Below are 57,671 nucleotides of genomic sequence, written 5' to 3'. Positions count from 1 at the left end.
TCCCCGATATAATCATAGATTACATCACGTCCCCAGAGAACGCGGGTCTCATCGCCAAAGATGACGTTGGTCTGTTTCTTGTTTACGTTCTGGCAGATGCTCGCCACATGCGGAATCGCTTCACGGATACTACCGATCCATGCATCCTTGTGTGGGATGTCGCGGCCATTGGTGACGAGAACGAGCATCATCTCACCTGTACGGAACGCCTTCTTCACAACCACATGACGCAGTAGGCCGCGGCCTGTCTCTTCGTTATAGGCACTGATTCCAAAATGACTGCCGATCTCCTTGACCTTCGCAACCACTTCGTCATTGTGCTCATGCTGAATCAAGCAGGTGTCCATGTCGATGATCCGATGGCTCCCTTTGGCGTAAAAACCACCCACCAAGCCGCCCTCGGCTGCACCGATAGGCACCTGTGCCTTGTTGCGATAGCGCCATGGCTCGTCCATGCCCATGGTAGGCAGCACACGAATGCCCTGTTGCTCGGCACCTTCCGCATCCTCCACCAACACATTCAGCTTGCCGATCCGCTGCAAATTGTCCACCACCAGCTGGCGTTTCCACGCAAGCTGTCCAGCGTAGCTCATATGCTGGATCTGGCAGCCGCCGCACTGATCGTAGATCGGGCAAGGCGCGGACACTCGATCCGGACTCGCCTTCACAATCTCCAGCAGTTTGGCGTAGCCGTACTGCTTCTTGGTCTTCATCACGCGCACGCGTACAGTTTCGCCCGGAAGCGCACCTTGCACGAACAGCGTGTATCCATTGGCACGGCCGACACCTTCACCGTCATGGTTCATGCCGATGATATCGATGACGGTCTCTTCATTTTTGCTTACAGGAAGTCCTTCGATTGGTGCAGATTCACGTTCCCGTCCCTTCGGACGAACGGCAGAAAGAGATGCGCCTTGTGGCCGCACCTCTTTCCCTTGCTGACGTGTAGATGGACGAGATGATTTGCTCGGCTGGCGGGATGCTGAAGCATTCCCTTGCCCCTGTGAGGCAGCCGAATTCCGGCGGTTTTTTCCACGACCGCTGCGGTTCGTATTAGACAACGTACATTCACTTCTTTCTTCATATATGTTCATCCCTTGTTCAAGGGAGATTCCATTCATTTTCAGGCACCATGAGATTATACGTGATCCCACTGCACACGGCAACAGGAAATCACATTTTCTCCCCGATCCATACTACGCTTAACGATACAACATCAGGTGATGACGCAGGTTCTTGAATGTCGCAGGCAATGTGCCGCCCAGCTCGCCATCCAGGTTCAACTGTACATAGCCCGGCGACGTTACTTCCATATAATCCGTTTGGAAATGAACGACCTTCTTGTCGTTCAGATGTTCACCACGCAGCGCAAGGGTTACGAGGCGAATCATGTCAGCCAGATTACATTTGCGCACACCGATCACATCGAACAGACCATCATCAATGGTCGCACCCGGAGCCAGCTTCTCGAAGCCTCCAACGGAGTTCGTATTGGCAATGAGGAACAGCATGAATTCATCATGAATTTCTTCCTGACCCGCGGCACGGATAACCAATTCCTGCGGAGACAGGCTCGCCATTTTTTCAATACCCTTCATATAGTAGGCCAGTTGCCCAATCATCGTTTTCAGACGGCTTGGCACCTCATAGGTCAGTTCGGTTAACGAACCCCCGCCTGCAATATTGATAAAATATTTATCATTCGCCTTGCCCAGATCGAGCGGACGAAGCTGCTGGTTGATGACCAGATCCACGTAATCTTCCCACTGCCTCGGAATACCCAGCGCACGCGCAAAATCATTGGTCGTTCCCAACGGAAATACACCCAGCGGAGGACGATTCTCCCGCTCGGCCATACCGTTAATGACTTCATACAATGTACCGTCGCCGCCAGCGGCAATGATCATGTCATATCCACGTTCAATCGCCAGCTCCGCTTCCCGGGTTGCATCTCCCTCACCGGTTGTTGCGTGACACGAGGCTTCAATACCACCTTGATCCAAACGCTGCAAAATATCAGCCAGACGTTTCTTCATTTCTTCCCGGCCTGAAGTCGGATTATATATCAAGCGAGCTTTTTTCATCTCATACGCCACCTATTCCACATTATCCATGAGTCTGAACGACCTCATTTTCTTACTATCTGAGAGTGACCGTAGTCGGGCATCATTTTACACAATGACTCACGTCCGTTAATCCTGCCCCAACACTTTTCTCTACTTATATATATGCATAAGGAATTCCGTCTCATTCCAAAGCCTTTATGTACTATCATATCATCAAATGTGAAGATGTCCTAGCCTGTAATACATAAGTAATTATTTTCATATTGATTATAACGAAATTTTACACCTGGATAACAATAACGATAAACCCTCAAGAATTACCTTATTCCAGCAATGACAACATACTTTCTGTTCACTTCCGAACTTGTCTATCCTTTACAAAATAAACCTCTGGCACTCCTCTTGAATCTAATTCTATGGATTTACTGTAAATTATAACCATCCATCACCATTCTGCCCGCTTGGGCCGGAAATAGTCTTATACCTTCTCAAATCATGAGAACAACATATCCTGCAAAAAATTTACAAAAATCCGAACAAGATGACAAATAAAATGAAACCTTTTCCAATATAGTCTTAGTGCATCCTCAACACATTCCATTATCATACCCATGAAGGAGATCACCGAATGAAAAAACTCGTAGTATTGCTTATGGTTTCGCTCTTGGCCTGTATTCCCTTTGTCACAGACGTTGAAGCGGCAGTGATTAACCATGATCAGGTTGTCGGATTCCAGGAAGTAAGTCCCGTCACAGTCACGCAAATCGCAGCCAAGCGTTTCCAACCCTACTTAAAAGTCTACCATGGATGTGTTCCATTCCCCGCTGTGGATCAACAGGGCAATACCAATGCAGGCTTGCAGACCTCCGGTTCACCTAGTGGAAATTGCAGCTCAAGCACAGGCCAAGTGTACTCCCGTTCGGCATGGCATAATGGCGTATGGGCTATTATGTACGCGTGGTATTTCCCGAAAGACTCCCCTTCCTCCGGCCTCGGCCATCGTCATGACTGGGAAGGTATCGTTGTATGGGTAGACAATCCCGCAGCACAAAATCCTCAAATCCTCTCCATCGCCTATTCAGGACATGGGCAGTTCACGAATGTTGCACCAAGTAACACGAACCTGAACGGTACAAATCCTTTGATTAGTTACAACAGTACCTGGCCTCTAAACCATGAGCTTGGTGTTACTGGAACCGTCGGTGGAATGCAGCCTTTGATCGGTTGGGATAATCTGACGTCTGCGGCCCGCAATGCGCTGAATACGACCGATTTTGGCAGTGCCAATGTTCCGTTGAACGACAGCAATTTTACGAACAATTTAAACAAGGCCTGGTTTAGATAAAAAGGTCTTTCTCTCTCCATTTGAATACATGCTTCGTGCAGAGAACAGAATTAACCGCCATCCTCTTTTGAAAAAAAAGTAAAATCCCCTTCAAGTAGACACAGAACTTGGAGGGGATTGCTTTTGCAACTACATTTAGTTTAGAAGCCAATTTTTCTGCCAGCACGGAGCTGTTTATACCAAAAATATACGGTGCAGCCCACACAATAACCGAGCAATGCGGCACTTGCAGCGAGGAGAAGCATCGACGAGAAAATATAACCTGCTACCTGCCAACCAAGGCCGAATGAGACAAGTGCCAGCGTGAGAAACAATACGGCCAGAACATTGTTGAAGCGTTGCAGTTCCACTGCCTGTGTCTCTGTCCCTTTTCCAGTTAACACGGCCTTCCCAATCTGCACAAACAGATTAAGCTTGCCTCCGGATGCCAGACCGACAACTTGAATGATCCATAATGCTCCCAGAATTAACGGCTGGTTGAACAGAAATGACAGGACAACAAATAGCACAATCCCAATCTGGTTCGCTTTGACATAGCGCATAGGCACTTCCCGCATCTACATATCTCCTTATCCCCATTTTATTAGTTGGTTTAATTGTAGTCGGTATGGGGACTTTGAGCAATAGTCATCTCATTTGAGATTAGAATATTCTTTTTTGAGCACATCCCAATGAGGAGTAGGCGTGCGGGTAGCCTTTTTCCAATCGGTAAATGCATTATCTAACGCCTCGATCTCTCCAAAGGAACCCGCAACCAGTTTATAGATCGGAAGCATACTATACATCTTCAACAGAAGGTAAAACATCCGTTGATGTTTGCGAATCAGTTTGGCCTGAATCTCCGGTATAATCGTTATGCCCATAGCCTCAAGCACGCTAAAGCCCTCATCCATCGCCCCAATCATATGCTGGAGTTGCTTTCTGTTCCCGTCCAGCTGGATCATCTCACGCTTCTCATTAAAGCTCACCGCATTAAGCATCAGAATGGGCACAATATGGCTTTTCAGCCAGGCATCGATATCGTCCAGGTAATTCAACTTGTATTTCGTCTTCTCAAAAGCTTGATCCAGTATCGATTTAAAGGCAATCTCACCGTCCAGCCCACCAATTACCATTTGCCCTCTTGCTCCACCAATAGATAACATCCGGTCTTCTTGCCGCCGCCCACCGCTGACCTGGAAACCAAACGCTATCCTTTTTTCTACCTTGCTGTTTTCCTCCAAAAAGAGTTGCATGCTTCGTGCATCTGCATTGTTACCGACAATTACCACATTCCTGCTCTGATTGGCCGCTAATATAGGCAGTACTGATGGAAAATCGTTATACTTCATAACCACGAAAATAAGATCATATTCATCATTCTCTTCCAGTGTTCTTGTTACCCGAACCGGATCAACGGTCGTTTTAAACTGGAACACATGACGAATGACAATACCATCTCTCTCCAGTTCCTCTGCCCGCTTCCCTCTAGCCAGAATGGTGACGTCATTTCCCCCGCGTACCAGAACCTGCGCCAACTGACTGCCCAGAACACCTGCCCCATACACTAATATATTCATTAGTTATCCCTCTATTTCAAATTTTTATGGATATTCGTTGCTTTATCAACATTTGTTGATAAAATAAGAGTAACAAAGCATCTGCAACGCTTCAATCACTAAAATATCCGTTATTGTTGAATAATCAACGAATGGAGCCATATTGTTGAAAACATCAAAGGAGGAGCCATGGACAGACGAGTAGTTAAAACAAGAAAAGCCATAACCGATGCCTTTATCGGATTGTTGGAAGAGCAGGATTTCGAGCAAATTACGATTAATGAGATTGCTGATCGGGCCAATGTGAACCGTGGTACCGTCTATTTGCACTACACGGACAAGTTCGATCTGCTGGATCAAAGCATTGAGACGTATTTGCAGCAGCTGGTGGAGAGCTGTATGGTGGAGAGTCCTACAACGCCCATAACCATCAAGGACGCGTTGCTCCGCACCTTCCGTTACCTGGAGCTGCACGCCCCCGTTTATACCACCCTATTAACCCAAAAAGGCATTCCTGCTTTTCGAAACCGGCTGATGAACATCCTGATTCAGGGAGTGGAAGAGCAGGTTGATGCGTGCGGCATTCACAAAGGTATCAATCGGGAGATCACTGTACAATTTCTGGCTTCTGCCGCCGCTGGGCTGCTGGAATGGTGGATCATGAATTCCATGCCTTATCCGGCACAGGAGATTGTCGAAGAACTGATGTCTTTGCTGGAGCTTCATCTGATTCTTCCTTCTCAGGTATAGGGTAAACAAGTAGCTACGGATTGAATGAACAGGAGATCATATGTTGCTGCGACTCCCCCCTGGACGTCATACAGTATGACGCCTTCGCCTCGTTCAATAATGAGAGGAGCTTTGCCAAACCTAAAAAAACACGCCTGATTCGGCGTGTTTTGTCTAAAATACATATAAAAACAAAAAAACGGCATCTCTGCCGTTTGTGTTTAAGCTATTGTTAGAACTAACGGGAATAATCGCTGGTAGCGACCTGTTTTCCCTCTCCTAAACCTTAACCTCATTACATCTTTCCAGTAAACGTTGAATTTGGCGCTCCAGCCACGTTCCTAATAGCGGATGTGGAAGCAGCGTCTCACCACTATATGCGTAATCCAGTTCCTTCAATCGGCGCGGGATCACCTTCATGGTGAAATAACCGGCACTCAAAAACAACGGCGCCACAACAACCCGGCTCCCCCGCTCTTCACTCCAGTATTTCGCCTTGTCGTACACACTATCCGGATTTAGCAGCGCATAATCGGTATGAGCAACACCGCTGACTTCCTGCACCCGCTGTGCGAGTGAAGAAATGCCCGCTTCCCAGCGCTGACGGAATCCATCGTGAATACTCCCATGTCCGACTAACAGGATCGTCTCCTGTTCTGGTTGCTGCGACAGGGCCTTTACCTTGTCCCAGACCATAACCGCAATATCCGGGTCGTTATCCACAGGATAACCGAAGTGAATTTGTGCATTTACCTCGAATGGTTCCAGATCAGTCTCACGCTCCGGAGCGTCTTTGGCACCGATGGCATACTCAATCTCATCCACATGTGTACTACCGGACGAAACAAACAGAGGTACGACCAATATATCAGTTACGTCCTGTGCTTCCAGTCGGTTGATACCGTCCTGGATCAGGCGTCCTTCCACCAGTTCAAGAAACCCGGCTTCAATGGGCAAAGATTCAGGTAGATTCAACCGGGAGATCGCGTCATCGACGGATTCTACCCAGGTCTTCTCCTGAGAACCGTGACTAATGATGAGTACACCCGGCTTCTTCATCCTTAACGTCCCAGGCGTTCCAGCGTCATTTTATAACCGTCATTACCATAGTTCAGGCAGCGTTTTACACGAGAGATCGTGGCTGTACTTGCACCTGTCTCAGCTTCAATCTGGTTATAGGTATTTCCTTTGCCAAGCATACGTGCTACTTCCAGCCGCTGGGACATGGATTGAATCTCGTTTACCGTGCAGAGGTCATCAAAAAACACATAACACTCTTCAATATCTTTCAGAGTCAAAATAGCCTCAAATAATTGTTCAATGCTTTTATCATTTAGCTTTTTCAGCTGCATTTCATCATCATCCCCTAGCGGTTACTGTGTACCTTCATTGTACCCAGCCTGAGTTGGTATTTCAAGCGTTAACGATTTCACGCACTACAGAATAAAAATACATGTTACCGCTTTCATATAACATTAATGTCCTCCGTGCGCGCACAATACCCCTCTATCTCTCGATTTATCCCATTTTTCACCGTATATTCCCGATTAATTATGTAGGAATTATTATGTTTAAAATGTGACAATTTTGTGTCCAAACCATATAATTCCACTGCGAACCTATCATACTCTCCTGCGCCCAAATCCGCAAATATCCCGTTTTACGGGATACCCGCCTACGCCGTCTCTCCGCTAATGACATACAGTATAGCAAAAGGGAGTTCCACCTCGGTCTGTTATGCACGTCCAGCAGCTGAAGGAACGCAATTCCGAAATCCAACATAGAAGGAACGTGATAGTTCATGCCACAGCATTATTATCACCGCCAGCCCGCTCCACGGCAGCGTCCGTCTTCCCATACGCAACGGCAGGCCCATACTACTGCCTATACGCCGCCACGGGCATTGAATGAAGCTCAGGTTCCACCCATGTATCCTGGAGTAGAGCCTTACTACCCTCAATTCCAAGAGGTTGAAGCATCCGGACTTGTGCCTTATAGTCCAGGTGGTCCGGGGGGACCCGGTGGAAACTTTTTCGGCGGGGGAGCTCCTGTTGCTCCCCCTGTTTCGGTGGAAGCGCCTGCGTCTTCCTCAGGCTTTTCCCTGGCCAACATCGGAGAACTGAAAGGAATGATCGACCGCTTCGGTGGAATTGACGGGATCATGAATGGAATCGGCAAAATGCAAAAGGTCGTTGGCGGATTCCAGCAGATGGCACCCATGATGAAACTGGTGATGGGGATTCTGCCTTTTGGAAAAGGAAAAAAAGGAAGCAGTGTTGCGGATAAAGATTATGAGGAGTATTCGCCACCTCGCTCACGCAAACGCCGTAAAAAAGCGACCGCTGCTCCGCGCAAACGGAACACGAATAGTAAAACTGGCCGGAATAAATCCAATTCTACCAAACGTCGTCCCAAAAAAAGCAAAAAGCTCTAACACTTTTCCCAGGCGCCCTCTTACATAAGAGGGTGCCTTAATCCACTTCCATCCTACTCTCCCCTTTAATCCACTCATTCGTTCATATAAGAGAATATTCATAACCTTTTTTGAGAACCTATGTTCTTATTCCCGTGAATTGAGGTATACTGAGTTATAGATAAAGGAGGCGGATTATGGAACTGTTTAAAGATAAATATACTCCCGCATTAATCGACCGGACAGGAGAATGGTTACACCAATTCTACCCCAAGTTGGACAAGCAGCAATTTCGTGAACTTGTATTTGCCGAAGGCTGGGGAGAGCTGGAATTCAAAGCTCGGATCCGCCGCATTACGTCGGCATTGACCGAAGTTCTCCCTGACAACTATGAAGAGGCATTACACGTGATTGAGCAGGCAGCACCACAGATGCGAGGGGTCGAGTATCTGTTCGTTCCCGATTTTATTGAAGTCAACGGACTTGCGCCGGACAACTACGAACTATCCATGAAGTACTTGACCCTCTTCACACCTTATTCCAGTTCCGAGTTCGCGGTACGCCCGTTTATTGAACGATACCCGATCGAAACGATGAAACGCATGATGGAATGGACGGGAAGTCCCAGTGAACATATACGCAGGCTTGCAAGTGAAGGCAGCCGTCCACGTCTTCCATGGGGCTCCAAACTTCGGGGGTTCATCACCGATCCAACACCAGTGCTTCCCATTCTGCATGAATTGAAGCAGGACGAGTCCCTGTATGTCCGGAAAAGTGTAGCCAATCACCTGAACGACATCTCGAAAGACCATCCTGAACTGGTCCTGGATTTGGCCACAAGCTGGTACGGACAACATGAACATACGGACTGGATCGTTCGTCATGCAAGCCGCTCATTACTGAAAAAGGGACATCCGAAGGCGCTGAGTCTCTTTGGTTATGTCGAGCAGGATGCGACACATATCGAGCATCTTCAGCTTGCAAGAGATACCGTTGCCATCGGGGAAGATCTTCATTTTTCCTTTGATGTCGTTAATGAAAGTGGTCAGTCACAGATGCTGCGGATCGAATATGAAATCGGATATATGAAAGCAAATGGCAAGCAGGCACCCAAACGGTTCAAATGCTCTGACAAAACCTTCCCTACCGGAAGAACCAAGATTGCAACGAAGCAATCGTTCAAAGTCATTACAACGAGAAAACATTACGCTGGTTTGCATACGCTAACGATTGTCGTTAATGGACAACCTGCTGCTACGGCCACATTTGTATTGGAGGAAGCAGAGTAACCTACACTATGCATGTAGCCCTCCAACTTATCATGAAAACGTAGCACGGATCATTTTGTGATATGAATCCCATGTTAAAATTCAGCTCATGGAACCCATTCCTTGAGCAATTCCCCAAGGTGTCTTCAGTACTGAAGATGCCTTTTACTATTTTCACCCTGTTCGTAACAGCCTAATTCCCCTCAAGCTTAAGTTATGCACAGGATGCTTCCTGATGTATCTTATCCACATGTGGACATCTATTCCGGAAACGAATCTATATGTACTCCTAATTGCCCTCTTATGCACATCCTAAACAGGCTAAAGAAGCGATCTTTGCAGACCGCTAACTCTTCACTTGCTATCAAGTTCTATTCTTCCTTACTTAAACCAGCCCCGCTTCACGAACCAGGCCACCATGCTTCCGCCCAGAACAAACATCAGCAGCAGCACCGCTCCATACCCAAACTTCCATTGTAACTCAGGCATATAAGCAAAGTTCATGCCATAGATCCCTGCGATCAGCGTCAGTGGCATAAAGACTGTTGTAATCACGGTGAGGGTCTTCATAATCTGGTTCATTCGATTGGAATTCAAGGAGATGTAACTGTCGCGCAGGTCCGCCGTCATTTCCCGATCAGCTTCAATCATGTCTGTCAGCTTTAACAAATGATCATAGATATCAGTAAAATAAACGGTATGCTCCCCTGTTCGCTGCACATGCTGAGAATTGACTACCCGATAGAGCAGATCCCTCATAGGCACTACCGTCCGTCTAAGCTTCAGCAGTCGACTGCGCAAGTCGAACACCTGATTCATCAGGTCTTCCACCGACTCCTTGCCGCCCCGGTTCTCCAGTTCAGCCAGCTCATCCTCTATGGCAAACAGAGACGGGAAATAATGATCGACCAGCTTGTCCATCACCGTATATGCAGCTGCCACCGGGCCTCGAGCCCAGATGGTTCGTTCGTGCGCATGATGCAGCAACCTCTCCCAAGCTTCATCGACTTCCTCCAGTGCCCCGTGATGATAGGATACCAGGAAGTTTGCACCCAGAAACAGGTCTACCTCTTCCGCTTCCAATGTGGTCGGATTGAGTGCATGCAGCACGAGGAACTGCAAATTGTCATAATAATCGAGCTTGGGTCGCTGCAACACATGCATGCAATCCTCAATAGCTAATGGGTGAAAATGAAAATATGTATCCAGCAACTGGCTTTCCTCTTCGGAAGGCTGATTGAAATCTGCCCATACCCAGGCGTAATCCTGCAGATCCAGCTGTGTCAGCGATACATTTACCGATACCTGATGATCCCGTGAGATGGCGAGTGTACGAATCATAAATTAGACCACGTCCTTGTCTTGTATCCTTTACGTTATTGTACAACTTTAACCATTGAACCGTCTCCTGCAACAGCCCATTATACACACGTTATCGTGCAAACGCGACAACAAAAAAAGCCAACCCTGTTGGCTTCTCTCATTTCCCTATCCACAGTCTCCTGTATCCACAGGAATATCTTCTTTTGGTTTATCATTCCACGGATGGCTATCCACATATCCAGCCTGTCCACACGTTCATGCACAGGCGTCTCTTCTTTTTGGTTGTATAATTGTCCACATATCCCGATATTCACAACGTTATGAACAGCTTGTCTGAAACGCAGCATATGTCCCGAAACACTTTTTCGAATTAGAAAATGATCCAGTATAACAATCCTGCCAGCGCCCCGGTAATCGGAATTGTAATGAACCACGTAATAATGATACGTCCGGCAAGTCCCCATTTCACGGCTGAGAAACGTTTCGCGGAACCAACACCCAGAATTGCAGATGTGATTGCGTGAGTTGTACTCACCGGCAGGTGAAGCAACGTTGCCGTGAAAATAACAGATGCGGCTGATAGATCTGCTGCAAATCCGTTAATCGGTTCAATTTTAAAAATTTTGGTTCCCATCGTTTTGATGATTTTCCAACCACCGATGGAAGTACCAAGCGCCATCGCTGTTGCCGCGGAGATTTTAACCCACAACGGAACATCCAGATGATCCTGTACGCCTGCTGCGACCAGTGCAAAAGTAATAATCCCCATCGCCTTCTGCGCATCATTGGTACCATGCGTAAACGCCTGAAGCGCTGCTGTGAAAATCTGTACCGTACGGAAACCTTTGTTCACGTTATGCGGACTGCGTTTGGCAAAAATATATTTGAGAATGGTCATGACCACATAACCGATGGCAAATGCAATCAGAGGTGATAATAACAATCCTCCGACGATGTCAATAAATCCACTCCATTTGACTTTATCAGCGCCTGCGCCAACGAGTACAGCTCCTGCAAGGGCTCCAATCAATGCATGTGAGGAAGAGGACGGAATACCAAACCACCATGTAACCAGGTTCCAGATAATCGCCGCGATCAAGGTGACTATGACGACCTCGATCCCGTTATCCAGCGTGGTGGGGTCGGTTACACTCCCCCCAATCGTCTTCGCAACTCCCGTAAACATCATGGCACCGACAAAGTTCATCACCGCAGCCATAAGAATAGCTCGGCGTGGTGTCAGTGCTCGTGTCGAGACCGAAGTTGCAATGGCATTCGCCGTATCGTGGAATCCGTTGATGAAGTCAAACGCCAGTGCAAGGAAGACGACTATACCCAATACCCAAATCGTTGTTTCCATTATTCTCTGGCTCCTTAAGAATTACGCATGATGATGGATTCAAGCACGTTGGCAACATGTTCACAAGCATCCGTTGTTGTTTCAAGACGCTCGTAGATTTCTTTGCGCTTGATCAATTCAATCGGATCAGGCACAGTAGCGAAGAGGTTCTTGATACAGTTGCGCAGCACTTCGTCTCCCTGGTTTTCCAGATCGTTCAAACGAATTGTGTACTCGCGGATCGCCAGCAATTTTTTCTGAGACAGCAAATGAATGGCCTTCTGAATTTCGTAAGCCGATTGGCGCAAAATTTCAGCGAATTGAACGATATATTCGTCCGGGTCAGTCAGTTGGTACATATAGAAACGGGAAGCCGTTGCTTCGAGCCCGTCCAATACGTCATCAAGTGTCGTTGTCAGTTCCATAATATCATCGCGTTCGATCGGCGTGATAAATGTCTTGTTGAGCTCTGTAATGATGGTATGAACATAATCATCACACTGGGACTCGTACTTCTTCATTTCATTGGCAAAAAGAGTCACATCCTGAAGGTTGGAAACATGTTGGGAGAAATAATCAGCCGCTTGCACGACCGTATCTGCCATGTTCTCTAGTGTCTCAAAAAATATATCCTTCTTCTTCTTAAGCTTCATAGCTCTATCCCCTTTACGAGAAATTGCCGATAACCGATGAAACATGAAATGACAACCTTTGATATCTTATCATAAATGTTTCACGGTTTGTACATAAGGCATGATCCTTTTTTATATTCTTATCACAGAAATCTGAAATGAATCTTAATTATTTGGAATGGCTGGAAAAATGATGATGAAATTTTACACTGCGTTTACATTTCTCTTCAAATTGGATTATTTTTGAATTTCGACATGCCCTGCAAAGTCAGGCTGATTCGGAACGATACTGATAAAAGTCTTCCCAGGAACAAGAGCAACTTCGGACCCATGTTGTACAAATCGAATAATATCACCCGGCTTTTTGACCCATTGCCCTCGAATCATTTTGCCTTTCTGAAACAGCATGGCTTCACCGCCCTGCTCCAAATTAACGGACAATCTGCCCACATTATCGAGCACCTTGTGATCCGCACCCGCTACAATAATATTCGCCGCTCCGATCGGATTGCCGTTATCCATATCCTGATCTGCCTTCCCATTCACCAATCTCATATATCGTCCGCTAACTTCATCATAATCATACGTGACCCGGTAACTCTCCAATAAATAATGAATATCGAACTGCTTGGCCAACTCCCCGGCAGAGGTGGCACCTTCCTCGTTATACGTATATATAGGGGACTTAAAGTCGTGACTGTAGCCTTTGGTGTCCGCACCTTCTCTTAGCTTGTCCACCGACGTGTACAGATTGTGCGGTGCTTTACGATCGGAGGAACGCCAGAAATAAGGGCCGCTATTCGATATCTCATCCATATGCTGTTTCTGCTGCTTTTGCAAAATGGAATAGGCATCCGGGCTGCCGCCCGCATGAACCAATACCCCATCGTAACTCTCACCAAGCTCGATCAGATACGGACGGATACTGCGCACAGGTCCAACCGTGTCTGCCCCGCCTTCACTTTGGAAGATGGCAATAAAACGGGTAATGCCTCCCTCAGCGAGCACTTCGATCATAATATCTGCCGCACTCAGACCTGACTGGGGCCGCGCTGCTGGAGCATTGTTAATCATAACCGCCAGTGGGCGGCGCGTAATGGCTTCATCAACAGGCAGACCCGTCAGCGGCGCTGTGTAGAGCGACGTGGCAGGTTCTTCTGTCTCTTGTTCTTCCTGTACGGGTGTAGGAACGGACTCCGGCTTCGGAATTTGAACCATCTCCTTATTCTGGCAAGCAACCAGACTTGAGGCGAGAATAAGCAGCGATGCCGCAGAAATCATCTTGTTCCATTTCAATTGCTTCAATATATGAACCTCCTGGACGATATGGCTGAAATCTAGGCTGTAGTTGCTCTTATGTAGGTGACCATTTCACGTATTTCTTTCCATTTAATCACACACAGCACCATTTGTCTTCGATAAGGAGAGCATTTCATACCCTGTCTTTTACGTTTGAAACTTAAGACAGGATGAAAAATATGTCCTAAATGTGAACTTCTCAAACCTTACTTAAAATTTGAACTAGATTGTGATAATAATCACAAACAAGATGACTTATGAACTATACAATAAAGACATCAAAGGTGATCACTTAGAAAAACAAAAAACAACAACACACACTAGATTCCATGAAGGAGTGGTTTATATGTTCAGCTTCAACCAATGGCTTAGAGAAAACAAAGTGGCAATGTGGATTTTGACAGTACTTCGGGTGTATATCGGTTACGACTGGATGACACATGGCTGGGGCAAATTAACAGGTGGATTCGAAGCTGGCGGATTCCTTGCAGGCGCTGTAGAAAAAGCAACTGGTGATCACCCGGCGGTGCAAGCTTGGTGGGCAACCTTCCTTGAGAAATTCGCGGTACCAAATGCAGGACTGTTCGACTTCATCATCCCGCTGGGTGAATTCCTTGTAGGTCTGGGTCTCATTCTTGGGTGCTTTACAACACTGGCAGCACTGATGGCGATGGTCATGAACTTCGCGTTCCTCTTCTCGGGAACAGTAAGCACGAATGCTCAATTAGTTCTGATGGAAGTCTTCCTTGTAGTCGCTGGTGCGAACGCTGGTAAAATCGGTTTGGATCATTGGGTAATGCCTTACCTCCGCGGATTGTTCACTCGCAATAAAGGCAGCCTGCCTAAAGACACACCAACGATAAACCCTACGCACAAAACAGCCTAAATATTAAATATACTTTTCCCGGTCCTGCTCCCCTCCCCCTGGAGAGCAGGACTTTTTTGTTTTTTTATCTAAGCTTGTATGTCATCTGACTTGCCCATCGACAGAAACACGTATTATGATGAACATATCGATCGATTACAATCAAAGGAGTACATGACATGCCAACCCAGCGCCGTCTTGAGACCGATGCAGACTTCCAGGAAGCTATGGAAATGAAGCACAAAGTCCGTGTTTTTAAAGATAATCACCAGATTGATTCCGGTGGCGTCATTATCCGTTTTGACAGCAATACCGTTGTTGTTCAGTCCAGTGTAAGTGAACTGGCATATCACTCGCGTACAGCATGTGAGCTTTTCGAAATTCGCAAGTGATTATACTCATTTGCAGAATGCTCAAGTCATACAAAAAGGTTCCTGAAGCCCATTACGCTGGCCGCAGAAACCTTTTTTGGTTCAGCTCATTCATAACCTAAGTCTGTCTGGTCAAAGAACAACGTATTTTTTTGCAAAATACAACCCTCAGACCTGTTCACGTACTCTTGTCTGTTCCGAGTTATACGTCGTCACCAAACTGCCAGCAGTTCAAACTGAGCGTACCGTAAGGATACGACTGAAATAGACGTTTTGCAGATCGTGACATATCGGCCGTACCCATAGCATAGAACAAAGGCGCAATGTGCTCCGTTCCATAAGATGGAACTGCTGTGCGGGCATGGGGCGCTTTTTTGTCATATTGAAACAGCTCTCTTGTATTCCACTGCTCAAGCCGCTCGCCAATCCAGTTATCGAATTCCACTGCCCAGTCTTGCGGTTCATCATTAGTGCCAAGCATGCGCAAGTTATGAACTGTTCCGCCGCTGCCAATGATCAGCACATTATCATGACGCAGCTGCTCCAGCATCCGGCCTATATCATACTGTTCCTGCGGGGAACGCAACGAGTCGACAGATACCGCAATAACAGGAATATTGGCCTCTGGATACATGTGTAACAGCGGTACCCATACCCCGTGATCCAATCCCCGGCCTCGAACCGGCTGATGAGGAAGATTACTACGAGTGAACAGAGCGCAGATCTCATTAGCAAGGTCTGGCTGACCAGGCGCAGGGTAATTCATTGTATACATATTAGAGGGAAATCCGTAAAAATCATGCAAGGTCTGATGTGTATCATCCATTGTCACGGACGGTTCGGGACGATCCCAATGCGCCGTAAATACAACAATGGCTTTCGGAGCCGGCAGCCTGTCTCCAAGCTGGTTCAAAAATTGAGTGTAGTCATTGCTCTCCACCGCCAGAGCGGGAGAACCATGCGCAATGAATAGTGCGGGTAATGTCATTGCTGCCAACCTCCAGACACGGATAGGATGCTTACCCTTCTATTTTACCCCGAAGAAGGCGCTTTTCCAAGCTAACATCCCAATCAGATGCAATCTGGACGCGCATGTTGCCTTATGGACCAATCCATGTTGGCTATAGAATGCTCCAGCCTAATCATAGAGATTGATATTTAGCCCTCTTAAATCATCCAGTGCTGCCAATCCTGTTCAATCTTTTGACGCTCTCCCAGCCATTCTCTCGTACGCGTAATTAGCTGTTCACGCTCTTTACCGGAAGAGAAGGTATGATCGCCCTGGAATATAATCTCCTTGTCGCAGCGGCCTTCCTGGCGCATCCAGAATACCTTTTGATACAGGAACGCGTAATCGACAGGAATGATTTCATCTGACGTACCGTGCACCACCAGCACATCCCCGTTAAATTTAACGGCTTCCTGGAATGGCTGATGTTCAGCCAGTGATTCAAAGAATGCTGGTGTAAACTTGTAGCCGAGATAATCAGCAGATCCCAGCTTCACCCCTTCATCGTACACATCACGTCCGGTAATTTTCACAATATCATTGAACGGATATCCCACAGATGACCACATGACGAGATTTTTGACCCGTTTGTCGCGGACAGCAGTCAGCAGAGCAACAGCTCCACCCAGACTATGACCGATCAGCGTTACACGGGTTGGATCGACATCACTGCAATTTACCGCATAGTCCAGCACAGAACGTGTTTGGGTAATCATGGATTCAAGTCCTTCAGCTCCATACTCACCGCTGCTCTCCCCGCAGCCGATGTAATCGAAGCGCAGCACCAAATATCCATCTTCGGCCAGCTCACGGGCGGTCTTCACAAACAGACGATCCACACCGATCCGACTTCCTACGAATCCATGGCAGATGATAGCAAGAGGCACGCGCTGTTGGTGATTTCCCTCCTTGATGTCTTTGACGACCGGATAATGAATCGTGGCTGTTAATTCTTCTTGCCCATGACGAACACTGATCTGACGCTCCATGCCCATTTCCCCTTTCCATTCTTCCCTGCTCATGTTCATTTTGTTAATTATATATAAATCCGATAAGTTTAATGTGTATTAAGATGATAATAGTATATTATCATCCTGTGAACCTCAAGTCAACGTGAGGAAATGTCTAGTTCCAGACGTACCTTGTCTACATTTTATCGGTAATTTCGCAAAAAAAATGAGCCAAGCTGACCACAGCTGACTCGAATCATTTCTAATACTTAAAGTCACTACTCATAACTGCGACGGAACATCTCATGGGTCTCCACTCTACCCTGCCAATCATGTTCATGAACCGAATTCGAGCTCCCCCAGAAGCTCCCAGACTGAAAGGTTCCATCTGTATACTCTTCCGCATATTCAACATCCTCCAACGTCTCTTCCATTGGCACAACCTCATCTGTTACTCCACGAGAGTTGCTATTCAGCAGCAGCTTCCTTGTTAGTTTATCCGTTTGTTGATCCATACCTGCCACACTCCAATCCCTGGTTTCTGTTGGAAATGCTACTATTGTGGTGGAATCGGCTGTACTTTATTCATTCTTCACACAATCGTTAGAACTTGACGAGCACTTACGCATATTAATGGCGAACCACGGAGAACCTAAGCAAAATATTATAGCCAACATTTGCCTCTGATTCCTTCTGGCGAAAGGGTTGAATTCATGGAACACATCTTGGAATGGATTCGTAGTCACGGAAAACTGGTGCTGTTATGCACCTGTGTCATTCTGGCCTGCGCAGGGCTATGGTCGAATCGTAAACAGTTGTTTTATAAGGAATGACTTTGCGAAACGAGAGCCCTTCCCGTATACTAAAATACCGTCAGGGTCTCCAGATCACCGGGGATCAGAACGTGTGTAGACAGGGGGAGCAATCATTGGGGATTTCCTATAAGAAGTTGAAAGAAATACAGAATCGGCAAATGACCGAAATGAGTAAGATGACACCGGAACATGTAAAACTGTTCGATCAGATCAGCACCATTGCGCGTCAAGCACCTGCCGATGAGAGAACGCAGGAAGAATGGATTCTCTCGGCTGGAAGAGCCATCGTACAAGCTCAGCGTGACGGCAAGCCTGCTCGTGAGTTATATGGACCTGATATGCAAAAGGATATCTATTCACAACTAGGAGTAGCAGACAATAATCCGTCCGCAACTGCTGGTGAATCAAATATGGACTCATCCAGAGCTTCAAGTACGGCCGTACGGGGCGGAAGCAAATCCAATAAAACCAGTACGTCAGCCAAGAAGGCAGCAGCAGTTGAAGCCGAGCCTGCGGAGACTAAGGATCAAGTTAAACGGACGCCCAAATGGTACTTCATGATCTCCTGGGCAGCTTTGTCTTTTGTCATGCTGATTCAAGGTGCAGTTGGGCTATTTATTGGTTGGACGGGTGGAGATACGGAACCATTTAGCCATATCAGCCTGTTCTCCCTAATCGTTGCGGCGGTTGGAGGTATTGCATTGGTTGAAATGCTTCGCCGCCTTGCTGAGCGTCCAGATGATCAGGGAGCAGACAAGACGGCCAGACCACAGGTCAATCTTCGCGGAATCGTCATCTATATCGTTATCGTTGTGCTTGTCTTATTTGTAGGATATCCGCTGCGTGACAGCCTTCCCGTATTTACGCTGGCTCCGTGGATTAGTCTCGTAATCGGGATTGTGGGATTGGCTACGTTGAGACCACTATTCGGACAAAAGAAAGCATAAGGATGTTGGTGCCCTTTGTGGGCAGCAGCATTGGGTATATCCCAGTTATGTGGTGTGCGAAGATGAAGTACGACAATTCGGTGATGAAATAGAATATCGAGTGTCAAAAAAGGGGCCCTAATGGCCCCCAACCAGCTGTTGAGAAATTCTCGACAGCTATTTTTATTTTCAGACCGTTCAGAAAAAGCTCATACTGCTCTTTATCTATCAGAGGTAAAGGTGATCACGTGCACACCTTATGAGTAACCTTACATACAGTCAGTAGCTCGTTTGAAACTGAATCCATATCCGAAAGGATGACCTTGTCATACTTCATATAGATGATCCACAGGGCCCGTAGAGTCTTTCTCCATTTTGAGCTGAATGCGATGCTTGATTTCCTTGCCCGGAGTCTCTCCGAACTCTCGCTTATACATGCGGATAAAGTAGTTCACTTCCATACCAACTGTCTCCGCAGCCTCTCTTACACTTGCTTGTGGGTGCTTGTCCAACCATTCGGACGCCTTCTGCAAACGCAATCGCTGCATGTACTGGTGTCCCGTTATCCCATGCCTCTGGTGAAATAATCGGTTCAGGTGCTGCACCGAATAACCAACGGCTTCAGCTACATGCTTCAGCAGCAGATCATCCTGGTAGTGCGTTTGCATCAGTGACACAGCTCGGGTGAATGCTTCATTTGCCGATTCCGACTCGCGCTCAGAACGTGTTAATGATCCACTCCGTGCTACTCGCTCCCCTGTCTCCTCACGCAGAGGGAGAATGGACCGGGACAGGTCCAGAACAAGCTGGTAGATGACCGCTGAGCTGTTCCACATTTCAGTCATCCCATTGTCCAGCGAGTGCCAGATGTCCGTAACACGTGACCAAAACTGTTCAAATTCCGACAAGCGCCATGGCCTCATCGGCAGCAGTCCCGCCGACCGAAGCACCGCCCCCGCCGCCTCTCCACCAATGCCGATGTATCCAAGCTCCCCATGTGTTTTGGAATGCGGAATGTACTCATGGGCCACCCCAGGCTCCATCACGAACAGTTCACCCGCCGACACTGTCCACACTCCTTCACCCGGAACTTTCAATTCCCCTTTGCCGCTGCGTAACAAAAAAAGCTGATACACCGGAAATCCATCCGGTCTAAATTGAACTTTCTCTTCTTGTGTTCCCACACAATACAGATACAGAGGCAACCGGGAATCCGGCAGGCCGGTCAAGCGAAATGCAAGCATTCCATCATTCCTTTCGGATCATGCTCTTCTTTCTCCTATTATCCATCGGTTGACTCGATGCAGCAACAGCCAAAGGAACCTTTTTGGTAACAGGATTTTATAGTGCAGTATATTTGATTCAGAGAATTCACTACATTAGCAGAACAACCTTTGAGATTAAGAAAAACTCCCCTTCACTTTTGGAAAGGGAGCCTGAGTTGTTAACATAACTGAAAGATAAGATTGTTGGTTCTTGGAGTGGCCGTTCCGGTTACGGATCGTTCTTTCGATCGCTGTTGTCTCCAAATTTTTTTTGATTCAACCTCTATAAGGTTTAAATTCGGAGACAAAGGCGAGCGCTACCGCTTCTTCAGAATCGATTCCGTCCCCTCCACTACTTCTGGAGCTCATCAAAAAGAACTAACTCAACTTATTCAACGTTAAACTTTCTCTATTATTATGAAGATGGTGTATCTCCAGCAGTTGCTGGTGTATTGTTGCTCCCTTGGTCTGTACCCGTAGGAGCTACCGGAATTGGAAATGTAGCTACTTCTGAATTGTTTTTATACTTCGTAATATCACTAGCCACAGAAACTACCAGAACTTTGTATTCTCCCGCTTCAAAAACTGAACCGTCTGAATCATTGGAGGAAACTCCAATATTCACAGTTGCTGTTCTTGGGTTACTACCAATATTCACTCTTTCTAAAGCTGTTCCAGTATCACCTGAACCACTCTTAGCTTTAACAACGTACACATCATAACGAGAAATTCCTGTTTCATTACCTGGCTTGGTGAAACTTACACTAATCGAAGTATCGGTTGCCGTTGCCTTCACATCTGCTACCTTCTCTACAAATGTTGGTGACTGTTTTTTAGCATTAATTATGAAAGTAGCTTTAGCTATGCTTGAATCACGTTTGCTGTCGGAGGACTCTGATAAAATATATGCAGTATACGATTTACCTGCTTCAATATTTTTACCGTTAATGTCAAGCAGAGCATTTGAAAGTAAAACCGGACTTCCATTTAACTCTACAGATCTACTATCATTAGCTAATGCAATATTCTTTGCCATACTTAGATTAAATGTGCTTCCAGTCGGGGCAATCATTACAACATAACGACTGATCCCTACCTTTGAAGCTGGTTCCGTATATTTCAAAGTTACATCCGTTGCATCGCCAGCAGCCTGCTCTTCATTTTTAACTTCTACATCAGTGATTTTAACTGCTCCAACAGCACTTGTTACAGACAATTTAATATCAGCATAAGCTGTGGACAGCACATTGGAAGAGTTGCTGTTATTGCTTACTGCGAGCACAAATATACGATAGTTTTCATCATTTCGAATATCTGTACCATCTGTTGCTTTTACATCCTTTAAAGTCAAAGTATAATTTCCGCTTCCGCTAGCTTTATTCACAACTTTATAGTTTGGATTCCGATTTGCTTCTGCCAAATCGAACCCACCCAAATTCGCCGTTTTGACTGCGAAAACACGGTAATGATAAACATTCGTCTCATTAGACGATCTATTAAATGTCACCTGCAAATCACTACCGTCTCCATTATCTCCGATGTCCGCTGCATTCACGTAGGTCGGAGCGGCCACAGTCGAGTTCTGTACTAGCGTAATTTGTGAAGAATAAGATGACAATGCATTCTGGCTGGAATTGCCGCTATTGCTTACCGACAGGACGAACACACGATAAGAAACACCATTAGAGATTCGAGATCCATTAGTATCTACCGCGCTGCTCGGAAGAGTAAATGACTGATTTCCACCCGTTTTGCTCACCTGATAATAATTGTTCGATGCGTTAGCCGTGCTCAGTGTGAAGCTGCCTGCATAAGCAGAACGTACCACATATACCCGATACGCTGAAACGTTAGTTTCATCCGAAGCTCTATTAAACGAAACCTTCAGGTCACGTCCATCGTTGTAGTCACTCACATCAGCCACACCGATGTTGCTTGCAACTCCAGCATTACTGTTCGTTGTCAGTCTCAACAGCGTCGAGGAGGAAGACAGCGCATTAGTATAGCCGTTCTGCTGGTTACCTACAGCCATAACGTAGATCCGATAATCTTGCAGATTCGTTACGTTATACCCACTTGTGTCCTTCATGGAGGATGGGAGTGTTGTTGTAATATTGTTGCCTGTTTTGTTCACGTTATAGTACAAGCTGGAAGACAGATTGCTCGCCGTAGTCAGATTAAAGCTGCTGGATACCGAGTTCCGCACTACGAAAATTCGATAATTAGCAACTTTGGACTCATCGGATGAACGGTTGAAGCTCACTTGAATGTCACGACCGTCTCCATAATCCGAATTGTCTTTCACTTGCGTGATGACTGGTGCTGTTGCTGTGTTTACGCCCAGCGTAAGTGAAGATGATACAGTGGACAGTTTATTGTCTGCTGTTGCCGCATTGGAGCTCACAGATACAATATACACGACATAGGATGTGCCGTTTTTGATCAATTCCCCGGATGTATCACGCGTCGAGGAACTGAGCTGGGTTTTAACCGCTGTGCTGTTACCTTTGTAAATAATGGTTGAATTCGAACTGGACACATTATTGGCCGTAGTCAGGTTGAATGAAGAAGCGTCTTTCGACTTGACTACAAAAGCACGGTAATACGTAATATTGGATGTTGTACTCGGCTGTGTGAAGTTAATTTCCAGGTCACGTCCATCGCCATAATCACTGATATCTGCGATCCGCAGACCTGTCACAGGTTGAACCGTCGTTTTCACATTGTTTAGTTTCAAAGACTGGGAAGACCACGCCAGCTGATTTTTGTAGCCGTTGTTGCTGTTCCCCACTGTAAGTACATACAGACGATAGGTTTCACTTGTATTTAACAAATCCCCGTTCACGTCGCGTGTCTGGGCATTCAACGTCAATCTTGGATCAGTGCCATTTGGAGAAATGGATGTGTAATTACCGGATGGCACAACCGATGCCGCAGACTCATTAAAGCTGTTTACATCACGGGTTTTCACCAGCATCACACGATACTGGGATACAGCTTTTTCGGATGTGGGGCGTGTGAAGCTTACAGTTAGGTCACGTCCATCCCCATTGCTTCCAGATACTGAACCGTAAATGTTCCATGCTGCATATTGCGTCTCATCCACAGGAGGTGTGGACGTTGTTTTGATATCTACCCGCTGATTACGGGAATTCCAGAATACTTTCTCTCCAAAAGCTTCACTGACAAAACGAATCGGAACCATCGTATTTCCTTTGATGGTGTTCGCTGGCACATCCAGTGCGATCGCTTCGCCGTTGATGTAAGCCGTTTTGGAACCCAGCGTCAGCGAGACTTCTTGGTCACCCCGGCTAGCCTTAATGGTTTTAGTTCTGTTGGTGTACTCTACTGTTGCATCCAATCCTTCAAAGATGGACCGCAACGGAACCAGTACACGTCCACCTTTCATGACAGGTGCCTGTGCGGACGAGAGCTCCGCATCGTTAATATAAATGCTGATTCTTGCAGCTGCATCCATAACCGACGTTGGTAGTGCAGACATCAACATAGCCGACACGGCCAGTGCTGACATCACCTTTTTCACTTGACGTCCTCCAGCTTTTCTCATATCCAATATCCCCATTCTCTTCATTGTTTAAGTTAAAATGTAATCGTTTTGAATTTCATTTTATTCCTGTAATTTCCTGTGCACATCTAAGACGTATGAACATCAGTAAAAGTTTCCAATCCCACAAAAAATATTTTCGCAGAAATGTCCTTCCACCATCTACCCTCCAAAGGTTAAAAATAACAGAAGAATTTGTCATTATTCCGCAACAACATCCTTCCTAAATTCGTTTAATGTATAGTGAATAACAACCTATTATTTTTAAAATTACGGGAGGTTCACACAGATGACATCATCGTATTTATATGGACAACGCAAAGGGATGCGATTCTTCCTCACATTCCTTACCATTGCTGCAATTTTCACAGGAACCGCAGCTACATCCGGAGTTGCTACTGCCGCTCCTTCAAGCCCGGATACCAAAGTACCCACCAGCAGTTCAACCGCCATATATAAAACATTTCAGTCCATGCTCAAAAAAAAGAACGGCTTACCCGCCGCTGACACCTTTCTCGAATCCAATATCAAAAAAGTAACAAAGCATCACGCCACCCTGATGGTGCTTCAATTGGAGAATGCACGTCTGAAGGCTCTAACCTCCATGACGGACCGCTTGCTCGTTCCTAACGTTCAGGATAAGATGCTCAAGGCATACCAAACGAACGACAGCTTCACCAAACTCATGGAGCGTACCCAGGATTCCGATCTGCGTACACTGTTAAAAGAAGCCCGTGACAGCGGTTATCGCCTCGTCATGCTCGAAGGCTCCCTCTATCCCATTATGAATTATGCGGCACTCGTGAAATATACCTCTGATATTACAGAGGATATTTCAAGCTACATCATCATCATGATGAAGGAAACGAAAAACCTGCCTGCGGATGACGGAGCTCTGGTCATTGGCTATCAGGAAATTCTCCTTCGAGCACTCAGCCAGGAAAGATTTCTGGAACTTTATCCGAAATCGAATCGGGCCAAGCAGGTGCAGGATTTGCTGAACAGTTATACCCTGTATACCTTTTATGGGCTGAACAACACACCGCTGTTTGATTATGACACGAACAAAATGGTTGCGAATGCTCAAAGAGGCTACAACGGCGTCTTGCAGCGTCTTGCATCCGTCGATAGTGAATTCCTCACCAAGCTGGATGCCTTTATGGATGTCGTTAAGGAAGCGAAATATGAGAAAACAGCTGCGGTGGAGAAATGGCTGGAACAGAACATTCCGAACGGGGCCGATGCCGGCTATTAAATAATGCATGGTATTAATCACCTGAAGCACATAAAGCACACAAAGAAAACCGACATAGGATTCGATCCCATGTCGGTTTTCTTTGTGGATATCGATGAATTGAATTTCAATTGAATCTCCTACACCAGGCTAACTCGGATGCATGAACTACAGAATTGGCTTAACCATATGGTTATACTCATGTCCAGCAATGACAATGACTTCATCCTTGATATAGCCCTGCCGTTCGTACAACATCAAGGCCCGCCCATTGTCACGTTCAACAATGAGAGACACCTGGGAGTGTCCAAGTTCCCTCCCCTGCTGCTCAAAAGCAGCCATCAATGCCTTGCCGATGCCCTGTCCCTGATACGCTTCGCTTACGGATAGAGTATCCAGATAATACTCCCCGGGACGGGTTTCTTTGACCAACGTATATTTCTCATCTGTACTCCGACCAGGCCGATCCAGTATTGGCTGATCCAGAAGATCTGCTTCACCGCCATCATACGCTACCAGGATTCCAGCGACCTGTTCGTCCTGCTCCATTACCGTAATATTGCGATAACTGATCCGATTGTCTTCCTGCACGTAAAATTGCTGCAAAATCTGCATCGCTTTCTCATGCTCACCTTCACCCGCCAGAGCATAGGCAATATCACCAATCGCCTGATAAAGCAAAGGGATGACTTGTGCCGCATCTTCTTTGCGAGCAGGTCTCAACAGAGGCTGCGCCTCACTACGGTCCGACTTCACATTGGAATGATTCATCAGATTAACATGTTGAACAGATTGAGATTTTTGTTCAGCTCGGTATACGCGAGGCCTTTACGATTCATACGTTCAATCAGCGGCTGGTAATCTTCCTTGTACATCAGCTCGATGCCCACCAAGGCAGGTCCATTTTCCTTATCATGCTTCTTCGTATATTCAAAACGGGCAATGTCGTCATTGGGTCCCAATACTTCCACAAGGAATTCACGCAAAGCTCCCGCACGTTGTGGGAAATTGACCATGAAATAATATTTCAAACCTTCGTAGATCAACGAACGTTCTTTGATTTCCTGCATCCGATCGATATCATTGTTGCCTCCGCTGATCACACAGACAACCGTCTTACCCGCAATTTGTTCGCGATACTGCTCCAGTGCAGCAACCGCTAGAGAACCGGCAGGCTCCACAACGATAGCATTTTCATTATATAGCTCCAAAATGGTCGTGCAGGCTTTGCCCTCAGGCACCTTCACAATGTCATCCAACGTTTCACTACAGATGTCGAAGGTCAGGTCACCAACACGTTTCACCGCAGCACCATCCACGAATTTATCAATATCATCCAACGTGACAACCTGCTTACGGAACATGGCCTCACTCATGGAAGCCGCGCCAAGTGGTTCTACGCCAATGATACGTGTTTCCGGGCTAACCGTCTTCATGTAGGTTCCAACGCCAGCAGCCAGACCGCCGCCACCAATTGTGACGAATACATAATCCGCTTTTTCATCCAGACTCTCCATGATTTCCATCGCCACCGTACCATTACCCGCAATGATCTTCGGCTGATCGAACGGATGGATAAACGTCATGCCCTGTTCATTACACGCACGCATAGCTTCTTCATAAGCATCGTCATACGTATCACCTGTCAGCACAACTTCAACATTATCTCCACCAAATCGACGTACCTGTTTCACCTTCTGGTTAGGAGTTGTGCTTGGCATGAAGATTTTCCCGTGGATGCTGAGCGCGTTACAGGAGAAAGCAACTCCCTGCGCATGATTACCCGCACTCGCGCAGACAATGCCTTTCTCCAGTTGAGAAGGGGTCAAACTACGAATCATGTTGTAAGCTCCGCGAATTTTAAACGAACGTACCACCTGTAGATCTTCCCGTTTAAGATACACATTACAGTTATATTTGGCCGACAATACAGCATCCCGCTGCAACGGTGTTCTTACAATGACTTCACGCAGCACATGATGTGCGCGCACGATATCTTCCATGCCAACACCGGTACGGCCGGGATTGGCAGTTCCCGTTGGTTCTTGTTCCACTGGTTTCATCTCTTATCCACACTCCGCTTATCTTGGTTGGCAATGCAAGCATTGCTTTTTCTTTTTATTGTATCACTTTTGTTCTGTTCTTGCGCCTGAGCTCGCATCATTTACCATTCGCAAACAAACCGTATCTAATTGAAAATCATTATCAATTACTTGATTATAGATTATTCCATACTTTAGGACAAGGCATAGTGTCGCTCTGATTCATTAAAAAGTGGATCGTAGAAATTGGCACGAGTAGCATGCTGCTCGGTTCGTTAAACCTTAAAAACGGCAAAAAAGGGGTGTCCCCGTCATTTTCATGACCTATGGGACATCCCTTTCAAAATGCAGTATTTAAGCAGCCAGTCAAACTTTTCAAACCTGAGTCTTAAACCAAGCCGCAGCAGCTTCAGCCTCGGTACGAGTCAGTTGATGTCCCTGCCGCTCCCAATGCATATGCACAGCTGCGCCTGCTCCACTAAGCAATGAAGCGAGTTCATCCGTTTCTCGTTTCGGCACAATTGGATCGTTCTCTCCTGCGCCGATGAATACAGGCAGCCCTTTCAGGTCTGGCAATTCCAAACCGCGAAGCGGTACCATCGGATGGTGCAGAATCGCTCCTTTGAATACGTCAGCCTGATGGAAGATCAGACTTGCTGCGATGTTTGCTCCGTTGGAATAGCCCAGTGCGAAGACATTGGCACGATCAAAGCCATACTCCACAGCAGCTGCATCCACAAAAGAACCCAACTCCGCTGTCCGTGCAATGAGATCCTCTTCATCGAACACCCCTTCCGCCAAACGGCGGAAGAAACGAGGCATTCCATTTTCAGATACGTTACCACGCACCCCCAGAATACCTGCTCCTGGGGCAATCATCTCGGCCAGACCTACCAGATCGTTCTCCGTTCCACCTGTCCCGTGCAGCAACAAAAGGGTGGGAGCATCTGGCTGAGAACCTGCTTTATAAATATGTTTCATTGTATTGGTAGTACTCATGATTTGGACTCTCCTTTCCATTCACGTACTTGAATAGGTGGCAGCAACTGTTCAATCTGCTCACGCTGTGGTTCATACCATTCAGGCAGCATCAGCTTTTGGCCCATGCTCTCCTGTGGTTCATCCCGTGCAAATCCTGGAGGATCAGTAGCCAGTTCAAACAGTATACCTCCCGGTTCCCGGAAATACACAGCGTTGAAGTACTGACGGTCAATGACCTGAGTTGGATGATATCCGGCTTTTTGAAGCTCCTGCTGCATTTGTTCGTGCTCGACATAATCTTTTGCACGCCATGCGATATGGTGAACCGTGCCTGCTCCGCCAATTCCCCGCTGGATTCCAGTCGATTGAATGTCGATCAGTTGACCGATGTCACCACTCGCCTGCAGACGAATGATTCCATCCTCTTCTCCTACCTGCTCCAGACCGAGCATCGTTGTCAGCACATCCGTTGTTTTGTCAGGTACATGGCTGAATAACACAGCTCCACCAAAACCTTTGATGGCATGTTCAGACGGTACACCGTTGAATGCCCACTGACTTGGCTGGCCTCCATCACGCTCGACCAATTCGAGCAAGAGACCGCCTTTATCGAAGAAGCGAATGTACTGCTCGCCAAATCTTGTTTTATTTTCAAATGGAATATCGAAGGAGGTCAGACGTTCTTTCCAGAATGGCAGACTGCCTACCGGAATCGCATATACGGTAACACCCGTCTGTCCTGCACCGATAACTCCTCTTCTGGCATTCTGCTGTGGGAAGAAGGTGATAATAGTACCCGGTGCCCCATCCTCATTGCCATAATACAGATGGTACACATCTGGTGCATCAAAGTTAATTGTTTTTTTCACCAGTCTCAGTGCCAATACACCTGCATAAAAATCAACATTTTTCTGTGCATCATCTACAAAAGCCGTTACGTGATGGATTCCTGAAGTTCTGAACATAATCTCCACTCCCTTGGTTTTATTTGGTTCATTGTTATATTTAGCAGTTAGTTAGGCATTGCTTTGTGTTATTTATCTTTAAATTAAGATTCTTTAAATTTATATTAATCCATTGGAACTAAATAAGCAAGCTTTTGTTTTAAAGTTAAGATATTAATGGACTTTAAACTGCTGAAATGCCATTTGAGTATCCTGACCTGGGCAAAAAAACAGGCCCCGATCACTCGGAAACCTGTCTTCCTTGAACCTTATTCAATTGCCGCCGCACAACATCGGCCCTTATAATTTCGCATTACAATTTAGGTTAATTTTAATCGCTTAGTCGGTTGAACCAAATCTTTGCCATCATACTCATCCTTGATATCTCCAACAATTTCTTCAAGAATGTCCTCCATCGTAACCAGACCAACTGTTTCCCCTTCTGCATTATGCACCGTTGCGATATGGGAACGACTTTGCTGCATCTGGACCAAGACATCCTTAATCGGCGATAACTCCGAAAATTTTAACATGTCGTGTACAAACGTATCCATATTGAATTCCCGGCCTGCGGCAACACTCGTAAGCATTTCCTTTGTATGGATAAATCCAATGAATTGATCCTGATTTCCTTTTTCGATCACTGGGAAACGTGTATATTCATGCTGCTTTAGAACCTCGATCATACGATCCAGCGGCATTTCTTTGTCCAGCGTAACGATTTTTTCTTTGCGGATCATAATCTCCTTAAGCAAACGCTCATCAAAAGCAAAAATATTTTTGAGGTAGTCCAGCTCTGTCTGATTAATTTCTCCACTCTCATAACTCTGTGCCATAATCAGCTTCAGTTCCTCCTCGGAGTGAACTGTATCGTGACCGGCAGGTTTTATACCGAAAATTCCAAGCAATAGACGAGCAGCCCCATTCAGGGCATAGATGAACGGATTCATGATCTTACCAAACCAGTACAGCGGGGGTGCAAGCAATAGTGTCATCTTCTCTGCAAACTGGATCGCCAGTGTTTTCGGTGCCAATTCACCGATAACGACATGCAGGAACGTGATAATTGCCAAGGCAATCCCGTACGAAAGTACTGTGGATAATGCGGCTGGGACTTCCAATCGCTCAAACAGCGGATGCAGCATTTTCTCAACAGTAGGTTCGCCCAACGCACCCAATACCAGTGCTGTGATCGTGATACCCAATTGACACGCAGATAGATAATAATCCAGATTGTGAGCCACTTTTTTGGCCAATACCGCTTTTTTGTTCCCTTCCAAGATCAACTGATCTATTCGGGACATCCGTACTTTCAGAATTGCAAATTCCGCTCCAACGAAAAAGGCGGTCAGGCCGATAAATACGGCTACTAAAAATAAGTTTAAGGCTATTATTCCGTCCAATGATTTCCCTCAAAATGAGGGATTCACCTCCAAGTTAATCATTTTAATTAAGTTTTTCAAATAAAATTGCTTAGCCACTTCGATGACAGAATACCCTTCCAACCGCTGTTATCCCCAGATTTTTTGATTGTATATTTAAGAGGAGAAAATCCGGTGATAAAGGCGGACGCTTCGCTCTTTCAGTCTTTTCTGTCCTCTCCGTTATCGCAAAACAGATTTGAAATCTCTAACGTTTTTGCAGTGTAAAATTGGTTTACAAACGCGAACGCTACGCTTCTTCAGAATCGATTCCGTCCCCTACACTGCTGCGTTGCCAAAACATTTAAATTCTGAGGGCAGTAGCCAAATGGGCAGTCAAACCCTAGATTACAGTCATGATCGAACCAACATCACGCCAGATCACTGGAAGATTCCTCGACCTGAGCACCGTTTACACGTTCAAGCAGCACCTGCTTAATGTGAAAATTTTCTGCGTCCACAACGGTCCAGACATAATCACCGTGTTCTACCGTATCGCCTTGTTCCACACCGACACCCTTCTGGAATTGAATCCATCCGGCCACGGTATCCATTTCTTCGTTGCCTTCAAAGACAATCCCAAACTGCCGCTCCAACTCATCCAGCAGCACCCGGCCGTTAATGAGATATTGGTTCTCTCCGGTTACCTGAATGTCAGCAACTTCATCAGCATCGAACTCATCCCGAATCTCGCCGACAAGCTCCTCCAGAATATCCTCCATTGTAATGATTCCCGAAGTACCTCCGTACTCATCCACGACCACAGCCATGTGCACGCGTTCCTGCTGCATCTTGATCATCGCATCCTGGATACTTGTAACTTCAGATACGAAAGGAATCTCCCGAACAAAATCGATAAGTTGGTGCTCCCTAAGGGCAACCATGTCGGGCAAAATCTTTTTCACATTCACTACACCGACAATTCGGTCCTTGTCCCCATCCTCAATGACGGGATAACGCGAATAATTATGCTCATCCAATATCGGAATGATATCGTCATAGGTCATATCCTGATTTAATGTCACCAGTTCCGTACGTGGCACCATGATGTCTTTGGCATCACGTTCATCAAACACAAAGACATTTTCCAGATATGAAAGCTTGGTCTTGTTGTTCTCGTCACCTTCATAGCTCTGGTTCATGATGATTTTGATCTCGTCCTCCGAGTATGCTTGATCATGTTCGGCAGGCTTCACACCGAATCCCCGCAGAATAACACGTGAGGCTCCATTGAGCGCCCAGATGAACGGATACATGATTTTACCAAACCAATATAGAGGCGGCGAGAGCAACAGCGTCAATTTTTCCGAAAATTGAATTGCCATCGTTTTGGGAGCCATCTCTCCAACCACAACGTGCAGGAACGTGACAAGGATAAAGGCAATCGCATAGGAAGCAATTGATGAGATCGAAGGTGATACGTTTAGGTAATCGAATACCGGATATAACAATCTTTCAACCGTCGGTTTTCCGAGCGCTCCCAATCCAAGGGCAGTTACGGTAATACCGAGCTGACAGGCTGAAAGATAATAATCGAGGTCCGAGACTACTTTTTTGGCCAATATGGCTTTTTTATTCCCCTCGGCAACCAGTTGATCCACTCTTGATGTACGAATCTTAACCACAGCGAACTCAGATGCAACGAAAAATGCGGTCAACGCAATCAAGATAATGAGTAATGCAATATTTAATATGGTGATTATGTCCAATGATTTCCCCGCTTCTCAGGGATTCACCTCCAGAGATAGTTACAGCGTCATCGGTTAACTTGGTTAACCATTCAACAGCTGATTGACGTTCAATATGGCGTATGCCTTATATGAAATCGAAAAGATAAAGTGTGTATAGGTTATACTTTGACCCTGTAAAATTGCAAAACAGGAATTCAGGATGAAGTCAATCACTTATAGAAACTACTTCACTAAAAACAGGGTTCCCCCTCATGCTGTCATTGTTTCTCGATTTACTCCACCAAAATTCTCCATTTGGACAGTTTACAATATCGCCTTCCCAATAGATATCCACCTCCCCTCTTGTTCATTCCTGTTTCAGAAAAGTATAACATGTTCTACGCCAAACCATCCAGTTGCACGTTATGGTTCGGAATGTAGATTATAAAATGAGTTCACAAAATAAACTTTTATGTATGTGGTCTTTCTCGCATCTACAGTTCATTTTATGTGATATGGTTCACATAATTAGTATAGACCAGTTTATAGAAATGTTACCCTTTACTTTAGTCGATTAAACCTGCTAGGGGTCTTTATTTACAGCCATTCTTCTTTACCGCATCCGCACTGTTACACGTCCAGCAATGACACCATAATCATGTATACGTTGAAAAGGGCCCGCAGGATGCAAACACCTTTTTCGGTGTACATCTTTACGGACCCTCAGGTTTCACTTTATCAAGTTACAATTCATTAGAATTAGTTATACCAACGCTTTGGCAGCAATATCAGAACGTTGATGTTTACCGTCAAAATGGATACGTTCCGCTTGAACGTAGGCTTTATTTCTGGCTTCGGCAATATCAGAGCCAAGACCCACAACGCCCAGAATCCGTCCACCATTGGTGACCCATTCTCCAGATTCATTGCGTGCTGTTCCAGCATGGAATACCACTGCTTCGTCGACTTGATCCAGTCCTTCAATGACAACACCTTTTGCATATGGACCAGGATAGCCTCCAGATGCAAGCACCACACATACAGCGGCTTCGTCGCTCCATTCAATCTCGATATCCGCCAATTTCCCGTGCACAGTTGCCCAGAAAATGTCGAGCAGATCACTCTTCAGACGCGGCAATACAACCTGTGTCTCGGGATCACCGAAGCGCGCGTTGAACTCAATCGTTTTGGGTTTACCATCTGGTGAAATCATCAGCCCGGCAAACAATACACCTCGGAACGGGCGCCCTTCGGATACCATCGCTTGGGCTGTTGGTTTGATAATCGTCTCTACCGCTTCTTCAATAATGGAGGCTGGAATGTGTGGCAATGGTGAGTACGTACCCATTCCGCCCGTGTTTGGCCCCTGATCATTGTCGAATACCGGTTTGTGATCCTGTGCAGCAGCCATCGGACGAACGGTCTCCCCATCGACAAAAGCCAAAATCGACATTTCCTGACCTGCCAGGAATTCTTCGATGATAACTTTGGCTCCTGCTTCACCAAATACTTTGTCCACCATAATGCTGCGGAGTGCCTGGTCAGCATCATCACGGGAATAGGCTACAGTAACACCTTTTCCAGCCGCCAACCCATCGGCCTTGATTACCACAGGGATGGCCTGCTCATTCAGATAAGTCTGCGCTTGCTCGTAATTGTCGAACTTCTCATAGGCTGCAGTCGGAATATTGTATTTGTGCAGCAGGTCTTTCATGAACGTTTTGCTGCCCTCGATCTCTGCTGCATTGCGGCGTGGTCCAAATACCGGAATACCTGTATTATCAAAAGCGTCCACAATGCCGTCTGCGAGCGGATCGTCTGGCCCAATTACAACCAATCCCACGTTAAGCTCTACAGCAAGCGCCGTCAGTTTATCGAATTCATTTACCGCAATCGGATGACACTCAGCAAGCTGTGCAATGCCTGCATTTCCCGGAGCACAATGAATCTTGCCTGCCTTCGGGCTTTTCGCCAGTGCCCATATGATTGCGTGTTCCCGGCCACCGCCGCCTACTACCAGAATATCCATTCTTCTGTTCCCCTCCGTGCATAACTGGATTTGTTACGCTAATGCGTGTTGCAAAACCTAAAAAAGAGGGGGTGTACCATAAGTCATAAGTATGACTGGCGACACCCCTTATTTAAACCTTTTTCGCTCTAGTGTTTGAAGTGACGAACCCCTGTGAATACCATGGCAATGCCATATTCATTTGCTACTTTGATGGACTCTTCGTCCTTGATCGAACCACCTGGTTGAATAACGGCTGTAACTCCAGCTTTGGCTGCAAGTTCCAGTGTATCGCCCATTGGGAAGAACGCATCGGATGCCAGAATGGCACCTTTGGCTAGTTCTCCAGCTTGTTCAATAGCAATCTTGGCTGCGCCAACACGGTTCATTTGCCCTGCGCCTACACCCACAGTCATGTCGTTTGCAGCAAGCACGATTGCATTGGATTTCACGTGCTTAACCACTTTCCAGCCAAACAACAGCTGTTTCAGTTCCTCTTCGGATGGTGCACGATCTGTAACTACCTTGAGCTCACTAGCTTCAATGGAATGCACGTCGCTTTGTTGCACGATCATGCCGCCGTCGATGGAGGTTACCACGAACTTACTCTCCCGATTGCGGGCAGCGTTCAGTTCACCCGTTTTGAGCAAACGAATGTTTTTCTTTTTGGTCAGGATGTCGAGTGCCTCTTGTGTAAAGTCAGGAGCCAGTACGATTTCCAGGAAAATCTCACTCAGTTTAGCCGCTGTATCGCTATCGATAATGCGATTGGCTGCCACGATTCCACCAAAGATAGAGGTCGGATCAGCCGCATAAGCTTTGCCATAAGCTTCATAGATGCTTTCGCCAATACCCACGCCGCAAGGATTCATATGTTTAACCGCCACAACTGCCGGTTCTTCAAATTCTTTGACAATCTGCAAGGCTGCGTTCGCATCGTTGATATTATTGTAGGACAACTCTTTGCCGTGCAATTGCTCGGCTGTTGTCAACGTATCTTGGGCTGCCAGCGGTTTGCGGTAGAATGCCGCCTGCTGATGTGGATTTTCGCCGTAGCGCAAATCCTGGAGTTTTTCGTAAGTAACCGTCAGACGCTCTGGCAGTGGATCACCGTTCAGGTTGGAGAGATAATCGGAAATAACTGCATCGTATGACGCTGTATGGCGAAACACTTTTGCCGCAAGCCGTTTGCGTGTCTCGAGTGTGGTATCTCCATTGCTGCGGACCTCTTCAAGCACCTTGCCATAATCTGCTGTGTCTACAACAACACTAACATAAGCATGGTTTTTGGCAGCAGAACGAAGCATGGTTGGACCACCAATATCGATGTTCTCGATTGCGTCCTCATACGTTACGTCCGGTTTGGCGATGGTGTCCTGGAACGGATACAGGTTTACAACAACAAGGTCGATATAATCCAGTCCATTCTCCTCCATCTGGCGCTTGTGCTCTTCGCTGTCACGAACAGCCAATAAACCACCATGCACTGCTGGATGCAATGTTTTAACACGTCCGTCCATAATCTCCGGGAATCCGGTCACATCCGAAATTCCGATGACAGGTACGCCTTCCTTCGACAACAGACTGCTTGTACCTCCTGTCGAAATAATCTCCACACCCATTTGCGACAGCTCGCGGCAAAAATCCACGATGCCTGTTTTATCCCATACGCTGACCAGCGCTCTTTTGATACTCACAATATGCTCCTCCTTTAATGTCCCATGGCTTCGCGTTTCATGGCGAAACACAGCCGATTTATTTCCCGAGAAATATCACAAAATGCGTACCAATTTTCGACTTCTGTTATACAAGTTGAACCAAGATGTTTACACGGGACACTCCGATGACAGAACAACCTTCCAATCGCTGTTATCCCCAGATTTTTGATTCCTTTTCTTAAAGGGAAAATCCGGTGATAAAGCGTATGCTTCCGATGCAGCTTTCTTTCAGAAAGCTTTTAGCTTCGCTTTTTCAGGTTTTTTCTGTCCTCTCCGTTATTGTGTAAAAAAAATTTTAAACTTATTTCACACCGGTTTGTTAACAGTAACGTGACGTCCGTCTAACTGAACCAGATTTTGCGCGAACCAGGAAACAACCTCGGGGTATAACTGCTGTTCGGCCGCATGAATAGAACGGCTGATTGACTCAGGCGTATCCTCTGGCAAAATCGGAACAGGATGCTGGGCAATAATCGGCCCTGTATCCATACCCCCATCAACAAAGTGGACGGTAACCCCGGTAATTTTAACGCCGTATTCCAGTGCCTGTCCTATGGCATCTTTGCCTGCAAATGCTGGCAACAAGGACGGGTGAATATTGATCAGCCGTCCTGCATAGCGATCCACAACTACTGAAGTCAGCAATCTCATGTATCCGGCAAGAACAACCAGGTCAATGTTTTTGGATTCAAGCACTTCCACGATCTCAGCCTCGTAGGCTTCGCGGGAATCATAATTTTTAGGAGTAAACAGATGGCATTCCACGCCTGCCTCCTGCGCCCGCTGCACCACACGTGCAGCCGGCTTGTCACATACCAGCAGATCTATGGATGCACCTAGTTCTCCGTTCCGCACTGCATCCACCAATGCCTGAAAGTTCGACCCTTCACCAGAGGCAAATACAGCAATACGGTAGTTCGCCATTAAACATCCGCTCCCGTGAAGGTTACTCGCGCATCTCCTTCGGTCACACGTCCAATGATGTACGCTTCTTCACCGGATGCTTTCAGTTGTTCCAATGCTTCAACTGCATCTGCTTCATTCACGACCAGCACAAGTCCGATCCCCATATTAAACGTGGTGAACATGTCGCGGTTCGAAACGGAGCCCTTTTCTTGCAACAGGTTGAAGATTGGCAGAATCGGCCAAGAACCATAATCAATATCTACATTCACGCTGCTTGGCAGCATACGCGGGATGTTCTCGATGAAGCCACCACCCGTAATGTGGGCCATGCCTTTTACTTTTACCTTTTCAAGCAGGGACAGGAGTGGTTTTACATAGATTTTCGTTGGTTCCAGCAGTGCGTCACCCAGCTTACCACCCAGTTCAGCAACTTCATCCTGCAAGCCCAATCCGGCTTGTTCCAACAATAGTTTGCGTACCAAGGAGAAGCCGTTACTGTGCACACCGCTGGATGCAAGTCCGATCACCGTGTCGCCAGGAGCGATCGTTGTACCGTTAATGATTTTCGCTTTGTCCACGATACCTACGGTAAATCCGGCAATATCGTATTCACCTTCACTGTACATGCCCGGCATTTCAGCCGTTTCGCCACCGATCAGCGCACAGCCCGACTGATGACATCCTTCTGCGATTCCCGCAACGATGGCTTCTATTTTCTCCGGGATGACTTTGTCACAAGCCAGATAGTCGAGGAAGAACAGCGGCTCTGCGCCTTGTACCACAATGTCGTTCACACACATGGCTACCGCGTCGATTCCGATGGTATCATGACGGTCCATGGCAAATGCGATTTTCAGCTTGGTTCCTACACCGTCTGTACCGGATACAAGCACCGGCTCATCATATTTATCTTTGTTCAAACCGAACAGGGCGCCAAAGCCTCCCAGATCTGTCATCACTTCCGGACGGAAGGTACGCTTCACGTGTTTTTTCATCCGTTCAACCGCTTCGTTGCCTGCCGCGATATCGACGCCGGCGTTTTTGTATGCTTCGGACAAGTGGAATCAGCTCCTTTTTTTTCGCCCCTCCTAAATCCTCCCGCCCGGGAGGACCCCATAGGACCTTGGCAGGCCCTCTGGACACCCGCCAAACAAGCGGTGCAGGGGTGGCTGGTATGATCTTGCTATGGTTGGTTCGTTCGTGTGCTCGCGTGGTTGTTCGCCGATTCCGCTGGCCGCAGGCCATCGGTCGGCGAACCCCGCTCGGCTGCGCTGCGGGGCTTTGCCCGCGGGGCAGCTGCTTCGCACCGCTGCCCGGGCCCCTGTTGCTCCGCAAGGCGGGGCTAAGGGTGCGGGCTGCGCCCGCGGGGGCAGCTGCTTCGCTCGGCTGCCTTGGCCCCTGTTGCTTCGCAAGGCGGGGCTAAGGGCCGGGCTGCGCCCTGAGGCCAGCTGCTTCGCTTGGCTGCCCTGGCCCCTATTGCTCCGCAAGGCGGGGCTAAGGGCTCGGGCTATGCCCGGGGGCAGCTGCTTCGCTTGGCTGCCCTGGCCCCTGTTGCTTCGCAAGGCGGGGCTAAGGGCTCGGGCTATGCCCGGGGGCAGCTGCTTCGCTTGGCTGCCCTGGCCCCTGTTGCTTCGCAAGGCGGGGCTAAGGGCCGGGCTGCGCTCGGGGGCAGCTGCTTCGCCTGGCTGCCCGTGCCCCTGTTGCTCCGCAAGGCGGGGCTAAGGGCCGGGCTACGAGTTACGTTTGTCTCGCAGGATAACAGCTAGCAGCTGCAGCCGTATTTTTCTTCGCCGCCGAAGTCGAGGCGGGTTGGGTAATCATTATCAAAACATGCGAGGCATAGCCCGCCTTTGTAGTCATCCTGATTATCTCCCTGAATCGATGTAATCAGCCCATCCGGGCTGAGGAACGACAGGGAGTCCGCGTTGATTTCACGGCAAATTTCTTCCACCGACAGCTGGGAGGCAATCAATTCACGGCTGTCAGGGGTATCAATGCCGTAGAAGCACGGGTTTTTGAACGGTGGTGATGTGATGCGTACATGTACTTCTGTCGCTCCGGCATCACGCAGCATGTTTACGATCCGGCGGGAAGTTGTTCCCCGTACGATGGAATCGTCAATCATGACCACGCGTTTGCCTTCTACCACACGGCGCACGGCGCTCAGTTTCATCTTCACGCCTTGTTCCCGCAGTTCCTGGCTTGGCTGGATAAACGTACGTCCGGTGTATTTGTTTTTGATCATACCCATCTCATACGGTATCCCCGTCTGCTCGGCGTAGCCGATTGCCGCGGAAATACTGGAGTCGGGTACACCTGTTACCAGATCTGCATCCACAAACGACTCAATCGCCATCCGGCTACCCATCCGTTTACGCGCAGCGTGCTGGTTTGCACCATTCATATCACTGTCTGGACGGGCAAAGTAGATATACTCCATCGCACACAGTGCCTTGCGGTGTTTGTGATGATCGAAGCGGTCTTCATGAAGACCATCCGCATCCAGCACCAACAGTTCGCCCGGTTCAATGTCACGAATCAACTCTGCACCAATCGTCTCCAGCGCACATGTTTCGGATGCAAACAGATACGCATCTCCCAATTTACCCATTGTGAGCGGACGCAGACCATGGGGATCAGAAGCAACCAGCAACTTGTCGTTGGTCATGATCAGAAATGCATAACCACCCACAATCCGTTGGAACGCATCCTTTGCGGCTTCTACCAATCCTTTGGAAGATCTCGCGATTAGATGGGCAATAACTTCGGTATCACTGGTGGTTTGAAAAATGGACCCGCCCTGCTCCAATTCACGCCGAATCGTTGGCGCATTTACGATATTTCCGTTGGTTGCTACAGCCAGATCACCATCGCGGTATTTAAATACCAATGGTTGTGCGTTCGTCAGCTTACTGTCACCACTGGTTGAATAACGAACGTGTCCGATGGAGATATCCCCGGTCAACGTTTGCATCAAGTCTTTGGTGAAGACTTCCTTCACCAGACCCATTCCACGGTGGTAGTGAAACTCATTACCGTCACTTACACACATTCCTGCACTTTCTTCACCCCGGTGCTGAAGGGCATGCAGGCCATAATAGGATAGTGATGCAGCGTCAGGGTGTTTGAATACCCCGAATACGCCACATTCTTCCTTTAATTTGTCGAGTCCTTCTTTGCCGGACCCTTCGTTATAATAATCACCTGTCCACAACGGTCCTGTCGTCAGTTCATGAGACATGGAATCGCATCCTCCCAGACCTGAGCCAAACCTCCTACCGGTTCGTTCACGGCTGATGTTCCGTTCAATTCAATTGTCAGGTTACTTCCTTCTACACGACCAATAACAGCTACAGGTACACCGCGCTCACGTACAAATGCTTCCAGCTTGCCTGCTTGCTCCGGCGAAGCCGACAGCAGAATACGGGATTGGCTCTCACTGAACAGCGCATGGTCTGCACGCAATGTCGTTTCAACATTGACCTGTGCACCAATATTGCCGCTGATGCAAGACTCAGCCAATGCTACAGCCAGACCCCCTTCAGACAAGTCATGAGCAGAGCGAACGAGACCGGATTGAATTGCTTCCAGCACGGTTCCCAGCAATGCTTTTTCCGTTTGCAAGTTCAGTTCTGGTGGACGACCTTCCGTTTGACCATGAACCGCGTATTGCAGCTCACTGCCCCCCAGTTCAGCTTTTGTTTCACCGAGGAGGATGATGACATCACCTTCGGATTTGAATGCTTGTGTCGTGATATGATCCGTATCATGAACGAGGCCTACCATACCGACAACTGGCGTTGGATAGATGGAGCCTTTGGCGTTTTCATTATACAGACTTACGTTACCACCGATGACCGGCGTATCCAGCACACGACAAGCTTCCGCCATACCGTCTACCGCTTTCTCCATTTGCCAGAAAATATCCGGCTTCTCCGGGTTACCAAAGTTCAGGTTGTCCGTAATTGCCAATGGCTCTGCACCGGAACATACAATGTTACGCGCTGCTTCACTTACGGCAATCCGTCCACCAACTTCAGGATCAAGGTACACATAACGTCCATTACAGTCCGTTGTCATTGCGAGACCTTTGCGTGTGCCACGAATCGTAACTACGGCTGCATCCGACCCTGGACGAACGGCAGTGCTTGTACGCACCATGTAGTCATATTGATCATAAATCCATTTTTTACTTGCTACTGTTGGTGAAGACAGTACTTGTTTCAACGCTCCGCCGAGATCCGACACTTCGTCGTAACGAAGCGTGTCTATGGAAGCACTTTGCTCGTAGTAAGCAGGTACAGAAGAAGGTTTGTCATACACTGGACATTCGTCAACCAAAGCCGTTACCGGCATATCTCCGACCACTTCGCCGTGGTGGATCAATTTCAGACGACCGTCATCCGTTACTTTACCGACTTTGGCACAGATAACGCCCCAACGTTCAAAGATTTCCATCGCCTGCGCCTCATCCTTCGGCTCAACGACGAACAACATCCGTTCTTGGGACTCGGACAACATCATTTCGTAAGGCGTCATGCCTTCTTCACGCTGTGGCACCTGATCCAGATACAGTTCCAGACCATTACCCGCTTTACTTGCCATCTCTGCACTCGAACATGTCAGACCGGCAGCACCCATATCCTGAATTCCGAGCACGATTCCCGTATCGATCAATTCCAGACAGGATTCCATCACCAGTTTCTCCATAAACGGATCACCAACCTGAACCGCTGTCCGTTGGGACTCGGATTCTTCCGTCAGTTCAACCGATGCAAAGGTTGCTCCATGAATACCATCACGGCCTGTTGGCGGCCCTACATAATACACAGGGTTTCCTACGCCTTTAGCTACACCGCGCTGAATCTTGTCATGATCAATCAGACCCACACACATCGCGTTAACCAGCGGATTGCCTTCATAGCTCTCATCAAACATCACTTCGCCACCAACGGTAGGAATACCGATACAGTTACCGTATCCAGCAATACCCGATACGACATGCTCGAACAAATATTTAACACGATCGCTCTCCAGCTTGCCGAAACGTAGGGAGTTCAGTATTGCTACCGGTCTTGCACCCATGGAGAAAATATCACGGATAATGCCGCCCACACCTGTTGCCGCACCTTGATAAGGCTCAACCGCGGAAGGATGGTTATGGCTTTCAATTTTGAATACAACGGCCTGGTTATCACCGATATCCACGATACCGGCACCTTCACCAGGTCCCATCAGGACACGTGGTCCAGTGGTTGGGAACCGGCGCAGCAATGGCTTGGAGTTTTTATAAGCACAATGCTCAGACCACATTACACTGAACACACCAATTTCCGTGTAGTTTGGCTTGCGCCCCATGAACTCACAGATCAGCTCATACTCGCTGTCAGATACGCCCATTTGTGCGTAAAGTTTATGTTCTGCGACCTGTTCTGCTGTTGGTTCCTTAGCGGATAGCTGCTGCGTCATGCCGATCCCTCCATGCTTTCAAAATAGATGTAAACATACGTTTGCCGTCTTCCGAACCAAACAGTGAATCCACTGCACGCTCTGGATGCGGCATCATGCCGACCACGTTGCCAGCCTCGTTACAGACTCCTGCAATATCACCCAGGGAACCGTTCGGGTTGTTACCATACGTAAATACGATCTGATTGTTCGCTTGCAGACTCGCGAGCGTCTCCTCGTCGCAATAATAGTTGCCTTCACCGTGAGCAATCGGGATGATAATCTCTTCGCCGGGTGCATAGTCACGTGTAAATGGTGTATCTGCATTCGCCACTTTCAATACCGTATCGTGACAACGGAATTTCAAGGAAGTGTTACGTATTAATGCGCCTGGAAGCAAGCCCGCTTCCGTCAGGATCTGGAATCCGTTGCAAATACCCAAAATATATTTACCTTGTTCAGCAGCTTTCGCTACCTCGTTCATTACCGGTGCAAAGCGGGAAATCGCTCCGCAACGCAAGTAGTCACCATAAGAGAAACCACCCGGAACTAAAATACAATCATAAGCCGAAAGATCTGTAGCCGTGTGCCATACATAATCAACCTCTTGTCCGATCGCATCTTCCACTGCCTTGTAACAGTCGATGTCGCAGTTGGAGCCAGGGAACACAAGAACTGCAAATTTCATGAGATTAACCCTCCAATTCGTAGCGGTAATCTTCAACAACGGTGTTGGCCAGCAGCTTCTCACACATGACTTTCAATCGTTTCTCCGCTTCCGCACGATCTGTTGTATCCAGGTTCAATTCCATGACTTTACCGATCCGTACACTTTCCACTTCGTTGAATCCCATGGAATGCAGGGCTCCTTGAACAGCTACGCCTTGCGGGTCGAGTACGCTTTGCTTAATAGTGACATATACGGTTGCTTTGATCATGATCCTTATGTTCCTCCTCAGTAATGAACGGGATAAATGCTTTACGCTGTTAAAAAAAGTGACTTGGGAGCTTGCTCCGGGGCGGATTGTTCTTCCGGTCGCTGTTGTCCCCAGGTTTTTCTGAATTGTTTTGGCCCGCTATGCGGTCAAAACCCGGGGACAAAGGCGAACGCTATCGCTCCTTTAAGAACAATTCCGCCCCTCCGCTAGTCCATGCGACGTTTTTTTTAAAGGCCTAAACCTTTTACGTTGCACGGTGGGTAATGGTCGAACATGACCATTACGTTAAAACAGAAAATGGTCTTTAAGTTACTTAAGTAATAAGTGAATTTAATACTCGTAATTTTTTTTAGGCTTCCCTACCTGTGGGAAGCCTCCGCACTTAATTGCCTCATCCCCAGTTTGAAACTGGCGGAGGGAAAGATTTGAGCTGGAGAAGCGTTAGCGGTCGCCTTTGCAACCGGAATGTTTCCTTTTGAAAAAAGGATTCCAATCCAAACATTCCGGGGGCAACAGCGATCGTAAGCCAAACTTTCCCGCAGCTCGCTCAAACGTTACTTTTCCGTTAAACGGTTATAAATATCGACGTATCTTGCGGTTGTGGCCTCCACTACCTCTTGTGGCAGCGGATCAGGTTTGCTGTTCTTGTCCCAGTCGCTGCCTAACAGATAGGTGCGTACCGGCTCTTTATCCATGCTATCGATCTCGATATCGAGTTCGTAATTCTCTTTGGCCCAGAAGCGAGAAGCGTCTGGAGTAAAGATTTCATCAATCAGAATGACTTTGCCATCGACCATACCGAACTCGAATTTGCAGTCTGCGAGAATGATGCCTCGCTGATCGCAATAGTCGCGAGCGAATTCGTAGAGACGCAGGCTCTTTTCCTGAAGCTCAATCGCCAGAGCATCTCCGACAAGTTCTTTCATTCGGTCCATCGGGATGTCTTCGTCGTGACCGACATCGTTTTTGGCCGCCGGGGTGAAGATGGGAACATCGAGCTTGGCGTTTTTGCGAAGTCCATCCGGCAGCTTGATGCCGTTGACCTCTCCACTTTTCTCATATTGTCTCCATCCGCCTCCGGTAATGTATCCACGTACCACACATTCAATATCAATGCGCTCGGCTTTGCGGGTCACCATGATGCGGTCTTTGAGCAATTCGGGATCAGTGATAATATCGCCCAATTGGTTTACATCTGTATGCACCACGTGGTTATCCATCATGTCGCCCGTCAGTTCAAACCAGAAGCTGCTCAGTTTATTAAGCACATTGCCCTTTTCGGGAACAGCTGGGTCCAGCACATAGTCGAATGCCGAAATCCGATCCGTAACCACGATGAGAAAATGTTCACCCAGATCGTACAACTCACGTACTTTTCCCTTATATAACAGAGGAGCTTTAACGAGATCTGCCGCAGTGGACAGCGCCATGGAGGCTCACCTTCTTTCAGGAGATGTAAAGTATACGTCCAACTCCCCTCATCACGCGGGGCCACTACGAATGCAGAACAACCTTCCGATCGCTGTTATCCCCAGATTTTTTGATTCCACTTTTGCAAAGTGAAAATCCGGGGATAAAGGCGAGCGCTTTGCTTCTTCAGGTTTTTTCTGCCTTCTTCGTTCCAGCGTGAACACATAATCAACCTATACTTTTAGGGAGTAAAACTTGTTCTAAATTTGATAAAGGCGCAGCGTATGCTTCCGAAGTAGCTTTCTTTCAGAATGTTTTTAGCTTTGCTTCTTCAGCTTATTTCTGTCCTCTACGTTCCCTGCTAACCCATCATTCTGAGCTATAGCCTTTTTGAATTATTAATCGTTCAAACCAAGCTTTTTGAAGATGGTGTCTACGTGCTTCAAGTGCCACGATGGGTTGAACGCATCTGCGATTTCCTCTTCGCTCAGCACTTCAGTGATTTCCGGTGTAGATTTCACGATATCCTGGAACTGGCGTTGTTCTTCCCATGCTTGCATCGCACGTGGTTGAACAGTATCGTACGCCTGCTCGCGGCTGAAACCTTTGTCGATCAACTTGGTCATCACTCGACCGGAGAATGGTACACCGAAGGTGCGCTCCATATTACGTTTCATATTTTCAGGGAATACCGTCAGGTTCTTCACGATGTTACCGAAACGGTTCAGCATGTAGTTCAGCAGCATCGTTGCATCCGGCAGAATGATACGCTCTACGGAAGAATGCGAGATATCACGCTCGTGCCACAGTGTCACGTTCTCGTATGCCGATACCATATGTCCGCGAATAACGCGGGACAGACCGGAGATATTTTCACTGCCGATGGGGTTACGTTTGTGCGGCATTGCCGAAGATCCTTTTTGACCTTTTGCAAATGCTTCTTCCACTTCACGGAATTCACTCTTTTGCAGCGCACGTACTTCTGTAGCGAACTTGTCCAGAGATGTTGCGATCAATGCCAGTGTAGCCATGTATTCTGCATGACGGTCACGTTGCAGCGTTTGGGTCGAGATTGGTGCAGGCTTCGTGCCCAGTTTCTCGCAGACAAACTCTTCAACAAATGGATCGATGTTTGCGTATGTGCCAACTGCTCCTGAGATTTTACCGTATTGTACGTTGTCTGCCGCGTGGCGGAAACGCTCCAGATTCCGTTTCATTTCTTCATGCCAGAGTGCCATTTTCAGACCAAATGTCGTTGGCTCCGCATGTACCCCATGTGTACGTCCCATCATTGGTGTATGCTGATAAGTCAGAGCTTTTTCACGAAGAATTTCAATGAAATTCATGATATCCTTTTCCAGAATCTCATTTGCCTGACGCAGTACATAACCCAGAGCTGTATCAACGACATCCGTAGAAGTCAGTCCGTAGTGTACCCATTTCCGCTCAGCACCCAGACTTTCAGATACCGTACGTGTAAAAGCAATAACGTCATGACGTGTTTCCTGTTCAATCTCGTAAATGCGGTCGATGTCAAAAGAAGCGTTCTGACGAAGCAATGCTGCTTCTTCCTTAGGAATGACGCCAAGCTCTGCCCAAGCTTCACATGCACAAATTTCAACTTCCAGCCACGACTTGAATTTGTTCTCCTCCGTCCAGATGGCTCTCATTTCGGGTCTGCTATAACGTTCGATCATAAATTTGTATTCCTCCAAAGATTAGTTTGTTCAATCCATTGTAATCCTTCTTCGACATCCTGACAGAGCAGATTGACATGCCCCATTTTCCGTCCTGTCTTCGCTTCGGTTTTACCATATATATGAAGCTTAGGAATCACACCGAGTTCCAACGCTTCTGCGTCAGGCTGACCCGTTCTGGCAATAATACCTTCCAGATGTTCTCCAAGCACATTGACCATAACAACCGGGCTCAATAATGAAGTATCTCCAAGCGGCAATCCGCAAATCGCACGAATATGCTGTTCAAATTGTGATGTGGCACAGGCCTCCATCGTATAGTGACCGGAATTATGCGGCCTAGGGGCCAGCTCATTCACGTAAAGTCTTCCATCTGCCGCAACAAACAATTCCACTGCCAGCAATCCAACGGCTTGGATGGATTGAGCCACTGCTGCCGCCAACTTCTGCGCCTCAATCTGTATTTCAGCCGCCAATCTTGCTGGTACGATCGAAGCATGCAAAATGTTGTTCACATGAATGTTCTCCGCAGGCGGGAACGTCTTAATTTCCCCATTCGTGCTGCGTGCAACAACGACTGAAATCTCGCAGTCAAATTTAATAAATTGCTCCAATACCAGTTCCGCACCGGTAGCTGCGAGTTCTTCATAGGCAGCTATCGCCTGATTTGTTTCTCGTATAACCCGCTGACCCTTGCCGTCATATCCACCAGTCACCGTCTTCAGTACACAAGGAACACCAAGTTCACTCACGGCCGCCTTCATTGTGTCCTTACTTGTAATTTCCCGATAAGGGGCTACACGTACACCAGCCGCCTCAATGGCTCGTTTTTCTCGTAAACGATGCTGGGTTGTGTACAATAATGCACTTCCTTGCGGTACATAGGATTCCCGTTCTAGGAGAGAAGCAACATCTGCATCTACATTCTCGAACTCATATGTGATTACATCACATTGCCGAGCCAGTTCGAGTGCAGCCTTTTCATCGTCATATCCCGCTTCAATCTGATCGGCAATTTGTCCACAAGGAGCATCTGCTGCCGGATCAAGTGTAACGAACCGATAACCCATCGCTGTTCCGGCAAGTGTCAGCATCCGTCCAAGCTGCCCGCCTCCGAGAACACCAATGGTTGTTTTTCCTGGGAGCAAGACACGTTCTGCTTTGCCTGCTGATCCGGGTTGTATTCTTGTACTATTCATATTTCGTCACTGCTTTCGAGCACTTCTTGTTTGATTCGCTCTCTGCGGGCTTCGCTGCGACGTTGGACATCCTGGTCAAAAGCACCGATGATCTGAGCCGCAAGCAATCCGGCATTCGTTGCACCTGCTTTGCCAATCGCTACCGTTGCGACGGGAATGCCACCAGGCATCTGAACAATGGACAGCAAGGAATCGAGACCATTTAGCGCCTTGGATTGCACGGGAACTCCAATGACCGGAAGCATCGTTTTGGAAGCGACCATACCGGGCAGATGAGCTGCCCCACCCGCACCCGCAATGATAACCTTGAATCCACGGTCAATCGCTTGCTCCGCATATTCAAACATCAAATCTGGTGTGCGATGCGCGGATACGACTTTTTTTTCATACCCAATCTCCAGCTCGTCCAGCACCTCACAAGCATACTTCATCGTTTCCCAATCCGACTTACTGCCCATAATTACAGCCACCTGTACTGACATGAATACATCCAACTCCCGTCTGAGCGTTTTGGTTTCATCCTGTTGCTTCTCGTTTATTGTGAAATGAAAAAATCCGCTACCCTCGAAAACATCACATTTTCTCCGGACACCGGACTCCAAGAAATACGTATCCCGCATTTGGGCATGCCAAAGGCAGGCTTGCTGTCCGCATCTGATTTCATGCGTCTCTCAGCCGTATCTCCTCGTAGTCCGGAAATTTACGGTTCCCGGGTAGATACTTCCGGGCCCTATTCCCGGCGTTATACGAGCAAATATCTATTTCAACAAATTAATTCAATAAAATTGAAAAATCCACATCTTTCGAACCTACTCGACCTTATATATAACTGATCGACACATCTAACATTCTAACAATCCCCTACAGCTAATGTCAACTTAAAGACGAACATTTAACATATTGACAAATTTAATGTTCGGAAATAACCGATCATTCAGAGATACTGCATCCCTTTTATTCCAAAAAAGAAAGCCGACCCCTCTTCAACCTATCGAAGACAGCCGGCTTTTCTCTATTATGTGTATACACACATTCTATAATTATTTCACGATAAGTACCGGAACTTGAGCATGCTGCACTACGTTATGACTAACGCTGCCCAAGACAAATTCCCGAATTCCACCAAGACCACGACTACCAATAATGATAATGTCCGATCCGTTCTCTTTGGCATAATCGAGAAGGACCTCGGCAGCAGCTCCTTGAATCAGATCGACGTTCGCTGTAACGCCAGCAGCCTGAATCCGCTCTTTCGCTTCATCCGTTGTTTGCACCGCCAGATTATAGTAGTCATTATTCAATGAAGGTGGCAAAGGTGCCAATCCTTCCCCGATGAATACACGTGGAAAGTCAAAGGCATGGATAACATCCAAGACAGCACCCGGAGAAACTTTGGCTAACTCAATTGCACGATCAAGTGCTTTATTTGAAGCTTTCGAACCATCATATGCTACTAGTATTTTGGAGAATAACATGTAAATCCCGTCCCTTCCTTTATATGTAGAACATTCGAAGCCAGCTTCGGGTCTGACATAAAATACAAGAACCATGTAACTCCTTAAACGTCCCCAGGTCAAAATGAACCATTTATAAGAAACATTTTACATAATCATTCTAGCCACTCACCTGGAGTACAGCAGATCCCAACCATTCAATCCGTACCTTATTGCAGGAAATACCCATAGATTACCGCATTTAGGAATAACAACAACGGAATGCCGATCGTAAAACTGGGATGTTTGGTCTTGTGACGTTTACGATACATTGCAATCCATACCCCCAATGCCCCACCAATAAAGGCCAGCAGAAACAGCGTTCGTTCGGGTGTACGGTCTCGACGGCGCTGCGCACGTTTCTTGTCGTCCGACATGACCAGGTAACCTACGACATTGATAAATAAAAACCACAGTATCAATCCGGTTTGCATATAATTCTAGCGGTCCCCCTGTCCCGGGACATCTCCCTGTACCTCCATTATAGTCCTCTGAAGGAACATGATCAACGCGAGAAGGGAACCGCAAAGATATTTAGAAGCAATGAATCCCGAATACCAAACTTATGACTCCTGTTTAGGAATACCATTCAGGTTTGGTGCTCTTTTTGCTGCCTTGTCGGGACGTACAGAGATACTCTCTTCCTGAATGCTGTCTTTGTTCTGCTGGTTATGAATCTTCTCTGGTTTGTTGTGTGGCATCTGCGTATCACCTCCTAGGCTTACGTTGCCTGAAAAAGGAGAATCTTATACGACGGTCTTACTCTCCCTTTTTCTCCATGGCTGCCTTCAACAGTTCTCCCAGATTGGAACCGATCGACTCCTGTTTCGCATATTGTTTGACCAGCTTTTGCTGATCACGTTTGTTCACATGCTGTTTATCTTTATCCAATGTTTCCGTTATGCCGCAAGGCAGACATTGCACGTACAAACCTGCCTTACCCTCTTTAATTTCCATCTTTTTGTGACACTGTGCACAGCGACGGTTGGATAATCGTTTCTCAGCCGAACGACGATATCCGCAATCCTCTGTTGGACATACGAGGAACTTGCCACGTTTACCCTTCTTCTCCAGCAAGCGCGCATTACAATCCGGGCAGTGACTATTCGATACATTATGCGGCTTATACTCCGCTTTGCTTCCTTTTACCGTTGATACAAGCTCTTTCGCCATTGAACGGATGCTCTCCAGGAAAGGCTCTGGCTTACCTTGTCCACGGGCAATACGCTCCAGTTCAGCTTCCCAGCGGGCTGTTAAATCCGGTGTACGCAGCTGAGGAGCAGCCAGTTCAATTAACTGCTTTCCTTTTCCCGTTGGATGCATGCTGTTCCCTTGACGATCAATGGTGTCGGAACTTACAAGCTTCTCGATAATATCCGCGCGTGTAGCCGGAGTGCCCAGTCCATGCTTCTCCATTTGAGAAAGCAAAGCTGCCTCGGTATACCGTTTGGGCGGCATCGTCCGTCCACTTTTGATATGACAACGTTGAACCGTCACGGACTGACCTTGCTGCACATCTGGCAAAAGTGCACGCTCATGGTCCGAAGAATCGTCAGCACGATCATCATCCTCATCGCTATAATCTCCGCCGTACACTTCCCGCCAGCCGCTTTCTTTCACCGTTGTGCCTTTCACATGAAAAGAATCGTTGCCCACCTGAACAGTGATCGCAACAGAATCGTACTTCGCAGCCGGATAGAACAAGCTGATAAAACGGCGTACGATCAGATCGTATAACTTACGTTCCTCTGGATTCAGCTGATTGAGGAGAACCGTCTGTTCTGTTGGAATGATCGCGTGGTGATCCGTTACCCTGCTGTCATCCACGATACGTTTGGTGATATTCAGATTTTTGCGCAACAACGGACGAGCCAGAGACGCATAGGGGCCAATCGCTACACTATCCAGTCGTTCTTTCAGCGTTCCCGTCATATCCGATGTCAGGTAACGGCTGTCTGTACGTGGGTAGGTTACCAGCTTGTGCTGTTCATAAAGACGCTGCAGCACATTCGATGTTTGCTTGGCGGAAAAACCATATTTCCGGTTGGCATCCCGTTGTAATTCCGTCAGGTCATAAGCCAGCGGATGCGGCTCAACCTTTTCACTTTTTTTCACTTGGGCAATCGAACCCTTACGACCATCAATTCGTTTCTTCAATTCTTGTGTCTCTTGCGGATCAAAGATGCGTGAATCCCCACCTGCAGCGCGCCATACCGCCTGGAAACCTCCCAGATCGGCCGTTAACGTCTCATACTCTTGGGAACGGAATCCGTTGATCTCATTTTCCCTGTCCATAATCATGCCAAGTGTAGGGGTCTGTACCCGTCCAGCTGACAATTGTGCATTAAATCGAACCGTCAATGCACGCGTCACGTTAAGACCAATCATCCAATCTGCTTCTGCCCGGCAACGTGCCGATTCATAGAGACGATCAAACTGGCTGCCTGGCTTGAGTGATGCAAATCCATCCTTGATAGCCTTGTCCGTCTGGGATGATATCCACAGCCGCTTGAACGGCTTTTTCCACTGGGCCATTTGCATAATCCAACGAGCCAGCAATTCACCCTCACGTGCCGCATCCGTTGCAATGACCAGTTCACCAACATCCTGACGTTTCATCAGCTGCTGTACCGCTTTGTATTGATGGTTTGTCTCTTTGAGTACCTTCAGCTTGGTCCGATCGGGCAGAATCGGCAGATCCTCCAGATTCCAGGTTGCATACTTTTTGTCATAGTCCTCTGGTTCAGCCAACCCAACAAGATGTCCAAGCGCCCAAGTCACGATATATTTCGGGCCTTCCATATAACTTTTATGTTTATCACGCGCCCCCATCACTCTGGCTATTTCGCGTGCCACAGATGGTTTTTCTGCGAGTACTAATGTTTTCAATCCATATCTTCCTTTCTTTGATAAACCTATGACTCTCATGCTTCTATCGTTAATTAAAAGAATTCTTCTACTCCTATCTTTTATTATATCATTTCATGGTATCGGTTTGCTTTGGCTTCACAAATAACGATTTGTCCCATAAGATGCCTATCTTTCGGCCCTTATGTCATATTAGTTAACACAATATTCTTCGACATTTTTCTTCCGTGCATGGAATTAGGAGCATTTGGCAGGTTCTATAGCGTAAAAATAGTATGTATACGTTTTTTTGAATATATATGAGTGTTGTAAGAATACCTTACATGTACTTAGAATGTGAAAAAAGCAACTATATCAGATTCGCCAACACACATCATTGATACACAGGAAGGGAGCGTGGATGCATGACTTATCATGGATCTGTATTGAAAAAAAGTGGGGCCTTGTTACTGGCCGGAGCAGTTGTTGCCACAACATGGGGAGGAACGGTTCCCTCAGCCTCAGCTGCAACGGCAGCGCCTTCGAGCAAAACTACGGTTGCAGCCGTAACTGCTGGTAAGGCTCCTGTCACTGCAGCAGCATTTGTTCAAGCCATGGAAGAAGCGGCTACACTTGCAGGTGTTCCTTTTTCCATGGACAAGCTTTCCGGCACAACAGTACAGCGTAAAGACGCTGCTTTAGCTTTGCAAACCTGGCTGAAGCTGGAGTCCACTCCAGAATCGTTCAAGGATGTTCCGGATCAGGCGAGCTTTGCCGGTGCCGTTGGTTCGCTGAACACCGCTGGGTTGATGAAAGGATATACCGACGCCCTCTTCCTTCCTAAAGCAGTACTTACCCAAAATGATGTCGCCATATTGAAAGACCGCATTTATAACTACATAAAACCATTTATTCTGGAGGAAGCCACCATTACGGATCTCCAGGCTGCCATGACGCAAGGAAAGCTGACATCCAAAGAACTTGTACAGAAGTACCTGGATCGCATTGAAAAATATGATGATCAGGGGGTGAGCATTAACGCAGTTCTGACCTTGAACCCGGATGCTCTCAAAATCGCTGAAACGTTGGACCAAGAACGTGCAGCTCAGGGGCCTCGCGGACCTTTACATGGTATTCCGGTTTTAGTTAAAGACAACTTCGATACCAACGATATGCCTACAACCGCAGGCTGCATCTGTCTGAAAGATTCCGTACCTGCTCACGATGCTGAACAAGTGAAGAAGCTCAAAGCAGCCGGGGCCATTATTTTGGGCAAAACCAATCTGCATGAATTCGCATTCGGCATTACCACGTCCAGCTCGCTGGGTGGACAAACACTGAATCCTTATGCACTGGACCACTATCCAGGCGGGTCGAGTGGTGGTACGGGTGCGGCCATTGCCTCAAACTTTGCAGCTGCGGGTATGGGTACTGACACGGGCGGATCTATCCGTATCCCTTCCAGCTTCAACAGCCTTGTCGGTATTCGACCAACGATCGGACTGTCCAGCCGTGAAGGAATCATCCCTCTTGCATTGACACAGGATGTCGGTGGCCCTATGGCTCGTACCGTGAGTGATGCCGCAATCATGCTGGATGCTACAGCTGGTTATGACAAAAACGATGTCGCTACAGCATATGCTGTAGGCAAAATCCCTTCCAGCTATACAGACTTCCTGGATGTAAACGGTCTGAAAGGTGCACGGATCGGTGTGGCCACGGAACTTATCCCAAGCACCAAAGCTGAGGAAAAAGCTGTCGCTGACGTGATTAACAACGCTGTAGAAGAACTCAAAACGCTCGGAGCTACGGCAGTCCCGATCAGCATTCCAAACCTGGCGGTAATCAACAAGTACCCAAGCTTGAGTGGATACGAGTTCAAATTCCAACTTAATGACTATTTGGAGTCTCTTGGTGACGAAGCCCCTTATCACAGCTTGTCCGAGATTATTGCTTCCGGACAGTTCGATAAGTCACAAGAACAGTCGATGAAGGCTCGTGATGCACGGGAAACGTTGGAGACTGCCGAATATAAGGACATCGTCCTGAAACGTACCCAAATCACACGTGAGTCCTTGCTGAAAGTTATGGCAGACAACAACCTGGATGCCATCATCTATCCGACGTCCACGCAAGCCGCTGGTGTTATTGGCGAAGGACAAAACTCTGGTGGTAACAACCGATTGAGTCCATTCTCCGGCTTCCCGGCAATTACCGTACCTGCTGGATTTACAACTGAAGGTCTGCCAGTAGGGATGGAATTCCTGGGCCGCGCCTTTGATGAAGGAACCCTGATCAAGCTGGCTTACAGCTATGAACAAGGGACTCATCACCGCCACGCACCTAAGCTCACGCCATAAATCGTTCATGGGATTAAGAAAATTTTTAAACATAAACGTACACCTCATGGATTACATGAGGTGTACGTTTATTAAGTTTACTCAGTTATACAATTTAAAATTGATCTTACCATCATTTGTCGACTACAATAAATAGGATGTAATTCTAATTTTAAAAATCATAGGAGGTTCGAATGAGGTATCCAAAGTGTAGTATTTTCATTATTATTCTGACACTCAGTTTATCACTGTTCACTACGTCACTAGCAAACGCAGCTTCAAGCTCAAGCAAATATGAATGGGCCAAACCATCTGTTGAATTTATGGCATCTCATAAGGTCATGCAGAACTTTAAGCAAGAAGAGAAGAATTTAAGCAAGAACGTATCAAAAGCAGAACTTACTCGTATGATTTACCTCTTATTCCAAGAGTTCCGGGTAGATAGCAGTAAAGATGTAGAAATCCCTGGTGTTCCTGCAACCAGTACATATTATCAAACTTTTAGAGACGTATACGGTAGTATCCCTAGCAATCCCTCAGGATTAATTGCAGCAGCAGATAAAATCAATTACAACAATGGGACATTTACATATCAACCTAGTAAGATCTTATCTCGCTGGGACTTAATAATTACACTAAATACTCTTTTTCCGGATATCGGTTACTCCGTCGATGAAATGTCAGAGAAAGAATCACTCACCAAACTGCAAACATTCAAGGATATTCCCAAAAGATATTTTAATTCCTATGATACTTATGAAAAATGGAAATATGCTTACCAACCATTAGCACCCGAATTTGGCATTATTAAATCCAAAAATGAAAATCATTTAGGTTCCGACCTTGATTATGTAAAACGTGATGCTCTGCTTGGATTCTCCCAGCAGGGCGTGATGAAGCCCAATTCCAAAGGATACTTTTATCCAAATCAAAAGGTAACTTTAGCCGAAACGACAGTGATTCTACATCGGATTTATAAGTATTATGGCGGAACAGGTTATGTGCCAAAGCCATCCAAAGATGAAGATGTCACCAATGGAACAAGCTTGTTTTTGTACAAGGATGATGTATCAACAATGAGTATTTCAGATGATTTTGCACTAGTGAATGCAGATGACGTTCCAACACTTTATCTCGCTTTGAGCGCTAAAGCACCTGTGGATCTGAAAGTAATAGTAAACGGAGAAGCTATGTTCTACGCTTATGAGCGACTAAGTATTTTGGATGCACCTGTTATCATCCCGTTTGATGGAGCTTACTTCGCTGAGATCTATCCAACACTGCGAAGTACTGGTGAATTGGTTCATGATGTTGAAAGCATACAGTTAACATACTATGTATCTGATAAACTTGTCGATTTCAATTCAATTGAACCTTTATCTTGGCAGTAACAATATGGGGTACAGCTCTTCTTGAGAGCTGTACCCCTTTTGTGTAGTAACTATAGCGAAATTTATAGCAAAGGACTCATACATTTTCGAGGACGGCACTGTATATATATTTTATCCCTCGTTTGCTGAAGGACTGTCAGGTACGCTCCATCTAAGCACAAGACCTGCGTAGGTCAGGCCGCCTCCAAAACCAAACAGGGCTACTTGATGCCCATTCTTTAATTCCCCTGCGTCTACTGCAAGCTGTAGAGCAAGAGGAATGGAAGCCGCGGATGTATTTCCTCGGTACTCCACACTTGTTAAAGTACGTTCCAATGGAATAGGACCGCGTTCACAAACCGCTTCAATCATTCTTAGATTCGCGCTATGTGGGACAAACCAATTGATCTGCTCCGGTTTCATCTCTGCTTTGGCTATAAGCCCACTCAATTGTTCCGGAATCGTGCGTACTGCCCACTTATAGATCTCTCTGCCATTTTGGACAAGACATCCCTCACCCTGCAGAGGTACGCCATTCATCTCCGAAGATAGACCCGTCTTATAGAGATGAATACCGCCTTCTCCACTCGTACCTGAGATGGCTGCCATAAAGTCACCTTTTCCAGTAGCTCTTTCTACCAAAAAGGCTCCTGCCCCGTCGCCGAACAATACACATGTCGTACGGTCTGTATAATCGGTAATCTTGGACAACGTTTCTGCTCCAATAACCAACACTTTATGATACATACCACTGGTTACCAGACTGTCAGCCAACTGCAATCCATACGTAAATCCTGCACATGCCGCATTCAAATCAAGTACTCCCGTATGTGGAATCTTGAGATTCGCCTGTACTCGGGATGCTGTGCTGGGAAATGAATATTCAGGTGTGCTGGTAGCAACCAAAATCATATCCACATCTTCTACGCTAACATTATAACGGCGCATCATATCTTCTACAGCCTTGGTGGCCAGGTCAGATACAAATTGATCATCAGCTGCTATGCGCCGTTCTCTCATCCCTGTACGCTGTACAATCCATTCATCACTCGTCTCGACGAGCTTCTCCAAATCAGCATTACTTAATATTCGATCCGGTACATACGTACCCATTGCGGTAATGGTTGACATTGATTGATTCATACCGGTAGTCACCTCGTTTGTTTTTTTATCATTATAGCACTAAGTATTAGTACTTGGTACTAATTTTAAAAAATATTTATTATGATTCATTCGTCAGTTGCTTATTTTAAGCGCTCTCTTCATCCTATTACCCAGAGTCATGCAAGCTATCGCATGCATTTTTGATGAAGAATTGTGGATATCCTCTGAGTAACATGAAGAATGCCTTAATTAAATGCGTTTTCTATAGACAGTCCATTCCAACAGGAGGAAAATAAACAGATTGCCCTACATTACTAAGGAATAGAGATGATGTATACCCATGAAAAAAGAATTTAATATCCTTACGATTTCCGGAAGCCTGCGCAATCAGTCCTCCAATACGTTACTAATGCATGCCATGATTAAGCTAGCTCCTCCTAACCTTAAGTTTGGAGTATATGGTGGATTAAATGATCTACCGCATTTTAATCCTGACCTCGATGTCGAGGAAGGTCCTGAGTCCGTGCAGAATTTAAGAGCCCAACTGAAGCATTCGGATGGAGTCCTCATCTGCACGCCCGAGTATGGAAACGGAGTTCCTGGGGTCTTAAAAAACGCATTAGATTGGATTGTATCTTCAGGAGAATGGCTCAATAAACCCACCGTTGCCATCGCTGCTTCTCCCAGCCCCATGGGCGGTGACAAAGCCCATGCTTCACTATTGCTGACGTTAAACATGATTAATGCTCAAGTCTTACATGAGGCCTCGCTAACCATTCCTCATATTACATTGAAGATGAATAAACAAGGAGTCATCATTGATTCAGAAACAAAGCATTCATTGGAAAACTCACTTTTAAGCCTAGGGGATGCATGCAACCAAATGGATAAATAGACAGCACCTGCTTATACTAATCTGACGATAAAGAGATGAACAGCCACATAAAAGATTTAGTACATTCACATAAATTGAAATCAAAAAACAGCCCTGGATTTTCTCCGGGCTGTTACGGTTTATATTAGATACTTATTAGATACTTCGTATAAAACAAATAAGAACCACCACCGAATAACATCGGCAGTGGTTCTTTGCTTGGCGGCGTCCTACTCTCCCAGGACCCTGCGGTCCAAGTACCATCGGCGCTAGAGGGCTTAACGGTCGTGTTCGGGATGGATACGTGTGG

49 protein-coding genes, 1 rRNA gene and 1 riboswitch (1 of these 51 running past the window's edge) are annotated in these 57,671 nt (G+C 46.9%); of the genes, 11 read left to right on the top strand and 39 right to left on the bottom strand.

The window, feature by feature from the left end; genetic code table 11:
• Together rlmD and BMW94_RS21115 are read right to left on the bottom strand one after the other, a co-directional pair.
• On the bottom strand, positions 1–1,061 hold the 5' portion of the coding sequence (gene rlmD / locus BMW94_RS21120; RefSeq protein ID WP_254790318.1) for a 23S rRNA (uracil(1939)-C(5))-methyltransferase RlmD. Its footprint begins 547 nt before the window's first position; the window shows 1,061 of its 1,608 coding nt (coding positions 1–1,061); the start codon lies at positions 1,059–1,061; its stop codon lies off the left edge, out of view.
• A 141-nt stretch (positions 1,062–1,202) separates the two neighbouring features.
• Positions 1,203–2,084, bottom strand: a complete 882-nt coding sequence (locus BMW94_RS21115) for a diacylglycerol kinase (protein WP_063568189.1) — start codon at positions 2,082–2,084, stop codon at positions 1,203–1,205.
• A 610-nt stretch (positions 2,085–2,694) separates the two neighbouring features.
• On the opposite strand from BMW94_RS21115, the gene BMW94_RS21110 reads away from it, so the two are divergent.
• Positions 2,695–3,411, top strand: a complete 717-nt coding sequence (locus BMW94_RS21110) for an NPP1 family protein (RefSeq protein WP_091000897.1) — start codon at positions 2,695–2,697, stop codon at positions 3,409–3,411.
• A 140-nt stretch (positions 3,412–3,551) separates the two neighbouring features.
• Here BMW94_RS21110 and BMW94_RS21105 read toward each other — a convergent pair whose 3' ends face one another.
• Both BMW94_RS21105 and BMW94_RS21100 read right to left on the bottom strand, forming a co-directional pair.
• Positions 3,552–3,968, bottom strand: coding sequence for a DUF4395 domain-containing protein (locus BMW94_RS21105; RefSeq protein WP_063568191.1), 417 nt, complete (start codon positions 3,966–3,968; stop codon positions 3,552–3,554).
• A gap of 75 nt (positions 3,969–4,043) precedes the next feature.
• Entirely contained in the window at positions 4,044–4,970 is a 927-nt protein-coding gene (locus tag BMW94_RS21100; RefSeq protein ID WP_091000896.1) for a ketopantoate reductase family protein, read from the bottom strand.
• Positions 4,971–5,138: 168 nt separating this feature from the next.
• Between BMW94_RS21100 and BMW94_RS21095 the strand changes: the two genes are divergently transcribed.
• Positions 5,139–5,699: a TetR/AcrR family transcriptional regulator gene (locus BMW94_RS21095; protein WP_091000895.1), complete on the top strand. Its 561-nt coding sequence runs from the start codon at positions 5,139–5,141 to the stop codon at positions 5,697–5,699.
• A 258-nt stretch (positions 5,700–5,957) separates the two neighbouring features.
• Here the strand turns inward: BMW94_RS21095 and BMW94_RS21090 are convergent, their stop codons facing one another.
• Both BMW94_RS21090 and BMW94_RS21085 read right to left on the bottom strand, forming a co-directional pair.
• Positions 5,958–6,737, bottom strand: a complete 780-nt coding sequence (locus BMW94_RS21090) for a sirohydrochlorin chelatase (RefSeq protein ID WP_091000894.1) — start codon at positions 6,735–6,737, stop codon at positions 5,958–5,960.
• Positions 6,738–6,739: 2 nt separating this feature from the next.
• Positions 6,740–7,030, bottom strand: a complete 291-nt coding sequence (locus tag BMW94_RS21085; protein ID WP_017690665.1) for a YerC/YecD family TrpR-related protein — start codon at positions 7,028–7,030, stop codon at positions 6,740–6,742.
• Between the two features lie 449 nt (positions 7,031–7,479).
• On the opposite strand from BMW94_RS21085, the gene BMW94_RS21080 reads away from it, so the two are divergent.
• Both BMW94_RS21080 and BMW94_RS21075 read left to right on the top strand, forming a co-directional pair.
• Positions 7,480–8,112 carry a hypothetical protein gene (locus BMW94_RS21080; protein WP_091000893.1) on the top strand — a complete coding sequence of 211 codons (633 nt, stop codon included), beginning with the start codon at positions 7,480–7,482 and terminating at the stop codon, positions 8,110–8,112.
• 176 nt (positions 8,113–8,288) lie between these two features.
• Positions 8,289–9,380, top strand: a complete 1,092-nt coding sequence (locus tag BMW94_RS21075; RefSeq protein ID WP_091000892.1) for a DNA alkylation repair protein — start codon at positions 8,289–8,291, stop codon at positions 9,378–9,380.
• Between the two features lie 360 nt (positions 9,381–9,740).
• Here BMW94_RS21075 and corA read toward each other — a convergent pair whose 3' ends face one another.
• From corA to BMW94_RS21050, 4 genes are all read right to left on the bottom strand, one after another.
• Positions 9,741–10,700, bottom strand: a complete 960-nt coding sequence (gene corA / locus BMW94_RS21070) for a magnesium/cobalt transporter CorA (RefSeq protein ID WP_091000891.1) — start codon at positions 10,698–10,700, stop codon at positions 9,741–9,743.
• Positions 10,701–11,052: 352 nt separating this feature from the next.
• A complete protein-coding gene (locus tag BMW94_RS21060; RefSeq protein ID WP_091000889.1) occupies positions 11,053–12,042 on the bottom strand; it encodes an inorganic phosphate transporter in 990 nt (329 codons plus the stop codon).
• A gap of 14 nt (positions 12,043–12,056) precedes the next feature.
• On the bottom strand, positions 12,057–12,674 hold the full coding sequence (locus BMW94_RS21055; RefSeq protein ID WP_062327047.1) for a DUF47 domain-containing protein: 618 nt from the start codon (positions 12,672–12,674) through the stop codon (positions 12,057–12,059).
• Between the two features lie 216 nt (positions 12,675–12,890).
• A complete protein-coding gene (locus BMW94_RS21050) occupies positions 12,891–13,958 on the bottom strand; it encodes a DUF3048 domain-containing protein (RefSeq protein ID WP_091000888.1) in 1,068 nt (355 codons plus the stop codon).
• Positions 13,959–14,298: 340 nt separating this feature from the next.
• Between BMW94_RS21050 and BMW94_RS21045 the strand changes: the two genes are divergently transcribed.
• Positions 14,299–14,838 carry a DoxX family protein gene (locus BMW94_RS21045; RefSeq protein ID WP_091000887.1) on the top strand — a complete coding sequence of 180 codons (540 nt, stop codon included), beginning with the start codon at positions 14,299–14,301 and terminating at the stop codon, positions 14,836–14,838.
• 158 nt (positions 14,839–14,996) lie between these two features.
• Positions 14,997–15,209, top strand: a complete 213-nt coding sequence (locus BMW94_RS21040) for a hypothetical protein (protein ID WP_076291601.1) — start codon at positions 14,997–14,999, stop codon at positions 15,207–15,209.
• Between the two features lie 181 nt (positions 15,210–15,390).
• Here BMW94_RS21040 and BMW94_RS21035 read toward each other — a convergent pair whose 3' ends face one another.
• From BMW94_RS21035 to BMW94_RS21025, 3 genes are all read right to left on the bottom strand, one after another.
• Positions 15,391–16,176, bottom strand: coding sequence for a DODA-type extradiol aromatic ring-opening family dioxygenase (locus tag BMW94_RS21035; RefSeq protein WP_091000886.1), 786 nt, complete (start codon positions 16,174–16,176; stop codon positions 15,391–15,393).
• 179 nt (positions 16,177–16,355) lie between these two features.
• Complete coding sequence (locus tag BMW94_RS21030; RefSeq protein WP_091000885.1) at positions 16,356–17,186, bottom strand: alpha/beta hydrolase; 831 nt, start codon at positions 17,184–17,186, stop codon at positions 16,356–16,358.
• A gap of 239 nt (positions 17,187–17,425) precedes the next feature.
• Positions 17,426–17,662 (bottom strand): hypothetical protein, encoded by a 237-nt coding sequence (locus BMW94_RS21025; RefSeq protein WP_091000884.1) that lies wholly within the window; start codon positions 17,660–17,662, stop codon positions 17,426–17,428.
• A 413-nt stretch (positions 17,663–18,075) separates the two neighbouring features.
• Between BMW94_RS21025 and BMW94_RS21020 the strand changes: the two genes are divergently transcribed.
• The gene (locus BMW94_RS21020; protein ID WP_091000883.1) at positions 18,076–18,909 is read left to right on the top strand and encodes a DUF1129 family protein; all 834 of its coding nucleotides are present in this window, start codon (positions 18,076–18,078) and stop codon (positions 18,907–18,909) included.
• A gap of 305 nt (positions 18,910–19,214) precedes the next feature.
• Here the strand turns inward: BMW94_RS21020 and BMW94_RS21015 are convergent, their stop codons facing one another.
• Complete coding sequence (locus BMW94_RS21015; RefSeq protein WP_091000882.1) at positions 19,215–20,132, bottom strand: AraC family transcriptional regulator; 918 nt, start codon at positions 20,130–20,132, stop codon at positions 19,215–19,217.
• Positions 20,133–20,568: 436 nt separating this feature from the next.
• Entirely contained in the window at positions 20,569–23,721 is a 3,153-nt protein-coding gene (locus BMW94_RS21010) for a copper amine oxidase N-terminal domain-containing protein (protein WP_175480789.1), read from the bottom strand.
• Between the two features lie 286 nt (positions 23,722–24,007).
• Here BMW94_RS21010 and BMW94_RS21005 point away from each other — a divergent pair, with 286 nt between their 5' ends.
• Positions 24,008–24,973 (top strand): hypothetical protein, encoded by a 966-nt coding sequence (locus tag BMW94_RS21005; RefSeq protein ID WP_091000880.1) that lies wholly within the window; start codon positions 24,008–24,010, stop codon positions 24,971–24,973.
• Between the two features lie 147 nt (positions 24,974–25,120).
• Here the strand turns inward: BMW94_RS21005 and BMW94_RS21000 are convergent, their stop codons facing one another.
• The 22 genes from BMW94_RS21000 to BMW94_RS20895 all read right to left on the bottom strand — a co-directional run bounded on the left by BMW94_RS21000 (position 25,121) and on the right by BMW94_RS20895 (position 51,716).
• Positions 25,121–25,723, bottom strand: a complete 603-nt coding sequence (locus tag BMW94_RS21000; protein WP_091000879.1) for a GNAT family N-acetyltransferase — start codon at positions 25,721–25,723, stop codon at positions 25,121–25,123.
• Positions 25,723–27,015 (bottom strand): threonine ammonia-lyase IlvA, encoded by a 1,293-nt coding sequence (gene ilvA / locus BMW94_RS20995; RefSeq protein ID WP_091000878.1) that lies wholly within the window; start codon positions 27,013–27,015, stop codon positions 25,723–25,725. Before ilvA ends, BMW94_RS21000 begins: the two co-directional genes overlap by 1 nt.
• Before the next feature lie 354 nt (positions 27,016–27,369).
• Complete coding sequence (locus tag BMW94_RS20990; RefSeq protein ID WP_091000987.1) at positions 27,370–27,975, bottom strand: alpha/beta hydrolase; 606 nt, start codon at positions 27,973–27,975, stop codon at positions 27,370–27,372.
• 14 nt (positions 27,976–27,989) lie between these two features.
• On the bottom strand, positions 27,990–28,943 hold the full coding sequence (locus tag BMW94_RS20985) for a ring-cleaving dioxygenase (RefSeq protein WP_091000986.1): 954 nt from the start codon (positions 28,941–28,943) through the stop codon (positions 27,990–27,992).
• A gap of 296 nt (positions 28,944–29,239) precedes the next feature.
• Positions 29,240–30,322: a hemolysin family protein gene (locus BMW94_RS20980; protein ID WP_091000877.1), complete on the bottom strand. Its 1,083-nt coding sequence runs from the start codon at positions 30,320–30,322 to the stop codon at positions 29,240–29,242.
• A 389-nt stretch (positions 30,323–30,711) separates the two neighbouring features.
• Positions 30,712–32,049: a hemolysin family protein gene (locus BMW94_RS20975; RefSeq protein ID WP_091000876.1), complete on the bottom strand. Its 1,338-nt coding sequence runs from the start codon at positions 32,047–32,049 to the stop codon at positions 30,712–30,714.
• A 724-nt stretch (positions 32,050–32,773) separates the two neighbouring features.
• Positions 32,774–34,039, bottom strand: coding sequence for a phosphoribosylamine--glycine ligase (gene purD / locus BMW94_RS20970; protein WP_091000875.1), 1,266 nt, complete (start codon positions 34,037–34,039; stop codon positions 32,774–32,776).
• A gap of 128 nt (positions 34,040–34,167) precedes the next feature.
• On the bottom strand, positions 34,168–35,715 hold the full coding sequence (purH, locus tag BMW94_RS20965; RefSeq protein WP_091000874.1) for a bifunctional phosphoribosylaminoimidazolecarboxamide formyltransferase/IMP cyclohydrolase: 1,548 nt from the start codon (positions 35,713–35,715) through the stop codon (positions 34,168–34,170).
• A gap of 327 nt (positions 35,716–36,042) precedes the next feature.
• Positions 36,043–36,660: a phosphoribosylglycinamide formyltransferase gene (gene purN, locus BMW94_RS20960; RefSeq protein ID WP_091000873.1), complete on the bottom strand. Its 618-nt coding sequence runs from the start codon at positions 36,658–36,660 to the stop codon at positions 36,043–36,045.
• Positions 36,660–37,700: a phosphoribosylformylglycinamidine cyclo-ligase gene (purM, locus tag BMW94_RS20955; protein WP_091000872.1), complete on the bottom strand. Its 1,041-nt coding sequence runs from the start codon at positions 37,698–37,700 to the stop codon at positions 36,660–36,662. The genes purN and purM overlap by 1 nt, the downstream gene beginning before the upstream one ends.
• A 704-nt stretch (positions 37,701–38,404) precedes the next feature.
• The gene (gene purF / locus BMW94_RS20945; protein WP_091000870.1) at positions 38,405–39,883 is read right to left on the bottom strand and encodes an amidophosphoribosyltransferase; all 1,479 of its coding nucleotides are present in this window, start codon (positions 39,881–39,883) and stop codon (positions 38,405–38,407) included.
• Complete coding sequence (purL, locus tag BMW94_RS20940; RefSeq protein ID WP_091000869.1) at positions 39,868–42,111, bottom strand: phosphoribosylformylglycinamidine synthase subunit PurL; 2,244 nt, start codon at positions 42,109–42,111, stop codon at positions 39,868–39,870. The genes purF and purL overlap by 16 nt, the downstream gene beginning before the upstream one ends.
• Entirely contained in the window at positions 42,089–42,778 is a 690-nt protein-coding gene (gene purQ / locus BMW94_RS20935; protein ID WP_091000868.1) for a phosphoribosylformylglycinamidine synthase subunit PurQ, read from the bottom strand. Before purQ ends, purL begins: the two co-directional genes overlap by 23 nt.
• Positions 42,779–42,782: 4 nt before the next feature.
• The gene (gene purS, locus BMW94_RS20930) at positions 42,783–43,028 is read right to left on the bottom strand and encodes a phosphoribosylformylglycinamidine synthase subunit PurS (protein ID WP_017690695.1); all 246 of its coding nucleotides are present in this window, start codon (positions 43,026–43,028) and stop codon (positions 42,783–42,785) included.
• A gap of 554 nt (positions 43,029–43,582) precedes the next feature.
• The gene (locus BMW94_RS20925) at positions 43,583–44,458 is read right to left on the bottom strand and encodes a phosphoribosylaminoimidazolesuccinocarboxamide synthase (protein WP_063568204.1); all 876 of its coding nucleotides are present in this window, start codon (positions 44,456–44,458) and stop codon (positions 43,583–43,585) included.
• A gap of 378 nt (positions 44,459–44,836) precedes the next feature.
• Positions 44,837–46,135, bottom strand: coding sequence for an adenylosuccinate lyase (purB, locus tag BMW94_RS20920; RefSeq protein WP_091000867.1), 1,299 nt, complete (start codon positions 46,133–46,135; stop codon positions 44,837–44,839).
• Complete coding sequence (purK, locus tag BMW94_RS20915; RefSeq protein ID WP_091000866.1) at positions 46,132–47,334, bottom strand: 5-(carboxyamino)imidazole ribonucleotide synthase; 1,203 nt, start codon at positions 47,332–47,334, stop codon at positions 46,132–46,134. Before purK ends, purB begins: the two co-directional genes overlap by 4 nt.
• Positions 47,331–47,816 (bottom strand): 5-(carboxyamino)imidazole ribonucleotide mutase, encoded by a 486-nt coding sequence (gene purE / locus BMW94_RS20910; protein ID WP_063568218.1) that lies wholly within the window; start codon positions 47,814–47,816, stop codon positions 47,331–47,333. Before purE ends, purK begins: the two co-directional genes overlap by 4 nt.
• A 186-nt stretch (positions 47,817–48,002) precedes the next feature.
• Positions 48,003–48,104: riboswitch (purine riboswitch) on the bottom strand.
• A 270-nt stretch (positions 48,105–48,374) separates the two neighbouring features.
• Positions 48,375–48,809 (bottom strand): universal stress protein, encoded by a 435-nt coding sequence (locus tag BMW94_RS20905; RefSeq protein ID WP_024633549.1) that lies wholly within the window; start codon positions 48,807–48,809, stop codon positions 48,375–48,377.
• Between the two features lie 188 nt (positions 48,810–48,997).
• Positions 48,998–49,261 (bottom strand): DUF1294 domain-containing protein, encoded by a 264-nt coding sequence (locus BMW94_RS20900; protein ID WP_063568208.1) that lies wholly within the window; start codon positions 49,259–49,261, stop codon positions 48,998–49,000.
• Between the two features lie 129 nt (positions 49,262–49,390).
• Entirely contained in the window at positions 49,391–49,528 is a 138-nt protein-coding gene (locus BMW94_RS30605) for a hypothetical protein (RefSeq protein WP_175480788.1), read from the bottom strand.
• Between the two features lie 58 nt (positions 49,529–49,586).
• Positions 49,587–51,716: a DNA topoisomerase III gene (locus BMW94_RS20895; protein ID WP_091000865.1), complete on the bottom strand. Its 2,130-nt coding sequence runs from the start codon at positions 51,714–51,716 to the stop codon at positions 49,587–49,589.
• Between the two features lie 383 nt (positions 51,717–52,099).
• Here BMW94_RS20895 and BMW94_RS20890 point away from each other — a divergent pair, with 383 nt between their 5' ends.
• Positions 52,100–54,034, top strand: a complete 1,935-nt coding sequence (locus BMW94_RS20890) for an amidase family protein (RefSeq protein ID WP_091000864.1) — start codon at positions 52,100–52,102, stop codon at positions 54,032–54,034.
• 173 nt (positions 54,035–54,207) lie between these two features.
• A complete protein-coding gene (locus BMW94_RS20885) occupies positions 54,208–55,404 on the top strand; it encodes an S-layer homology domain-containing protein (RefSeq protein WP_091000863.1) in 1,197 nt (398 codons plus the stop codon).
• Positions 55,405–55,515: 111 nt separating this feature from the next.
• Here the strand turns inward: BMW94_RS20885 and BMW94_RS20880 are convergent, their stop codons facing one another.
• Positions 55,516–56,526 carry a ketoacyl-ACP synthase III gene (locus BMW94_RS20880; protein ID WP_091000862.1) on the bottom strand — a complete coding sequence of 337 codons (1,011 nt, stop codon included), beginning with the start codon at positions 56,524–56,526 and terminating at the stop codon, positions 55,516–55,518.
• A gap of 301 nt (positions 56,527–56,827) precedes the next feature.
• On the opposite strand from BMW94_RS20880, the gene BMW94_RS20875 reads away from it, so the two are divergent.
• Positions 56,828–57,382, top strand: a complete 555-nt coding sequence (locus BMW94_RS20875; RefSeq protein WP_091000861.1) for an NADPH-dependent FMN reductase — start codon at positions 56,828–56,830, stop codon at positions 57,380–57,382.
• A 196-nt stretch (positions 57,383–57,578) separates the two neighbouring features.
• Here BMW94_RS20875 and rrf read toward each other — a convergent pair.
• Positions 57,579–57,671: ribosomal RNA gene (rrf, locus tag BMW94_RS20870) — 5S ribosomal RNA — on the bottom strand; the annotation flags it as partial.

The organism is Paenibacillus sp. OK003, from assembly GCF_900109515.1.
In the GTDB taxonomy this organism is placed as follows: Bacteria; Bacillota; Bacilli; order Paenibacillales; family Paenibacillaceae; genus Paenibacillus; species Paenibacillus marchantiae.
The sequence above is the reverse complement of the archived record's forward strand: the minus strand, read 5'-3'. Positions and strand labels throughout refer to the sequence as shown.

Bases quoted from the DNA above. Each gene is read 5' to 3' on its own strand.
- BMW94_RS21000 (WP_091000879.1), bottom strand. From the start codon at position 25,723: ATGAATCATTCCAATGTGAAGTCGGACCGTAGTGAGGCGCAGCCTCTG.
- BMW94_RS20880 (WP_091000862.1), bottom strand. From the start codon at position 56,526: ATGAATCAATCAATGTCAACCATTACCGCAATGGGTACGTATGTACCG.
- BMW94_RS20900 (WP_063568208.1), bottom strand. From the start codon at position 49,261: ATGCAAACCGGATTGATACTGTGGTTTTTATTTATCAATGTCGTAGGT.
- BMW94_RS21060 (WP_091000889.1), bottom strand. From the start codon at position 12,042: ATGGAAACAACGATTTGGGTATTGGGTATAGTCGTCTTCCTTGCACTG.
- BMW94_RS21040 (WP_076291601.1), top strand. From the start codon at position 14,997: ATGCCAACCCAGCGCCGTCTTGAGACCGATGCAGACTTCCAGGAAGCT.
- BMW94_RS21100 (WP_091000896.1), bottom strand. From the start codon at position 4,970: ATGAATATATTAGTGTATGGGGCAGGTGTTCTGGGCAGTCAGTTGGCG.
- BMW94_RS21095 (WP_091000895.1), top strand. From the start codon at position 5,139: ATGGACAGACGAGTAGTTAAAACAAGAAAAGCCATAACCGATGCCTTT.
- BMW94_RS21045 (WP_091000887.1), top strand. From the start codon at position 14,299: ATGTTCAGCTTCAACCAATGGCTTAGAGAAAACAAAGTGGCAATGTGG.
- BMW94_RS21110 (WP_091000897.1), top strand. From the start codon at position 2,695: ATGAAAAAACTCGTAGTATTGCTTATGGTTTCGCTCTTGGCCTGTATT.
- BMW94_RS21080 (WP_091000893.1), top strand. From the start codon at position 7,480: ATGCCACAGCATTATTATCACCGCCAGCCCGCTCCACGGCAGCGTCCG.
- ilvA (WP_091000878.1), bottom strand. From the start codon at position 27,015: ATGAAACCAGTGGAACAAGAACCAACGGGAACTGCCAATCCCGGCCGT.
- BMW94_RS21025 (WP_091000884.1), bottom strand. From the start codon at position 17,662: ATGGATCAACAAACGGATAAACTAACAAGGAAGCTGCTGCTGAATAGC.
- corA (WP_091000891.1), bottom strand. From the start codon at position 10,700: ATGATTCGTACACTCGCCATCTCACGGGATCATCAGGTATCGGTAAAT.
- BMW94_RS21030 (WP_091000885.1), bottom strand. From the start codon at position 17,186: ATGGAGCGTCAGATCAGTGTTCGTCATGGGCAAGAAGAATTAACAGCC.
- purE (WP_063568218.1), bottom strand. From the start codon at position 47,816: ATGTCAGTACAGGTGGCTGTAATTATGGGCAGTAAGTCGGATTGGGAA.
- purK (WP_091000866.1), bottom strand. From the start codon at position 47,334: ATGAATAGTACAAGAATACAACCCGGATCAGCAGGCAAAGCAGAACGT.
- purL (WP_091000869.1), bottom strand. From the start codon at position 42,111: ATGACGCAGCAGCTATCCGCTAAGGAACCAACAGCAGAACAGGTCGCA.
- BMW94_RS20885 (WP_091000863.1), top strand. From the start codon at position 54,208: ATGAGGTATCCAAAGTGTAGTATTTTCATTATTATTCTGACACTCAGT.
- BMW94_RS21090 (WP_091000894.1), bottom strand. From the start codon at position 6,737: ATGAAGAAGCCGGGTGTACTCATCATTAGTCACGGTTCTCAGGAGAAG.
- BMW94_RS20890 (WP_091000864.1), top strand. From the start codon at position 52,100: ATGACTTATCATGGATCTGTATTGAAAAAAAGTGGGGCCTTGTTACTG.
- purS (WP_017690695.1), bottom strand. From the start codon at position 43,028: ATGATCAAAGCAACCGTATATGTCACTATTAAGCAAAGCGTACTCGAC.
- purF (WP_091000870.1), bottom strand. From the start codon at position 39,883: ATGTCTCATGAACTGACGACAGGACCGTTGTGGACAGGTGATTATTAT.
- BMW94_RS21055 (WP_062327047.1), bottom strand. From the start codon at position 12,674: ATGAAGCTTAAGAAGAAGAAGGATATATTTTTTGAGACACTAGAGAAC.
- BMW94_RS21010 (WP_175480789.1), bottom strand. From the start codon at position 23,721: ATGAGAAAAGCTGGAGGACGTCAAGTGAAAAAGGTGATGTCAGCACTG.
- purQ (WP_091000868.1), bottom strand. From the start codon at position 42,778: ATGAAATTTGCAGTTCTTGTGTTCCCTGGCTCCAACTGCGACATCGAC.
- BMW94_RS20905 (WP_024633549.1), bottom strand. From the start codon at position 48,809: ATGTTATTCTCCAAAATACTAGTAGCATATGATGGTTCGAAAGCTTCA.
- BMW94_RS20925 (WP_063568204.1), bottom strand. From the start codon at position 44,458: ATGGCGCTGTCCACTGCGGCAGATCTCGTTAAAGCTCCTCTGTTATAT.
- BMW94_RS21075 (WP_091000892.1), top strand. From the start codon at position 8,289: ATGGAACTGTTTAAAGATAAATATACTCCCGCATTAATCGACCGGACA.
- BMW94_RS20990 (WP_091000987.1), bottom strand. From the start codon at position 27,975: ATGAAACATATTTATAAAGCAGGTTCTCAGCCAGATGCTCCCACCCTT.
- BMW94_RS21015 (WP_091000882.1), bottom strand. From the start codon at position 20,132: ATGCTTGCATTTCGCTTGACCGGCCTGCCGGATTCCCGGTTGCCTCTG.
- BMW94_RS30605 (WP_175480788.1), bottom strand. From the start codon at position 49,528: ATGCCACACAACAAACCAGAGAAGATTCATAACCAGCAGAACAAAGAC.
- purN (WP_091000873.1), bottom strand. From the start codon at position 36,660: ATGGCGAACTACCGTATTGCTGTATTTGCCTCTGGTGAAGGGTCGAAC.
- purD (WP_091000875.1), bottom strand. From the start codon at position 34,039: ATGGATATTCTGGTAGTAGGCGGCGGTGGCCGGGAACACGCAATCATA.
- BMW94_RS21105 (WP_063568191.1), bottom strand. From the start codon at position 3,968: ATGCGGGAAGTGCCTATGCGCTATGTCAAAGCGAACCAGATTGGGATT.
- BMW94_RS21005 (WP_091000880.1), top strand. From the start codon at position 24,008: ATGACATCATCGTATTTATATGGACAACGCAAAGGGATGCGATTCTTC.
- BMW94_RS20875 (WP_091000861.1), top strand. From the start codon at position 56,828: ATGAAAAAAGAATTTAATATCCTTACGATTTCCGGAAGCCTGCGCAAT.
- purB (WP_091000867.1), bottom strand. From the start codon at position 46,135: ATGATCGAACGTTATAGCAGACCCGAAATGAGAGCCATCTGGACGGAG.
- BMW94_RS21085 (WP_017690665.1), bottom strand. From the start codon at position 7,030: ATGCAGCTGAAAAAGCTAAATGATAAAAGCATTGAACAATTATTTGAG.
- BMW94_RS21115 (WP_063568189.1), bottom strand. From the start codon at position 2,084: ATGAAAAAAGCTCGCTTGATATATAATCCGACTTCAGGCCGGGAAGAA.
- BMW94_RS21035 (WP_091000886.1), bottom strand. From the start codon at position 16,176: ATGACATTACCCGCACTATTCATTGCGCATGGTTCTCCCGCTCTGGCG.